Source organism: Streptomyces sp. NPDC053560 (genome assembly GCF_044544605.1).
Lineage (GTDB): Bacteria > Actinomycetota > Actinomycetes > Streptomycetales > Streptomycetaceae > Streptomyces.
In genome coordinates, this window is sequence record NZ_JBITXI010000025.1 from 1 (window position 1) to 56127 (window position 56127).

Annotated in this window: 57 protein-coding genes; 30 read left to right on the top strand and 27 right to left on the bottom strand. The window is 69.9% G+C overall.

The genetic code is table 11. The annotated features are described in order from the left end of the window. Positions 1–986: 986 nt before the first annotated feature. From ACIGQF_RS37510 to ACIGQF_RS37520, 3 genes are read right to left on the bottom strand one after another with little or no spacing between them, the layout of a single operon-like run. The gene (locus ACIGQF_RS37510) at positions 987–1463 is read right to left on the bottom strand and encodes a hypothetical protein (RefSeq protein WP_399720257.1); all 477 of its coding nucleotides are present in this window, start codon (positions 1461–1463) and stop codon (positions 987–989) included. A 58-nt stretch (positions 1464–1521) separates the two neighbouring features. Next, complete coding sequence (locus ACIGQF_RS37515) at positions 1522–2688, bottom strand: ImmA/IrrE family metallo-endopeptidase (protein WP_399720261.1); 1167 nt, start codon at positions 2686–2688, stop codon at positions 1522–1524. Next, a complete protein-coding gene (locus ACIGQF_RS37520) occupies positions 2678–3424 on the bottom strand; it encodes a hypothetical protein (protein WP_399720265.1) in 747 nt (248 codons plus the stop codon). Before ACIGQF_RS37520 ends, ACIGQF_RS37515 begins: the two co-directional genes overlap by 11 nt. 435 nt (positions 3425–3859) lie before the next feature. Between ACIGQF_RS37520 and ACIGQF_RS37525 the strand changes: the two genes are divergently transcribed. From ACIGQF_RS37525 to ACIGQF_RS37540, 4 genes are read left to right on the top strand one after another with little or no spacing between them, the layout of a single operon-like run. Then, positions 3860–4378, top strand: a complete 519-nt coding sequence (locus tag ACIGQF_RS37525) for a hypothetical protein (protein ID WP_399720266.1) — start codon at positions 3860–3862, stop codon at positions 4376–4378. Further along, the gene (locus ACIGQF_RS37530; RefSeq protein ID WP_399720269.1) at positions 4378–4659 is read left to right on the top strand and encodes a hypothetical protein; all 282 of its coding nucleotides are present in this window, start codon (positions 4378–4380) and stop codon (positions 4657–4659) included. The genes ACIGQF_RS37525 and ACIGQF_RS37530 overlap by 1 nt, the downstream gene beginning before the upstream one ends. A gap of 17 nt (positions 4660–4676) precedes the next feature. Then, positions 4677–5174 carry a hypothetical protein gene (locus ACIGQF_RS37535; RefSeq protein WP_399720272.1) on the top strand — a complete coding sequence of 166 codons (498 nt, stop codon included), beginning with the start codon at positions 4677–4679 and terminating at the stop codon, positions 5172–5174. After that, positions 5171–5593, top strand: a complete 423-nt coding sequence (locus ACIGQF_RS37540; RefSeq protein ID WP_399720275.1) for a hypothetical protein — start codon at positions 5171–5173, stop codon at positions 5591–5593. The genes ACIGQF_RS37535 and ACIGQF_RS37540 overlap by 4 nt, the downstream gene beginning before the upstream one ends. A gap of 122 nt (positions 5594–5715) precedes the next feature. Here the strand turns inward: ACIGQF_RS37540 and ACIGQF_RS37545 are convergent, their stop codons facing one another. After that, a complete protein-coding gene (locus ACIGQF_RS37545; RefSeq protein ID WP_399720278.1) occupies positions 5716–5970 on the bottom strand; it encodes a hypothetical protein in 255 nt (84 codons plus the stop codon). 673 nt (positions 5971–6643) lie between these two features. Between ACIGQF_RS37545 and ACIGQF_RS37550 the strand changes: the two genes are divergently transcribed. Next, positions 6644–6871: a hypothetical protein gene (locus tag ACIGQF_RS37550; RefSeq protein WP_399720280.1), complete on the top strand. Its 228-nt coding sequence runs from the start codon at positions 6644–6646 to the stop codon at positions 6869–6871. A gap of 228 nt (positions 6872–7099) precedes the next feature. Here ACIGQF_RS37550 and ACIGQF_RS37555 read toward each other — a convergent pair whose 3' ends face one another. The 5 genes from ACIGQF_RS37555 to ACIGQF_RS37575 form a co-directional block, all read right to left on the bottom strand. Continuing rightward, positions 7100–7858 (bottom strand): NPCBM/NEW2 domain-containing protein, encoded by a 759-nt coding sequence (locus ACIGQF_RS37555; protein WP_399720283.1) that lies wholly within the window; start codon positions 7856–7858, stop codon positions 7100–7102. A gap of 178 nt (positions 7859–8036) precedes the next feature. Next, positions 8037–8234, bottom strand: a complete 198-nt coding sequence (locus tag ACIGQF_RS37560) for a hypothetical protein (protein ID WP_399720285.1) — start codon at positions 8232–8234, stop codon at positions 8037–8039. Then, the gene (locus ACIGQF_RS37565) at positions 8235–9092 is read right to left on the bottom strand and encodes a DUF4231 domain-containing protein (RefSeq protein ID WP_399720287.1); all 858 of its coding nucleotides are present in this window, start codon (positions 9090–9092) and stop codon (positions 8235–8237) included. It abuts the gene before it with no gap. A 213-nt stretch (positions 9093–9305) separates the two neighbouring features. Next, positions 9306–9827: an ATP-dependent DNA ligase gene (locus ACIGQF_RS37570; RefSeq protein ID WP_399720289.1), complete on the bottom strand. Its 522-nt coding sequence runs from the start codon at positions 9825–9827 to the stop codon at positions 9306–9308. Between the two features lie 62 nt (positions 9828–9889). Beyond that, on the bottom strand, positions 9890–10132 hold the full coding sequence (locus ACIGQF_RS37575) for a hypothetical protein (RefSeq protein ID WP_399720291.1): 243 nt from the start codon (positions 10130–10132) through the stop codon (positions 9890–9892). 350 nt (positions 10133–10482) lie between these two features. Here ACIGQF_RS37575 and ACIGQF_RS37580 point away from each other — a divergent pair, with 350 nt between their 5' ends. Further along, a complete protein-coding gene (locus ACIGQF_RS37580) occupies positions 10483–11112 on the top strand; it encodes a hypothetical protein (RefSeq protein WP_399720293.1) in 630 nt (209 codons plus the stop codon). 151 nt (positions 11113–11263) lie between these two features. On the opposite strand, the gene ACIGQF_RS37585 is transcribed toward ACIGQF_RS37580, so the two are convergent. Both ACIGQF_RS37585 and ACIGQF_RS37590 read right to left on the bottom strand, forming a co-directional pair. Further along, positions 11264–11734, bottom strand: coding sequence for a hypothetical protein (locus ACIGQF_RS37585; protein ID WP_399720296.1), 471 nt, complete (start codon positions 11732–11734; stop codon positions 11264–11266). 136 nt (positions 11735–11870) lie between these two features. Beyond that, complete coding sequence (locus tag ACIGQF_RS37590; RefSeq protein ID WP_399720299.1) at positions 11871–13187, bottom strand: helix-turn-helix domain-containing protein; 1317 nt, start codon at positions 13185–13187, stop codon at positions 11871–11873. Positions 13188–13317: 130 nt separating this feature from the next. On the opposite strand from ACIGQF_RS37590, the gene ACIGQF_RS37595 reads away from it, so the two are divergent. Further along, a complete protein-coding gene (locus tag ACIGQF_RS37595; RefSeq protein ID WP_399720302.1) occupies positions 13318–13533 on the top strand; it encodes a hypothetical protein in 216 nt (71 codons plus the stop codon). Positions 13534–13713: 180 nt separating this feature from the next. Here ACIGQF_RS37595 and ACIGQF_RS37600 read toward each other — a convergent pair whose 3' ends face one another. The 3 genes from ACIGQF_RS37600 to ACIGQF_RS37610 form a co-directional block, all read right to left on the bottom strand. After that, positions 13714–14385, bottom strand: coding sequence for a hypothetical protein (locus ACIGQF_RS37600; RefSeq protein WP_399720304.1), 672 nt, complete (start codon positions 14383–14385; stop codon positions 13714–13716). Between the two features lie 262 nt (positions 14386–14647). Continuing rightward, positions 14648–15988, bottom strand: coding sequence for a hypothetical protein (locus ACIGQF_RS37605; protein WP_399720307.1), 1341 nt, complete (start codon positions 15986–15988; stop codon positions 14648–14650). Positions 15989–16156: 168 nt separating this feature from the next. Next, positions 16157–16381: a hypothetical protein gene (locus tag ACIGQF_RS37610; RefSeq protein WP_399720310.1), complete on the bottom strand. Its 225-nt coding sequence runs from the start codon at positions 16379–16381 to the stop codon at positions 16157–16159. Positions 16382–16878: 497 nt separating this feature from the next. On the opposite strand from ACIGQF_RS37610, the gene ACIGQF_RS37615 reads away from it, so the two are divergent. Then, a complete protein-coding gene (locus tag ACIGQF_RS37615; RefSeq protein WP_399720313.1) occupies positions 16879–17979 on the top strand; it encodes a hypothetical protein in 1101 nt (366 codons plus the stop codon). A gap of 517 nt (positions 17980–18496) precedes the next feature. Here the strand turns inward: ACIGQF_RS37615 and ACIGQF_RS37620 are convergent. Together ACIGQF_RS37620 and ACIGQF_RS37625 are read right to left on the bottom strand one after the other, a co-directional pair. After that, complete coding sequence (locus ACIGQF_RS37620; RefSeq protein WP_399720316.1) at positions 18497–18757, bottom strand: hypothetical protein; 261 nt, start codon at positions 18755–18757, stop codon at positions 18497–18499. Next, on the bottom strand, positions 18750–18959 hold the full coding sequence (locus tag ACIGQF_RS37625) for a hypothetical protein (protein ID WP_399720319.1): 210 nt from the start codon (positions 18957–18959) through the stop codon (positions 18750–18752). The genes ACIGQF_RS37620 and ACIGQF_RS37625 overlap by 8 nt, the downstream gene beginning before the upstream one ends. A gap of 443 nt (positions 18960–19402) precedes the next feature. Here ACIGQF_RS37625 and ACIGQF_RS37630 point away from each other — a divergent pair, with 443 nt between their 5' ends. The 4 genes from ACIGQF_RS37630 to ACIGQF_RS37645 all read left to right on the top strand — a co-directional run bounded on the left by ACIGQF_RS37630 (position 19403) and on the right by ACIGQF_RS37645 (position 23933). Next, complete coding sequence (locus ACIGQF_RS37630) at positions 19403–20236, top strand: hypothetical protein (RefSeq protein WP_399720322.1); 834 nt, start codon at positions 19403–19405, stop codon at positions 20234–20236. 325 nt (positions 20237–20561) lie between these two features. Then, positions 20562–20792 carry a hypothetical protein gene (locus ACIGQF_RS37635; protein WP_399720324.1) on the top strand — a complete coding sequence of 77 codons (231 nt, stop codon included), beginning with the start codon at positions 20562–20564 and terminating at the stop codon, positions 20790–20792. A 518-nt stretch (positions 20793–21310) separates the two neighbouring features. Then, positions 21311–23323 carry a hypothetical protein gene (locus ACIGQF_RS37640; RefSeq protein WP_399720327.1) on the top strand — a complete coding sequence of 671 codons (2013 nt, stop codon included), beginning with the start codon at positions 21311–21313 and terminating at the stop codon, positions 23321–23323. A gap of 250 nt (positions 23324–23573) precedes the next feature. After that, a complete protein-coding gene (locus tag ACIGQF_RS37645) occupies positions 23574–23933 on the top strand; it encodes a hypothetical protein (protein ID WP_399720330.1) in 360 nt (119 codons plus the stop codon). Between the two features lie 95 nt (positions 23934–24028). On the opposite strand, the gene ACIGQF_RS37650 is transcribed toward ACIGQF_RS37645, so the two are convergent. Continuing rightward, positions 24029–24982: an Imm49 family immunity protein gene (locus ACIGQF_RS37650; RefSeq protein ID WP_399720333.1), complete on the bottom strand. Its 954-nt coding sequence runs from the start codon at positions 24980–24982 to the stop codon at positions 24029–24031. Positions 24983–25049: 67 nt separating this feature from the next. Continuing rightward, positions 25050–25382, bottom strand: coding sequence for a hypothetical protein (locus ACIGQF_RS37655; protein WP_399720335.1), 333 nt, complete (start codon positions 25380–25382; stop codon positions 25050–25052). A 440-nt stretch (positions 25383–25822) separates the two neighbouring features. Between ACIGQF_RS37655 and ACIGQF_RS37660 the strand changes: the two genes are divergently transcribed. The 3 genes from ACIGQF_RS37660 to ACIGQF_RS37670 all read left to right on the top strand — a co-directional run bounded on the left by ACIGQF_RS37660 (position 25823) and on the right by ACIGQF_RS37670 (position 28697). Beyond that, a complete protein-coding gene (locus ACIGQF_RS37660; RefSeq protein ID WP_399720337.1) occupies positions 25823–27004 on the top strand; it encodes a hypothetical protein in 1182 nt (393 codons plus the stop codon). Positions 27005–27425: 421 nt separating this feature from the next. Further along, positions 27426–28001 (top strand): AAA family ATPase, encoded by a 576-nt coding sequence (locus tag ACIGQF_RS37665; RefSeq protein ID WP_399720340.1) that lies wholly within the window; start codon positions 27426–27428, stop codon positions 27999–28001. Positions 28002–28091: 90 nt separating this feature from the next. Continuing rightward, a complete protein-coding gene (locus ACIGQF_RS37670; RefSeq protein WP_399720342.1) occupies positions 28092–28697 on the top strand; it encodes a DNA-binding protein in 606 nt (201 codons plus the stop codon). Positions 28698–29361: 664 nt separating this feature from the next. Here ACIGQF_RS37670 and ACIGQF_RS37675 read toward each other — a convergent pair. Then, positions 29362–30156 carry a hypothetical protein gene (locus ACIGQF_RS37675; protein WP_399720344.1) on the bottom strand — a complete coding sequence of 265 codons (795 nt, stop codon included), beginning with the start codon at positions 30154–30156 and terminating at the stop codon, positions 29362–29364. Positions 30157–30325: 169 nt separating this feature from the next. Between ACIGQF_RS37675 and ACIGQF_RS37680 the strand changes: the two genes are divergently transcribed. The 4 genes from ACIGQF_RS37680 to ACIGQF_RS37695 all read left to right on the top strand — a co-directional run bounded on the left by ACIGQF_RS37680 (position 30326) and on the right by ACIGQF_RS37695 (position 37625). Further along, positions 30326–30718, top strand: coding sequence for a hypothetical protein (locus tag ACIGQF_RS37680; protein WP_399720347.1), 393 nt, complete (start codon positions 30326–30328; stop codon positions 30716–30718). A gap of 185 nt (positions 30719–30903) precedes the next feature. Further along, positions 30904–31359, top strand: coding sequence for an HNH endonuclease (locus ACIGQF_RS37685; protein WP_399720350.1), 456 nt, complete (start codon positions 30904–30906; stop codon positions 31357–31359). An 884-nt stretch (positions 31360–32243) separates the two neighbouring features. Then, positions 32244–37124 carry a MobF family relaxase gene (mobF, locus tag ACIGQF_RS37690; RefSeq protein ID WP_399720351.1) on the top strand — a complete coding sequence of 1627 codons (4881 nt, stop codon included), beginning with the start codon at positions 32244–32246 and terminating at the stop codon, positions 37122–37124. A gap of 72 nt (positions 37125–37196) precedes the next feature. Further along, positions 37197–37625, top strand: coding sequence for a hypothetical protein (locus ACIGQF_RS37695; RefSeq protein WP_399720354.1), 429 nt, complete (start codon positions 37197–37199; stop codon positions 37623–37625). Between the two features lie 162 nt (positions 37626–37787). On the opposite strand, the gene ACIGQF_RS37700 is transcribed toward ACIGQF_RS37695, so the two are convergent. From ACIGQF_RS37700 to ACIGQF_RS37725, 6 genes are all read right to left on the bottom strand, one after another. Then, positions 37788–39002 carry a ParB/RepB/Spo0J family partition protein gene (locus ACIGQF_RS37700; protein WP_399720356.1) on the bottom strand — a complete coding sequence of 405 codons (1215 nt, stop codon included), beginning with the start codon at positions 39000–39002 and terminating at the stop codon, positions 37788–37790. Beyond that, the gene (locus ACIGQF_RS37705; protein ID WP_399720358.1) at positions 38999–40252 is read right to left on the bottom strand and encodes a ParA family protein; all 1254 of its coding nucleotides are present in this window, start codon (positions 40250–40252) and stop codon (positions 38999–39001) included. Before ACIGQF_RS37705 ends, ACIGQF_RS37700 begins: the two co-directional genes overlap by 4 nt. Positions 40253–41309: 1057 nt before the next feature. Then, positions 41310–41993 (bottom strand): hypothetical protein, encoded by a 684-nt coding sequence (locus ACIGQF_RS37710; protein ID WP_399720361.1) that lies wholly within the window; start codon positions 41991–41993, stop codon positions 41310–41312. Positions 41994–42001: 8 nt separating this feature from the next. Then, a complete protein-coding gene (locus ACIGQF_RS37715; protein WP_399720364.1) occupies positions 42002–44296 on the bottom strand; it encodes a type IV secretory system conjugative DNA transfer family protein in 2295 nt (764 codons plus the stop codon). A gap of 264 nt (positions 44297–44560) precedes the next feature. Continuing rightward, positions 44561–46471: a hypothetical protein gene (locus ACIGQF_RS37720; RefSeq protein ID WP_399720367.1), complete on the bottom strand. Its 1911-nt coding sequence runs from the start codon at positions 46469–46471 to the stop codon at positions 44561–44563. Then, positions 46468–46767 (bottom strand): chromosome segregation ATPase, encoded by a 300-nt coding sequence (locus ACIGQF_RS37725; protein ID WP_399720370.1) that lies wholly within the window; start codon positions 46765–46767, stop codon positions 46468–46470. Before ACIGQF_RS37725 ends, ACIGQF_RS37720 begins: the two co-directional genes overlap by 4 nt. 312 nt (positions 46768–47079) lie before the next feature. Between ACIGQF_RS37725 and ACIGQF_RS37730 the strand changes: the two genes are divergently transcribed. From ACIGQF_RS37730 to ACIGQF_RS37780, 11 genes are all read left to right on the top strand, one after another. Beyond that, complete coding sequence (locus ACIGQF_RS37730) at positions 47080–47418, top strand: hypothetical protein (RefSeq protein ID WP_399720373.1); 339 nt, start codon at positions 47080–47082, stop codon at positions 47416–47418. A gap of 5 nt (positions 47419–47423) precedes the next feature. Then, positions 47424–47588, top strand: a complete 165-nt coding sequence (locus tag ACIGQF_RS37735) for a hypothetical protein (RefSeq protein WP_399720376.1) — start codon at positions 47424–47426, stop codon at positions 47586–47588. A gap of 80 nt (positions 47589–47668) precedes the next feature. Further along, complete coding sequence (locus ACIGQF_RS37740; protein WP_399720379.1) at positions 47669–47992, top strand: hypothetical protein; 324 nt, start codon at positions 47669–47671, stop codon at positions 47990–47992. Continuing rightward, positions 47992–48414, top strand: a complete 423-nt coding sequence (locus ACIGQF_RS37745; RefSeq protein ID WP_399720382.1) for a hypothetical protein — start codon at positions 47992–47994, stop codon at positions 48412–48414. The genes ACIGQF_RS37740 and ACIGQF_RS37745 overlap by 1 nt, the downstream gene beginning before the upstream one ends. Positions 48415–48544: 130 nt before the next feature. Further along, the gene (locus ACIGQF_RS37750) at positions 48545–49612 is read left to right on the top strand and encodes a DnaB-like helicase N-terminal domain-containing protein (protein WP_399720385.1); all 1068 of its coding nucleotides are present in this window, start codon (positions 48545–48547) and stop codon (positions 49610–49612) included. Further along, positions 49609–50379, top strand: a complete 771-nt coding sequence (locus tag ACIGQF_RS37755; protein WP_399720387.1) for a hypothetical protein — start codon at positions 49609–49611, stop codon at positions 50377–50379. Before ACIGQF_RS37750 ends, ACIGQF_RS37755 begins: the two co-directional genes overlap by 4 nt. Then, positions 50376–51014 (top strand): hypothetical protein, encoded by a 639-nt coding sequence (locus ACIGQF_RS37760; protein ID WP_399720390.1) that lies wholly within the window; start codon positions 50376–50378, stop codon positions 51012–51014. The genes ACIGQF_RS37755 and ACIGQF_RS37760 overlap by 4 nt, the downstream gene beginning before the upstream one ends. After that, complete coding sequence (locus ACIGQF_RS37765; RefSeq protein WP_399720392.1) at positions 51011–51367, top strand: hypothetical protein; 357 nt, start codon at positions 51011–51013, stop codon at positions 51365–51367. Before ACIGQF_RS37760 ends, ACIGQF_RS37765 begins: the two co-directional genes overlap by 4 nt. Then, complete coding sequence (locus tag ACIGQF_RS37770) at positions 51364–51846, top strand: hypothetical protein (protein ID WP_399720394.1); 483 nt, start codon at positions 51364–51366, stop codon at positions 51844–51846. Before ACIGQF_RS37765 ends, ACIGQF_RS37770 begins: the two co-directional genes overlap by 4 nt. Positions 51847–52093: 247 nt before the next feature. After that, positions 52094–52966, top strand: coding sequence for a hypothetical protein (locus ACIGQF_RS37775; protein WP_399720396.1), 873 nt, complete (start codon positions 52094–52096; stop codon positions 52964–52966). 184 nt (positions 52967–53150) lie between these two features. Continuing rightward, positions 53151–53801: a hypothetical protein gene (locus ACIGQF_RS37780; protein WP_399720398.1), complete on the top strand. Its 651-nt coding sequence runs from the start codon at positions 53151–53153 to the stop codon at positions 53799–53801. A 156-nt stretch (positions 53802–53957) separates the two neighbouring features. Here the strand turns inward: ACIGQF_RS37780 and ACIGQF_RS37785 are convergent, their stop codons facing one another. Both ACIGQF_RS37785 and ACIGQF_RS37790 read right to left on the bottom strand, forming a co-directional pair. Then, positions 53958–54893, bottom strand: a complete 936-nt coding sequence (locus tag ACIGQF_RS37785) for a hypothetical protein (RefSeq protein ID WP_399720401.1) — start codon at positions 54891–54893, stop codon at positions 53958–53960. Between the two features lie 26 nt (positions 54894–54919). Next, complete coding sequence (locus tag ACIGQF_RS37790; protein ID WP_399720403.1) at positions 54920–55246, bottom strand: DUF6233 domain-containing protein; 327 nt, start codon at positions 55244–55246, stop codon at positions 54920–54922. Positions 55247–56127: the final 881 nt, after the last annotated feature.

Sequence of the window (56127 nt, forward strand, 5' to 3'; positions counted from 1 at the left end):
CCCTGTTTGGTGTCTGCGGGAGCCCCCGGTTGCTCCCTGTGGGAGCCCTCTGGTTGCTGCTGGTGCCGCCCTGCTTGGTGTCCTGTGGGAGGACCTTTTTTTGGCGTGTGTGGGAGCCTCCTGGTTGGCCCTTGTGGGAGCCCTCTGGTTGGTGCTTGTGCTGCTCGGTTGGGCGTCTGTGGCGGTCCCTGCTTGGCGTGTGTGGGAGCCCTCTGGTTGCTGCTGGTGCCGCCCTGCTTGGTGTCCTGTGGGAGGACCCTTTTTTGGCGTGTGAGGGAGCCTCCTGGTTGGCCCTTGTGGGAGCCCTCTGGTTGGTGCTTGTGCTGCTCGGTTGGGCGTCTGTGGCGGTCCCTGCTTGGTGTCTGTGGGACCCTCTGGTTGCTGCTGGTGCCGCTCGGCCAGAGCGCGTCAAGTTGAGCGCACGTAGTGGGACGGTCAATGGCAGTCAACGCGGTCAATTGACTGGTCAACGCTCTGTTTGGTGCGAGCCGTACACGGTGAACCACCTCGCTGACACGTCTAGTGACACGAGAGCATTGAGGGCTGCCGGCGCGGAGGCAGAAAAGCTCGCCAGCAAGCATTAAGAGGCAGCGAGTCACATTCGAAGCCTGCTGGCATTCGACATGAGCAACCTCCTTGTGGCGTTGCTTTCAAGGTGGTCCATGGGGCACTCGCTCGGGTGGTTTGACGCCGAGCTGGGCTCCACGGAGGCCGCCCCGCCGCAATCAACGACACATGATCAAGAAAGCACTGCGGGTCGCTCCCCTGGCCGCTGTCGCGACGGTGACGCTCCTCACCGCCGCCTCCCTGGCCCTGCCCACTGCGGAGGAGGGAGTTGGCACAGACCGGGAGTGGTGGGACCTGTTGGGCCCAACAGGTCCCACCACCGGCTTCGCCCGCTCTCACGGGGACGGCGGGCCGCCGTTGAGATGCGTGCGGGCCGCCGCGACGAACGCCTGCACCGCGGCGGCCACCTCCCCGTGCGCCTACTCCAGGACGCGCCGCGTCTCGCGCCGCTCCCCGTAGGTGCGCGCACCGCTGGTCCAGCGCCGGCGGGCGAGCCGTCGGAAGTGGCCGGCACGCAGCTCGACGGCTTCGGCCAGCGGCACCAGGTGCTCGGGCTCCTCCAACGAGACCACCGTCACCGCATGACGCACCGGTTCCAGCCCCGCCTGGAACAGCAAGCGCACAATCTGCTCCTGCTGCTGGGAGTCGGAAGCTCCCCGGAGGCTGCCTTCCAGCGTGAGCTCCCGCGAGGCCGCCTCCCACCCGGTCCGGCGGACGTACGCGCGCGCCGCAGTGAGCAGGTCGGCATAGGCATCCCGCTGAGCGCCGCGGCGGACGGAATCCACCGGCCCGCGCAGGGCGGCCCGGGCCTGGGCCCGACCGGCGAGATAGGCCGCCACCCCGGTGCCGAGGACGGCAGGAGTGGCCACAAGAGCGGCAATGACTTCGGCTTCCACCTGAGGATCGTGGCAGGCGACCGCGCCGGCCAAGCCGGTACCCCGGACCGATCGCGTCTTACACCAGTCGCAGTACCGGCCGGGTGTCGGGCATGCCCAACAGCTGCCGCACCCGCGCTGGGGACCAGGCCAGCTCCTGGGCCAGCTCCCGGACGCTCAGCCCCGTCTCCTGGTCCGCCAGGTCGAATGCCTGGGACAGCAGGACCGGCTGCTCCCCGGGGTAGCCGCTGACCGGTTCCGCGGCGAAGCCGGGCTTGCCGTCCAGCGCCCGGAGGCGTTGGTAGGTTCTGCTCGCCGTCGCGTCGGAAATCAGGCCCAGTTCGCGGCAGCGGTAGACCAGGGAGTGCACGGACACTCCCCAGGTACGCCGCAGGCCCGCCAGGTACCCCAGGTCCATGCGGCGCGGCAGCAGCGGCAGAATGCTCGCCTGCGGCGTGAGGAACTCCGCAGCGAAGGCATCCGCCTCCCGCTCCTGCCGGCTGTCGCCGGTCGCATCTCCATGCAGCACGAGATGACCGAGCTCGTGTGCCGCCGTGAAGCGATGGCGGTAGACATCGTTGGCCCGGTTGCGGGTGAGGATCACCAACGGCCGGGCCGAACGGGAGGAGAACGCGTCGACCGTCGCGGCGGCGGCGTCCGCCTCGGGGGGCAGGACCACCACGATGCCGTGCGCTTCCATGCGTCGGACGAGATGGGTGACCGGGCCGTCCCCCAGGCCCCACTGGTGGCGCAACTCTCGCGCGGCGGCGGTGGGCTCCGCCGACAGCGCCAGCCCAGGGTGTACCTCGCCGCCGGCGAAGCCGGGCAGGTCCACGTGCGGCAGCTGCACTCGACGCTCCAGCGCGTAGGTCAGCTCCCACACCTGCTCGGCGAAGGCCAGGGCGCGTTCCCGTTGCGCCTTCGGCGTGCTGCGCAGGCTGCGGAAGTGCGCCATCGACGCATCGAGCCGCTGGCCGGGCCTGCCCGCGAGGAAGAACTCCACCGATACCTCGAGGGCCTTCGCCATCCGCGGCAGCAGGTCCGGCCGCGGCCGGGAGACCCCCGTCTCGTACTGGCCCACGGCAGCCGGTGTGACGCCGAGGTGCTCGGCCACGTCCTTCTTGGTCAGGCCGGCGAGGCGGCGCGCCTGGGTGAGCCGGGCGGGGTCGAAGGCTTCGGACACGGCGCGTGGCGTCGTGGCCGTGCGCTCTTCCAGTCCGGGCAGGACCGGGTGGTCAGTTTTCATCGCTCTCGTTCGTCAGGGGTTCGATGGGAGTGGCCTCGCTCACCGGAGCCGGGCCCAGCCCCCGCTCCGCCAGCTTCCGCTCCGTGTCGGGGCGGGGCGCCAGCGCAACGATGGGCTGCTCGCCCTCGTCGAAGCCGGAATGCCCGGCCAACTGGTGCGGGATGGTGAGCTTCGACGTCGGGGCGTCCGGAAGAGGAAGGGGCTCCGGGTCGATGATCCACTCCAGTGTGCCGGTCTCGTCCGCCAGCGCCGCGACGCCCCAGTAGGGCTTGAGCAGCCCGGCCGCGTTGCAGGCGAACGGCACCAGGACCAGCCGTGTGCCCTCCGGCAGGGTGGCCAGTCTCGGCCGCAGCTCCACCGCGCTGGGGTCGAACCGGTACTCCCCGAAGAGGTCCGCCTGCGCCGAGGGGGGCGCGAAGGCGAACAGTTCCCGGATCACCGACCACACGTTCTGGATTCTCGCGGTGTGGGCGCTGGTGTCCCTCTTGGAGAAGCAGAACGGATAGAGCAGTCCGTTGCCGATGCGCACCAGCTCGAACTGGAAGCCGTTGGGCTTCACCAGCTGGGCGCCGGGGAGGTCCGCCAGCTGTTCGCTGACCCGCTCGAAGGCCCCGCGGTAGCGCGCGATCCCGTGCAGCTGCGTGGAGGACACGTTGCCCTCCTGGTGCGAGGCGCGGGCGTTGGCCTGCATGTCGACCAGACCCTGGCCGATCCGGTCGCGCACCGTCTGAGCCATCTGCTCGCCATGGAAAAGCTCACTGGCCCAGGAAGAAACAGGGGCGTTCATGAGACCGACCTCCGTTCGGCGCTTCACATCGAAGCGCGAGAGTAGAGGTATCACTTTAGTTTTACTCAATCAACTTGCGCATGGGCTTTCGTGAGAAAGGTGCGCGAACCGCTCGCGATCGCGATCCGGAGGGCGGCGTCCCGCTGCGGACCTTCTCCGCTTCTGCCGGGCGTGTGGCGCTGTCGAGCTGGCCGCGGCGCATGCGGAGAACCAGCGACGTGCGGCCGAGCGCGCCGCAAGCAACGTACGGCGGAGAGGGGGCACCGAGTGGCCAGAAAACACCCTTGTGGTTGTTGTCGGGTTAACCCTACATTCGCTGCGTCGGGTTAACCCGACAACGGTGGGCGGGCTGACCCGCCCTCAACACTCAAGGAGGAACGGCGGATGACCATCGACGCCACCGCCCCGCAGGACGCCGCTCACGCGGGCCGGATCACCCTGACCCACGCGGACACCGAGCCCGACCACCAGGCCGGCGGCCGGAGGGGCGCCACCGCCTGGTGGGCGGACGGCACCACCTCGTACGTGCTGCACTTCCGCTCCGGTCACGTGCACGGCTGGACCATGGCCGATGAGGCCGACACCGCCATCCGGGCCGTCGACTCCCTGCGCGCAGGGGAGGACATGGACGGAGACCGGCTGTGGGCCGCCCTCCGCGACGTGCGCCGCCTCCGCACCCGGCTGGAGGCCCTGGAGGCAGAACTCATCCTCTATGCCCGCGAAGAGGCTCCCGCAGGTCGCGCCCGGATGAACCTGCGGGAGATCGGCGAGGTCACCGGCACCCACCACAGCACTGTGGCCGAACGGGTTGAGCGCATGACCCGGGGAGCACACGCCAGCTGGCGGCACTGGCTTGTCCAGGGCACCGCGCGGGAGGCACTGCACAAGGGAGTCGACGCCTGATGATCCGGGACGCCGTGACCTGTGACCGCCCCAACTGCCTCGCGATTCTTCTGGAACCCGACTCCCTCCCCGAGGGGGCGGAGTTCGAGACCGCCGTGACGGCCGCCGGATGGCAGCACCTCTCCGACGGACACGCCTGCCCCGCCTGCACGGCGGGGACGGGACCGGTCCTGGAACGGGGCGAGTGCCCGCGCTGCAGCGGCCGGACCGCCGACCGCCCCGACGGCGCCAGGTGCATGTACTGCGGACATACCGTGCCGCACCCCACCGAGGAGTGGTGACCATGGAGGAGGAGCGCATGACCTACGAAACCGACCTCGCCGCGGCCAAGCGCGCCGGCCGCGCCTGGGGCTGTCCGTGCGGTGCGGACAATCCTGCGCACTACGCCGCGTGCCACGACTGCCAGCGCCCGTCCTGGAGCTGCGCCAGCTGCGGCACGGTCAACTCCGAGGTACGCAGCCAGTGCGATGAGTGCGGCAACGACATCCCCCACGAGGCCCTCGGCGACTGCGCGGAGGGATTCGAGATGACCTACGAGGAGTTCATCGCGCTCCAGGTCGGCCCCCGTCGCGTCGGCGGCCGCTACGACCACGGCTATCCCGCCAGCGCCTACGAGGTCCTCGCCGTCGAGCGTGGTCCCCGCGCGCAGTGGCCGACCTGGCAGATCACCGTGCGCGACGACCGCGGACAGGTGCGCGAGCACTGCTCCGGCTGGAATGCCGGCCGGGACCGCGTCATCGCCCAGCCGCTGTCTGATGGGCAGCCCCGCAACGCCGCCGAGGAGGCCGCCCAGTGACGCGCTACGTCGCGCCCGCGCTCAGCGCGGAGACCGTCCTCACCAACGGAAACATCGACGACGCCCGTGCGCAGCGGCTGGCCGAGCTCTGGACAGCGGCGTACCCGGCCATGTGCGCGATCATGGACACCGTGATCACGGCGCAGCGTCGCGCGGACTGCCCGACCGTCGACATCGCCCAGCTGGAGCGCGTACGCGGCGATCTGGATGACGTCGACCGGGGCGCCTACCGCGTGTGCGAGTACAGCCCGCCGGCCTTCTCCCCGACGGCCGCCGGGTGGCTGGTGCGCGACGTCATTGCCATCACGCATGTCGGCCACCCGCAGGCCGGCAGCATCTACCGGCTCGCCGCCGAGCTGGCCGACCTTGCTGTGAGCGCCGGCCCCCACCCGCAGCCGGCGGAGCCGGCGGAGAGCTGACCGCGCCCGGCCGCACGCGAGCCCTCGGAGGCATTGGAGCTGCCTCCGAGGGCTCCGTCGTACCGTATCGCCCCTCTCCGGGCCGGGGCCCCGCCGGGCTGAGTGCCGGCGGGGCCTTCACGTCACTTCCGCTCGATGTTCAGGGCCACGTGGATGCTGCTGCCGCTGACGGCGATGGCGGTGCCCAGTTCCGAGTGCCCCGTGAGCCCGACGACCGTGCCGGTGCCGACGCATACCGCGGCGAGACCCACCTGGGCCCAGTCGAGGGCACGGTCGCCGCGGGATCGGGCGGCGGGCGCCTGCTGCTGTTCCGGCACCTCGGCCGACTGCGCCTCCGCCGGCTGCGGGACGTCCGGGCCGGATTCTGTTGTGGACATGGCAATCCTCTGCTTCTTGGGCGTGCAGGAAGCACGCGGTGAATGGGTGTCACGGACTCTGAAGGAGCGACCGGTTAGGTCCGCAAGTCCGTGTACTGGTGTCCGGTGGCGCCCCCGGACACCGAGGAGACTGCACCGTCACGGCTGCCGATTCGACTTCTCGCGAATTTCGCCGCAGGCCGCTGTGACGCCCCATCAGCTGACCGCGTTCGCCGTCCCCATTCAATGGATGGGGACGGCGACTTTCCCGGCGTGACCTGCGTGACCTGTGATTTTCCCGGTCGCCATCCCTTGAATGGGGTGCGCGGGGCTGCTATCGGCCCCCGTTTTCGCGAACGCTGGAATCCGGCCGGCCGTGCTGCTATCTGCACGGGGGTCCGGTTCTTTCCTCGTGCAGATACAGACGCGCTTCCTGCCGCCGCCTCTTCAGCCACGAGGAGGGGAGATGGGTTCCCGGCCCTTACACCGCCCGACCCCAAGGCGCGCAAGCCGTCGCGAAAACGCGTACGGGCCCCGGAGGAGAGGGATCTCCGGGGCCCGTACGGACGGTGCGGCGGCTACTGCGCCCGGCGGCGGTCTGCGCGCGGGCCGCGCCGGCGGCCGCCGCCGTTCGCGCCCCGTTGTGGCGAAGCACGATGATGTAGAGCACCCCGCCGATCACGAGGAGCGCTGCATGGTGACCAGGCACCGCGTCACGCTGCAGTTCGCCCCGGGCGGCCCGACCGTGGAGGGCGAGTGGACCGCTCCCGCCACCGCCAAGACCCGGTACACCCAGTGGGTCGGGCTCTACGGCACCGACCCGGACGTGGTGATCCAGCTCATCGAGGAGACCGACGGACAACGCCGCGTGCGCAAGACCTGGACGACACGCGGCGAGGCCACCGGCGACGCGGCGCATTGACCGCCACGGCGCCCGGTGCCAGCAAGGCGGGCAGCCGACCCGAGCACGCGAGGGCGGACCGAGCGCGTCTGGCTATGCATCTCAGTACGGGCTCTGGTCCAACTTGTGTGGTGCAGTCACGCCCAGTGACGGCCGATATGGAGTTCCGAGGGCTGGCAAAGGCTTGCTGACGCCACTCCTGGTCCTGGTCCCCCTGGCCCAGGATTCAGTCAAGGAGGCACCTGGTGGCTATCGAACCTGCGGGTTTCCCCATACCAACGTTGTGGTGTAGCACTTTTGGGTATCGATCTGGAGGAGGAGCTGCTTGGCACCGTTCAGTGGGGCGTTGATTGTTGCGGGCTTGTCTGGTTCCACTGTTCGCGAGGCGATGAGCTCTTTCTTGTCGCCCAGCCCATCCGCGTTGCGGTCCGCATAGATGTCGAACTGTGGCTCATCTATGTAGCTGATGTCCTGGAGGGTGTCATCGTCCATGCCGACCGTGGCGGTGAAGCGCTCATAGGTGCCGGGCAGCGGGATCACCACCTTCTCGCGGCTATGGCAAGGGGTTTTCAATCCCAGGCTGTGGGGGTATGTGCTGCCGCCAAGCAACCAGGTCCCGCGAGACCAGGTGTCGCCGGTGAAGTTCATGTCGCCGACGGCGCCCGGCGGTGCAGTGGACGGCTCTGTCGATGTGCCGGCACGGGGAGTTTCACCGGGGGTACCGTCGGACGGCGGGTCGCTGATCGGTGCGGTGGTGGTGGGAAGCGTCGTGGGTCTGGATGCCTGTGCGGTGGGTGCAGCCCCGGGGTTGTCGCCGCTTCCGTTATTGATGATCAGTGGGATGACAACGTTGATAATGCCGAAGATGCCGCCTAAGAGGCTGCCGATGAGGGCGACAACGACGCTGACCTTGCCTGTCTCGCTCAGGGCGGCGAACCAGTTCTTGGCGCGGCGCAGGCGTGAGGGGGGCGGCGGGTGCGGTGTGGGCGGTCCCGAACCAGGAGGCATGGGGGGTAATGCCGATGACAACGAACCTCCCGGGGTCGTTGCTGGTTGGGACGCAAAGCGTAGAGGATCCAAGCAGCCCTGGGCAGTGCGTGATCGGTGAAGACCGGCATATCCACAGTCACGCGTATGCGACCACAGGAAGTGGACCAGAGCCCCCGGAGAGTGACACAACAATGCGTCAGCCCTGCGGACCCGACGTGTGCCGGCGCAGGTAGTCCTGGGCGTACGGGACCTCGTCGGGATGCCGGTACAGCCGGGCGATGAGCCATGCCTGGTCGCTGCTGAGCTGCGGGTAAGAGAGGCGCAGCCGGCGGGCGCGGAAGGTGGTGCGGGGGGCTAAGAGCCACCGGGAGAGACCGAAGCAGGCGGGGGGCATTTACACGACCTCCTGCTGGCCCTGGTGGGGTTGGTCCAGCTGCTGCTCCCGCTTGCGCTGCTCGATCCGCAGGGCCTCGACCCTCTCGGCGAACAGCTCCAGGTTCTCCTTCTCGTCGGAGAGGTTGTACGGGGCGATGGCCAGATCCAGAGCGGTGACCTCCTGCTCGATGGCGTCGGCCGTCTGCTGGAGGTTGAAGCCGCGCTCCTTGAACTTGAAGTAGCCCATCACCGAGGTGATGACGGTCACCGTGCCGCCGAGGCCGATGAGAATGCCCTTGCCCGGCTGGGGCGTGTCATAGAGAGCGGTGACGCCGGTGACGGCGGCCGAGCAGACAATAAGCGTCCATTGGAGCCAGTTGTGCCAGCGGCGGTAGCTCGCGCTCTCCCCCCGCAGGCGGTCGATCTCCCGGGGAATGGCGTCCCGGTAGGAATACTGCCGATCGAAGGCCGCCCGCGCGACCTTGGACGCGGCCAGAACCCGCTCCTCCTCGGCCAGTTCGAGGTTCAGCTTCAGCTCAGCGACCGAGAGATCTTGTTGCCAGCGGCTTCCGTTGTCGTTTCGAAACCAGGGCTGTGCGGTGTCGAAGTTGTTGACGAACACGAGGCACGCCCCGAAGAGGGCCGCGGCAACCACGACGCCGAAGACATTGATCGGCGCCATGTTGAAGCGACGCCAGGTGAGGGCGGTCGCACCGATGAGAGAGAGCAGCAGCAGCGGAGGCCCGATCCACCCGATGAAGGTGGCGATGTTGACCAGGCGGGTGCGTTTGATCTGACGCCTCAGGCCGGCGACCGTCCGCCGATGGTCTATCAGGGCGTTGATGCTGTGGTCTAAGACCGGGCCCTGCTCCGACATACGCGGCTTCCCCCATGGTGATCACCTTTGGCCATCGCTGGATCCCGATGACCTCTCGACCCACTTGTGTACCTCGGACCACTGGTATGGCGGATTCTGTCCGGTGCGATTGACGCAAAGCGCTTCCTAGCTGGCCGAATCGTTCCCGCTGCACTCCCACTCGGCGGAGTGACACGGCGCGGGACCCTGCCGGGCACGGGATTCGCCCCCGGGTCAGCCACCGGCGGCCGGCGGCACGGCGCGAACGCGGTGCACGCTGACGGTGACGTGCCGGGTGGTGCCGGCCTCGACCTCGACCACCAGGCCGGGCGCGATGGCGCGGTACGCCGTCCCGTCCCCGGTCCGCGCCGCCTCGCCGGGTGTGTGCCGCAGGTGTGCGGCGAGTTCGCGGCGAACGGGCAGCGGCAGCTGACGGGAGACCGCCCGGCGCCCGTCGGGCAGCTGCACCACCAGGGTCTGGGGACGGTCGGCCGTGCCGGTGTGGCCGAGCACCACGGCGTCGACCGTCTCGGTGTGGCGAATCTTCTGCCAGATCCGGCCCGGCCGGTAAACGCCGTTCGCCCTCTTGGCGACGACGCCTTCTAGGCCGATCGCGGGCAGCGTCTCGTACCACTGCAGCGCGACGTCGAGGTCGGCCGTGGCCGGCACCGGCTGCAGCGGCGGGCCGAGCGGGTCGAGCAGCTGCAGCAGCAGGGCGCGCCGCTCGCGGTACGGACGGAGCCGTACATCTCCCACGCCCGGGGCGTGGAGGGGGCATGACCCAGATACGGCAGAAACCCGCCACGGGATGATCTTGGTTAGTGGGCGAGGGCGTTGACGCGGTTCGCGTACTCGCGGCGGGCCTTTCGCTGGGCAGGGATCGCCGCGGCGCTGTCGAGTGGCTGACAGCGTTCGAGGAGTTGGCGGTGGATTGCGGGCACGGCGGGGACGCGGAGCGTGTAGTCCTGGCCGCGTCGTACGGCCTGGCCGTGGTCGAGCGCGGCTCGCTCGGCGTCGTCCAGTTCGGTGGCACGCAGGAAGTCGGCAACCTTGCCGGGCATGTCGAGGGTGATGAGCAGTTCCGGGGCTGGGACGGGGGCGTCGGCGGAGACATGCTCAGGCAGGAGATCGGCGACGGCCGTGTGGATGGCGCCGCGGCTGACGCCGTGCTCGCGGGCCAGGGCGGCGATGGACTGGTTCTTCAGGCAGGCCCCGGTGTCCTATCTCTGACCCACGGTAAAAGGTGGAGCCCGGCCTCAGGGATCGATGGAACCGTGTTTGGCGCTGAGATTGATCTTGCTGGCTATCCGTCAACGCGTGGAGTAGTCCGCGGTGCGTGCTGCGGGAAGTCGCCGGAGGCTGGTGGGAGGAGTAGTAAGCCGTCAGCTAGGGGTCATCTAGGGAGCGCGTCATGGCCACGATCCATTCGGTCATCAAGGGATTCAAGCTACGGAAACAGGTGCTGGCGCCAGTGCACTCGCGGATCGCGGAGCTCAACCAGCAATACGCCGACATCGTGCGGCCCGCGCGCACCAACTTCCTCGGCCCCTCGCCGGCGTTCAGCCCCTCGGCCGTCTCAGAGCTCATCTCCCGTCTCACGGCGGCCCACGCGCCCACCTTCCAGCTGGCGCAGACCTGGGCGACCCGTCAAAGCCAGCTACTGCAGGTGACCTCTCTTCTCGATCAGATGAAGTCGCCGCTCAACATCACGTCACAGATGCTTCAGCGGACCAACGAGATCATTCGCTCCATCGACCAGTCGATGTTCGACCTTCTGGCCGTGCAGCAGCAGCCGCTGACGGAGGAGGACCAGGAACGGGTACGGGATCTGGTTGACCAGCTGGCCGAGGTTGCCGCAGCCATGCCGGATGACGAAGCCCGCGCATGGATCCGTGATACGGCGGCCATCGTCTTCTTTGCGCCCGCCACCGAGGGCATTGATTCGGTCGGGGATGAGCCTGCCACGGAGATGGTCATGAGCGTGCTCGAGGCGGCCTTTAATGCTGCCGAGCTTGCTGGGGAGCTGTGGGACCAGCGGTGAACCGGTGCCTGGACGTCGAGAGCAGCGAACACCCCCCCAGACCCTTCAGCACCCAGAGGCGAGTAGCCGGCAAGATCAATCTCAACGCCAACCGCGGTTCCATTGATCCCCGAGGCCGGAGCCACGTCCGGTGCTAGGGGTGTTGGCTGTGTCAGACGTTGTGCTCCAGGACCGGACGGGGGTGTCGGCCCGGTGGCGGCGGCCGGTATCCGGTTGGTGAGGCAAGGTGTTCGCACACCCCGCCGTACTCGGGAAACGCGACGCCCGTCTCCTTCTCCAGGGCCGGGAAGAAGCGCTTGGCCTGTGGAGACTGGTTGGTGGTCTGCCAGGTGTAGCCGGGGCCGTCGGCCAGGGCCCGGCGGATGAGGCGCCGTCCGAGGCCCTTGCGGTGGTCGTCGGGGTCGATGGAAATCTTGTTGATGCTGCCGACGCGGCAGGCGTCGCACACCACCCACACCAGCCTGCCGATGTCGTACCCCTCCCGGTCGAACATCCGGAGGTTGCGGTGTCCGGTCGGGTGTCGGGGCGGCCAGTACAGGAACCGCACTTCCCGGTGCCTGGTGGTCAGCAGGATCCAGCGCCATCGGAGCGGCGAGAGGTAATCGGGGACGGGCGGTGTCACCGGCTTCTCCTTCGGGTCCGAGTGTCACGCCCGGCGGCGTGCGGCGGAGTCGCGCTCGGCGACGTGCCGGGCGACCGCGTCAGCGCCGGGGCGGGCGGACCGCTCCAGGGACCGTACGAGGGGTGGAGTTGCCGCCCTAGCCGCGAACCTGAACCATAACCGCGTTCAGCAGTTTGGCGCCGGGACCGGGGACTCCCAGGCCGGCGGACTGCAGAGCCTTTCTCTCGGCACGTGGTCGGTGGGACGCACCAGAGGCAAGGCTCGCAAGGAAGTGCAGCTCGTCTCGCTCACGGAGACTGCGGACCAGCCGGACAAGCTGCTCCAGCGGGGTATGGAGCCCGACCCTCCACAGCAGGACGTCGGCGAAAGAAACCTCTACCTCGGTGACCGGCTCGGAGCCCTCCGAAGCGGCAGCAGGAGGCAGGCCCGGCACCGCGGGGGACGGGATCGGCACCGCAGGAAGCACCATCACCCTCGTGATCACAGACAGCTGCCGTAGCCGTCGCGCTTCACAGCGCCGCGCGACGATCTCCAGCAGACGCTGGGCGTCCATTCGGCGGCCGTGATCCTGGAGGGCGTCGTACAAGGCAACGACGGTGGGAGGAGCCGCGTCCTGGGCCGCTTTCAGAAGGATGCTGTCGGCTTCGTCGTCCTGGTCGACGTCGCGGAGCTCGGCGAGCGTCTCGACGGCTTCCGCAACGGTCATCCCCCAGTCTTTCCCGGGCTCCTGAAGCTCCTCTGTCTCCGGTGCTGCGGGTGCGGCGGTGGCACCGTCCTCCCAACGCTGCAGCTCCCCCGCGGTTGCCCGTGCCATCTCCTGCGTATGCCGGGCGTCGCCTTGCTGGAGCCGCAAGAGGGCACCGGTCTGAGCCACCAGGTCTTCGAGCTCGGAGACTCGACGCAGCGCGGCGTTCCGCTCCGCCTCCAGCTGCCGCACCTGTGCCTCCTGGTCCTCCACGCCGCCCTGTCGCAGTCTGCCGAGCTCCTGCTCGGCCCGGTGCCGGTGCTCACGTTCGTACTGCAGGTCCTCCTGCAGCGCGGCCAGAGAACGGGCGGTGTCGATCTGCTGCTGGTGCAACTTCTCTTGGAGCTCGGCGAGCTCGTAGGCCCGAGCGGACAGCGGTCCCTTCGCCCGGGCCGCGGCGTACAGCAGGGCGCGGCTCTCCCGAGCCTCCTTGCCGCCGTCAGGCCCGGCGTCCTGGCCGGCCACCAGCCGGTGAAGGCGGGTGAGCAGCTGGGGGGCGGGCAGGCTCTGCCCGGACAGATAGCGCGACAGCCGGGTGGGGTCCGCGGCGAGCGCCGCGGCCAGGTCTGCGGAGGTCATCCCGGTGCGTGCGCGCAGCTCCCGAAGGTGCTCGGCGAAGACCCTCTCGTCTTCCCCCAGCTCGTCGCTGAGGGGCGCCAGCGGACGCGGCCGTGGCACGACGGCTCGCTCCCGGTGCTGCTCGGTCACCGAACCTCCTTGTATTGCGTGCCCGCAAGATGCCCACAGACCCGCAAGACGGTCTTGCTCTCTGCCGCAACAGAGGTGCGGCGCGGTGGGGTTGACCTTAGTCGGACCGCCCGACCGAGAGGAGATCTCCATGACCACCACGCCCCCTCCTGCCCCCGCACCGCAGCAGCCCAGCCCGGACCGTGCCCTGCTCATCTTTGTACTGTCGGCCGTCGGATTGGTGCTCACCGCCGCCCTGCTCGGCATCTGCGTGTGCTATCCGGCGCTGGCCACACCGCTTCAGGTCGCCACGGGTGGAGCGGTCCTGTACGCCTCGCTGGTGACCCTCGTCCTCACCCGCCGGTAGACCGGCTCGCCCGGGAACCCGGTCGGTCGGCGACGCTCTCATCCGCATCGCTGCCTGCGCCGGCCTACCGCGCACAGCCCGATGCTGTGGCCGAGAAGCAGGGCGGCTGGGCAAAAGCTCCAACGCCGGTCCCGTCTGTCAGTTGTCGGGGCCTGGAGCATGCTGCGGGCCTGCTGGCCGTCACCTGGCCGCTGGCTCGGGCCCGTCCTTCATGCTCTTGTCGGTCATCTTCCAGGTCCCGCCTGTCCAAGTGAGATCGGTGATGACCGTGTACCAGCTGGTGGTCAGGGGCTTGGGCGAGTTGTGGCCGTCCAGGCCCAAGGTGCCCAGGCACCACACGGCCACAGTGGCCGCCGTGCCGCGGTAGGCGGTGACGGAGGAGTTGATCGGGAAGGTTCTGTCGACGAAGGTGAAGCCCTTCGGGGCCGACCCGTCACGGTGGAGTCCGGACTCCTCGTACAGCTCGGGCGTGTAGGCCCGGTCCAGCCCCATCTGGAACCGCTCCGCGGCCTCTGCGGTCATCACCTGTTGCAGGAGCCGGTCCCGCGACTTCTTTACGTACATCTCGTCGGAGCCGGTCAGCTCCGCGTAGTCCTCCGCGGCCTGCCGTGCGCCTGTCCGGCTATGCGCATATCCGCCCGCCGCGGTGTCGGTCGCGGGGCCCTTCGCCGACGTGCTGTCGGCGTCCGCGTCCCGGTGATCTGCCTGCTGGTTCACCGCGACGATGACTGCCAGCAGCACCACGGGGACACCGACGGCGATCGTGAACCGGCGGGAGGGCTTCCAGCGGCGCCAGGGCGTTGAGGGTTTCACTTCTGCCATCCGGTCCGGCCCGTCCTGCTCGCCGTTCACGACGCCCCCTGCTCTTGATTCGTCACTGAGCGGTCATTGTCCCCTCCCGTGGCTAGTGGGATCTACGGGACCGCTGGGGGAAAGCTGAAGGCCCGGTCTCGCGAGACCGGGCCTTCTCAGCAGATCAGGTCAGTGCTGTGGAGGGCCTGCCCAGACCCCCACGATCACCATCAGGACCACCACACCGACGAGGAAATAGAACCAGCCCTTCAGCGTCACGCTGCACTCCCTTGATCAATTCGAGATGAGTGACGGTACCGGCTCACGACCCAGCCCCCCTTGGCGGCTGCTGGTCGGCCTCGGGCGCCCGCCGCGGTGCGGGCGCGGCCCCTGCTCCCGACCCGGCGGACCTGCTGGAGTGGGCCGCGATGCCGCCGGAGGCATGAGCTGCCGCCGACTGCTGTTTCGGTGCCGACGAGCTGGACCGCTCGGGCCCGGCCCCTCGGGAGCTGTGCGTGCTGATGCCCTGCCGCACGGTCGCTGCCGGGCTGGAGTGTTGGGGCACGCGCTGGCGAGGCGATACCGCCGAGACCATCGACCGCCGGGCCGAGGCGATGTCGTCCCCCAGACCCGGGATGAACCGGTAGAGCAGACCGCTGGCGACGATCGCCAGAATGATGATGGCCAGGCCGGAGACCACAGCGCCGATGTCATCAGAGGTGGACGAGCTGAGGGCCGACGCCAGAAGAAGCACGATGGCGATTACCGGCTTGATGGCGATCACCGCGCCCATCACCCCGGCCCAGGTACGGACCCGCCCCCACAGGTCCCGGTCTACGAAACCGGTGTACACGACGGTTCCCAGGAGGGCACCGATGTACAGCGCCGCCATCCGCACCACCAGCTCCAGCCACAGAACGCCGGCAGCAAAGATCGAGACGATGGCGACCACGATCTGCATGATCGGTCCGCCGCCCGTTGAGCCGGAGCCCTTCTCCAGCGCCTTCTGGAAGGCTCCGAAAAATTGATCGCTGGCGCCCTTGTCCGCGATGACTTCGGTCACGGCGTCGGTCGCACCCACCACCGTGTACAGGATGAGTGGAGTGAACGCGCTGGCAAAGACGACGAGCCAGAGGTAGCCGACCGCCTCGCCGAAAGCCCGGGTGAACGGAACCCCTCGGATCGCGCGTTTGGCCACGGCCACCAGCCACAGCACCAGTGTCAGGACCGACGAGGCTGCGAAGACGAGGGCGTACTGCTTCAGGAACGAGGCGTTCGTGAAGTCGACGTTCGACGTCGCGCTGACCGCATTGGCCCCCTGCCCGACGATCCAGGCTGCAGCCTTGGAGAAGCCGTCCGCGAGCGACTGAATCGGATCCAGCGGATTGCTGCTGTCTCCCAGCGAGGGACTCTGCGACGTGCCGTCGTCTGCTCCGTTGTTGCCCCGCTCGTTGCACAGATCCTTGGCCTGGCCGCTCAGCAGATCACAGGGATTCTCTGACGGCTTCGGAGATGGCTCTGCCGGCGCGGCTACAGTTCTCGGCGCATCCGCCACCGCCACGTTAGCCGCCGCGGACGGAGCCAGCGTCAGCACGCCGAGCAGCACAACGGCGACCGCGGCGACAAGTGCGGCCAGGCGGCCGCTTATCCATCGGGTGGGCAACGGGGGCCTCCAGTGACGAGCGGTACCTCAGCGTATCCAGCATGAGGCCTTGCTCGCCCCGCCACAGCAGCCCTGGACCAGCCACATCGCCACCACGCAGCCCCTGCACCCCCACCGACGCCCGGCGGAGCACCGCCTTTGGCCCATCGGAACGGGCGGCCCGGCTGGTCAGGCCCAGATCGCGGTCCGGTTCTCCCACTCCTCAAAGGTCCGGTGACCCCCGCTCAGCACGTAGCGGCGCAGCTCCAGCCGTTCGACCACCTCGAAGCTGTCCGGGCCGTCGCCGAACGCGGAGTCCAGCGTGCGGGCCGCGGCACGGTCCGACAGCCGGGCGGGCGTCACCTCCAGGTACAGCGTGCCCATCTGCCAGTGCACCCGGGCAATCTTCTCCACCAGGGCCCGGCCCTCCACGACGAACCGCCGTTCGTAGTACGGCCCTGCTCGGGGACGTCCACGGCCACCCGGTATGCCTCCAGTAGCTCACGGCCGCCGTGCAGGGCGAATGCGCGGACCGCCAGGGCGTGCCGCCGCGCTGTGTCGGTGTCATACCCCGCGGCCTCCAGGGCGGCCAGCGCCTCGCTCTCCGTCAGGTGGGCGGGCGCATGCCGCAGTGCGATGGTGCCCTCCCAGTGCGCGAACGCATCCCCTCGCCCTCGGCCGACACCGCGGGAGCAGGGGATACGGCGGCCGGAGCGACCTCGTACCGGCTCAAGCACGCTTCGCGGCCGGGCGGAGGCACCAGCTTGCGAAGCAGGGGGACGGGCGGTCGGCGCAGCACTGTGAAGCCCTTCGCCCTGGCAAAACAGCGGTCTGTGACGGATGGTGGGGAGCGGCATGCAAAGTATGACTTCACGGCCTATCTCCGTCCCTGCGGCCGCAAGATGGTCGGCATGGCAACGGCAGAGGACACGCAGGTGGTCGGAGAACCGGTGGTGCGGCATAGGCAGGGGCGGTTCGGCAGGTTATGGGCGCGAACAGTGGTGCGGTGGAAGCGTCCAGCCTTCGCGCGGGCGCGCAAAGCGGCGACGAAAGTTCATGCGGACATCACCGAGTCGGCGGCCGTGTGGGAGCAGCTTGATGTTGCGCAGAGGGTCACGGCGGGGATGAAGGCGTCGGTGCGGGCATATCGCCGGGGGCGTGAGGTTCCCAGCCCGTGGGGTCGCTTTGCGGCCCTGTACACGGTCTTCGTGGTCTTTGTGTGGGCAGTGAACAGGACGCGTGATGCGCTGCCCGTACTCCCGGGCTTGGTGGAGCGACACGTAGAGGGGTACACCGACGGGATCACGCACGGGCCGACGCTCTTGGTGCCGATTCAAGTCGGTATCGGGGCGGGGATCACATGCTTTGTAGGGGTGTTGATCTGGCTGGTCTGCTCCGCGATGAAGGACGGGGTCCGCTACGGATTGCGGATGGAGTTCCGAGAGTTCCGTCCGGTCGTAGCGGCCTTGGGTGCGGTCAGAAGCTGCGGGGCCGTGTACGGGACGGTGGGGCCGGAGCGGATTCGGGCTCTGTGGTGGCTCGCCGTATCCATGCAGGGAGTCCGAAAGGATTTGCGGCGTGCGCACCGGGCGCAGGGACACCTTCTCTTCCGCAGTGACCGCCGGAAGGTAGTGCGAACTCACGTACGCCTGGTCGTGAAGTGCCTGAATGAAGCCGAAGCTCAGGTTGATGTGGAGGGGGATCAGGCGCTTCCCGAGCTTGTCGGCCTTCTCGGCCAGGTCGCCGACGGTTACGCCGACGGACGGCTCGGTGCCCTCATCGATGAGGAGAAGCTGAAGGGCTACGAGGTCGGCCGGGACTGGGAGGCGCTACGCCTTGCGTTTCTCGCCGTGGTGGTCGCGATCGGGGCTGCCAGCGCCGGGTTCCTCGCGCTGTCCGAGCCGGTGACGGTTGTCCTCATGGCCAGTTTCGGTGTCCTGGGGGTGGCATTGGTCTACCGCAAGAACCTGGGGAAGGGCACGGACCTTCTCAGCCTGTGGCGTCCTGTGTGACTGGCTGACTGTGTCACTCTCCGGGGATGCCGTTTCGACGTGAGTTCGGGAGTCACTCGCAGCGCTTTTTCATGATCAATGTCGGTGCGTTTTGATGTCACCAGGCGGCTGCTCGTGCGGCTGAGCAAGGGCCAGCAGGGTGCGGGTGGTCAGGCCGGCTTCTGCCGGTGCCGCAGGGCTGTCCAGGTTGAGGGTGTACTGGGTACGGCGTCCGGTCCGCTCGCGCCGTAGGTAGGCGCCGATTTATCTCTGTCCCACGGTGAGAAGTAGCCGCAGCGCGCTCTGCTAGCCGTTTCCTTGCTGTCGACCGCTTCGTCCGTCCGGGCTCGCTGCCCCGGGAAATGGCCCGTCCCCCACACGAGCGCTTCCTCCGTACCGGCCTGATTTCGCCGGCACCCGAGGCTTCCTGCTGCGCGGCGGCGACCTCCGGAAGCTGAGCCGTACAGGGCCCTGCACGGCTCAGGCGAGGCCCGGTGAACCGGGCCATCGCGGCAGTCGTTGCCCGATGCGGAGCCGGTCAGTCGACCTCGACGTATGTGACGATGACGATGCTGCCCAGCGCCGTGGCGTAGTAGATGACGCGCACGCCCCCGGCGCGGAAGTCGCGCAGCGCGGCGACGGTCGCGTGAACCGGAGCTTCGTCGGGCTGAGCCACGATGGTGTCCAGCGCCGCCTCCAGGCGTGCGAGCGCGGCCGGATCGGACTCCAGGGCACGGATCTGCGTCGCGGCGGGCTCCAGAACCACCAGCCGGGCCCGCCGGCCACTGCCTTTAGGCAACGCCACTGCTCCCCGTGGCATCTCGCGGAGCGAGGCCGACCTCCAGCCGCAGGGTCTCCCAGTCCTGGCAGCGATCGAGATCGATGCCTTCCGCGGCCATGAGTTCCAGGACGTACGCCAAGCCCGGATTTTGGGGGAACTCCGCCCGAGCGGCCGCGCGGAGGTCGCTCTGCTCCGCAGGGTCGAATTGCAGGTGAGCCATGGGGCGGTCCTCCGGCCGTAGGGACGTGTCCCCACGCTAGCGCGGGCTGCAGCGGCGCGGCAGGGAGTCGGCCGGCACGGGAGCGGAAGGCTCCAATGGTGGCGCTCGCTTCGCGTGCGGCCCCGTCGTTGTCCGCGCCCCGGTGGACAGCACCACCGGCATTGCTTCTCGGGCGGTACCGGCCGTGACGGGCACAGAAAGGGAGAGTGGCTGGGCCCGGTGCGGGGTGCCGGTGCATACGCGCGTCTGCTCGTACGGCTGCCCTTTCGTCGTGTCTCACTGTCGTCGGCCGGGCTTCGTGTTAAGACCCGGCAATCCCAGCGCGGACACCGGCCGCAACGTTGACGGCTTGTCGACCGCTCAAGGACGTGGCACTGCTTCCGAGCTGGAGCCCGACGTCCACAAACGTCCAGACGGCCCGGAGCCCCTGACAGCCTCTGCTCATGGACATCGCCAAGAATGTTGCGGCGGGGCTCCTGCTTGCGGTGCTGCTCGGGCTCGCCCGCTGGGGGGCCGCCCGGTGGCGCCTGCGCAGGAGCGCATCCCACATATCCCTTGATCCTTTGGAGTTACTGATGGGCAAGCCGCTTCCCAAACCTGCGCTGCCTCCCTCTGGCGCGCACCGGGAACTCAACGAACTGCTGCACGAACTGCACAGCCGGGCCGCCTACCCCAGCCCGTTCTCCCTCGCCCGGACCATGGGTGTTTCCCGCACCAGCTTGCACGATGCAATGTCCAAACCGAAGTTGCCCAGCAAAGACATCGCAGTACAGCTCGCGTTGGCCTACGCCATACAGATCCGCTGGGGGGCGTCGGTCAATCCAGAGGAAAAACTGGACGACATCGACCGCCGGGTGCAAGAGCTGTGGGAGATGGCATACCGGGAAGCGGCGCTGCCAGATCCCGGGCACCTCGAGCGGCTGGTCCAAGAGGTATGGGACGACATGGCGAACGGTCTTGGCCCCTGCCCCCCGAGCGACCCCGTAACAAAGGCGCTGGCCCGGTCGTCCATCAGCATCCACGTGTGGGAGCGTTTCGTGACTGTCATCGTCGATGCGTGCAACCAGGATGACCGGACCGTCCTGGGCTGTTATGCGGAGGGCACCACCTGCCGCGTTCCCTGGAGGGTCATCCTCGCCGCAGAGGTCCGGTCACGACTGGCACCAGAACAGCTCAGCCTGTTCGCGGTCGATCTCGTGGAAGACGTAGAACTGGAGCTCGCGGACGGCTTCCTACGCCCCCCAGGAGAAACGGACTCACCTCTTCTCTTGTTCTGAGGTGAGGCCAGCGTGCGACTGGAGCGGCGAGGGTGTCGGCTCCCCGAACTTCAGACGCACGCGATCGAGGCACCCGAGCCCCCGATGCTCGACATGCCATCTGCGCTGCACCTGGTGTCCGAGCTGGAATTCTCGATCCTGCGCGAGTTGATGTGCTGTCACCAGGTGGCGCAGGGACAGCGGTCCGGCTCGGTACGCGCTTCCCGTCCCGCGAGAAAACTCCCGACACGCCGACCAGCGAACTTGCGTACATGAACTGTGGTGCGGAAAGATCGCCACTATGGCCAGGCCCTATGGAAGTCGTGACGCGGAAGAACGCGGATACGTGCCGCCTGTACGGGACAAGAAGCGCCACGGACTGGTTCGGCTGTCGCCGATGGTCCCGGCCGACGTCCACGCTCAGGCGTACGCGAACGCGAAGGCTGCAGGCGTCTCTATGGGGCGCTACATCGCCGAACTCATCAAGCGGGACCAGCTCAACGAAGATGGCGCCCCGGTATGGGCCGACGAGGCCTTCGGCGAACAGGACCAGGGGGAACTCCCCCTGACCGGATAGCCAGTACCCGGACACGCCAAAAGGCCCCGGCTTGCCAACCGGGGCGGCGCCCATCGACCGGGACCCAGCATCACTGCCAGTGCGCTGAGTCCCCTGCATTACCTGTGAAACAGCAACACCCACGGCTGACTGCCAATCAGCCACCTGCTCCCTCGACCGGAGCGAATCCGATCCGGTGAGACGGACGGGCTGCCAACCCGGCCTTCTCACCACCAGAACAAAACAGGAGGTGAAGCCACACCAGAGACCACTCGTCCGAAGCGCTCCAGCCCTTCCCTCACGGGAGGGCCCGGCGGCGTTTGTCGTTCAAGTGACCCCATAGGAGTTCCTCCATCGTAGCGGACCGCTGCGATGTCGGTCAGCCCATGCCTGCCGCCGGTGTGTCTGCGGAAGCGGGCGTGCACAGCCCGTCATCTGCCCGAACCCCCTCGCCCTACACAGGTGTTCCCCCCCACACCGCCGCGCCGGCCGACCTCCAGAACCTGTTTCTGGAACTCTCCCCGCGCGCCTCTGTCCGGGTGGACACCCGCTCCGGCGATGGCAAATGGCTGCACTCCTACATCGACCGGCCGCTCCCCGCGACCGCCCCGCGAGCCCCCTACGCCATCTACCTCGCCGACGAGACCGGCCACTTCTGCAGGCTCTGCTTCGACCTCGACTCCAAGCGCGGCGACACCGGCCCCGACCTCGCCACCCTGCTGCGCGCCCTGGAAGAGGCCGGGCTGACCTACGTGGTCGCCGCCTCCGGATCCGCCGGCGGCCGCCACGTGTGGGTCACCGCGGCGACACCACTGGAGGCCACGCTCGTCTCCGCCATCGCCGAGGCCGCCGCGAAGCGCCTGCCGACCCTCGACAAGGGCATGCTGAACAACCCCGCCACCGGCGCGGCCCGCCCCATCGGCGCCCCGCACCGCGACGGCGGCACCAGCCAACTGCAGGCCCCGCTCGACGAGCGCCGGGCCGCCGCCCTACTCACCCCGGACACCTGCAACAACCCCACCGACGCGTTCGTACGGCTGCTCCTGGTCCTCGACGCCATCCCGGCCGCGCCCGACGTCCGCGTGCGCCGGACCCGCCAGGACCCCGTCGAGGTCCTCGACGACGAGCTGGGGCCCCGCCTGCCGGGCACCGCGAACCCCACGATGGATGAGGAGACCTACCGGCTGCTCACCCACCGCCCGGCCGGCGACAAGGTCAGCGAAGTGCTGGCCGCCGTACTCGTACGGCTCGCCCTGCGCCGCTGGACGTGGCCGATGGTCGAGCGGCTGCTGGCCGAACGACGGCACCGCGAGGGCGGGCTGCTGCACGCCTGCACCAGCACTCGCCGGGGCATGCTGCGCGTCGTGCTGCCCGAGGTGCAGGCCCGGCAGAAGCTGGCCCGCCAGTGGGCGCGGTGCGTCGCCTACGCGGCCACCCTGCCGCTCCCCGAGGACACCCTGGAGTGGACCGAGAACCTTGCCCACGTCGTCGCCCTGGTCGAGCAGGTCCAAGCGGCCGCCGACGCCTGCCCCGAGCGTTGGGCCACCGAATCCGGCCCCGCCGACCGTGCCGCCCTCGACCTCCGGTGCCTGCTCGCCCTCCGCGCCGGCACCACCGTGCTCGCCCTGGACTGCCGCCGCGCCGCGCTCGCCACCGGCACCGGCCGCTCGACCATGCACCGCGCCCAGGACCGCCTCACCCTCGACGGCTGGCTCGCCGCCCGCGACTCCGACGGCCCCGCCGGCACCCACGAACTGCTCCCCGCCACCGCCTCGTACCCCGACTCCGAACTCGTTGCACGGGGTGGGACACAAGGAACCCCGCCCCCCGTAGGGGAGCGCCGTAACCACCTGATCTCTGTTCTCCAGGAGCGTCTCACCGCAGGTCAGCACGATGTTTTCGCCTACGGTCGCGCCACCGCGACACATGCCGGAGGGCTGGGGCACCACGCCGGACGCATCTACCAGCAGCTGACCGAGCACGCCGACCGCGCCCTGAGCCCCGCCGAGATCTGCCGGCGCACCGGCTATCGCCTGCGCACGGTGGCCAAGCACCTCGCCCGGATGCGAGATCTACTGGTGGCCACACGGGTGGTGATGACCGTCCATCACGAGTGCCCGACCTGCCAGGCCGCCCCCGGAGAGCGTTGCCGCACGGGTACCGGAGCCGTATTCCGCCGCCGCGGCGCCGACCAGCACGCTGCCCGTCAGACCCTCGCCGCCGAGCGCTCCAGCACCCCGCACTACCGTCCCCGGCCCGGCTCTCTGATCGCCGCGGCCAAGGCCCTGGGCACCTATGGCCGCCTCGCCGCCCGTGCCCGCCGGTACGCCGTCGAGACCGAGCTGTACCGCTGGTGGCGCCAGGAGGAGGAGTGGATGCGCGCCCCCAAGGCAGGTATCCGCACCGGCGTCCAGACACACGAGGAGCAGACTGCCCTGGTGCTCACCACGCTGGCCCGTCAGCCACGCCGCCGCTACCCCCGGACCACCGACGGCCGCGGCGACCACGCAGTTGCCAGGGCCCGCATCGAGCGCCGCATCGCCACTGCCTGACGTCCCGGCACCCCCGCCTCCTTGCTGCGCCTGGGCTCGTCTGCCCTCCGGGGATCCCCCACCACAGGGCTTGTTATTGCTTTGGCCAACCTCTGTGACCCAGTTGACGGTAGACATGATTCAGCGTCGATGTGAGAGAAGACCGAGGACGCCTCCGAGTCGGCGCGAGACACCGCGATCCCCACCCCGCGCAGTGACCAGAGTCATTGGAGCTGGCTCCGGCCACTGCACCTGTCACCGAAAGGACCTGATGAGTACTGCCGATCCCTTAGCCCTGCTGCGCGCGACCGCCGCCGTCCAGCGACTAGATGATGACCTCACCGTTCACCCCGGCGACCGACAGCGCGAGCGTACGTACCTGGTGCACCGTGCCGCCCTCGCGGACCGAGCCGTGCCCGCCCTCGCCGAGGTCGAGGACCCGGCGACCAGTGAGCGGGACGCCGCGGAGACCGCTCACCGGTTGCTCGCCTACGACCGGGCCCACGGCACCGGCTGTGGTTCCGTGCCGGCCTCCGACGCTCGATGGGACGCTGACCCTCGCGGCTACGCCCGCCAGGAGCATGCCGCCGCCGTCCGCGCCGAGCACGACCAGAAGCACGTCCGTGGCTGAGCTGTACGTCGAGTTGCAGGGCGGACGGTACCTGGGACATCGGGTGTGATGCCCACTCCGTATGACGCTAGGGGCCTCTCCCGCCGGAGCGGGCCCTAGTTGGTCGCGGTCTGCTGTGGGACGCGCAGCAGACCGGCCGGCACGTAGTCGGATGTCGCGTTCAGCTGCCAGCCGTGCGCGAGGACGGCCAGCACAGCCAGGGTGACGGTGCTGACCGGCAGCAGGCTCCGGACCGCCGGCGCCGGTTCGGCGTCCATTTCGGTGCGGTACGCGACCAGCCGTCCCACCAGCGCATGCTCAAAGCTCGCTCGATCGTCATCGAGGAGCACCCGCACCAGCTGCTGATCCGGGGACAGCTCGCCAGCCGCGTCCAGCTGCGCGGCCGCACGCGCGCGCGACTCGGCATCCGGCCGCCGCACGGGGACCGGCCCCTGTGCCACCCACGGCGAGCGTTCCGGGCGCACCACGTGCAGGTACATGGCGAGCGCGTCCATTTCGGCCAGGTCCGCCGCCGACGAGGGCGACTCCCACCGTGAGTACGGCACCCCGTCGCGAATCGTCGGTGCGTAGTCGCCCTGCAGTAGCGGGCCGATCATCTTGCTCCGGTCCCAGATCAGGTCGCTGATCAGGCACAGGCCGAACGCGTCGGTCCACGTGCGCGCCGTGGCCGCCGTCCGCCAGGGATCCCGGGCTTCCTGGTAGGTGTGCCGCTCGCTCTCCAGCGTCTGGCCGATCAGGGGCAGCCGAACGTCCCAGTCTCCGTCAGGGAAACACCCCAGGGACAGCAGGCCGAGCGCGCACTCCGCCGCGGTGAGCAGCGAGGCATGGGCCTCCGGCGCGGCGAGGGCCGGTTCCGGGCCCACGTGCGCGGCCGCGAAGTCCAGCAGCTCGTTCTGCAGATCCTGCAGCTCGCTCCGCAGCACGTTGCCGTTGGTCATGTCCCAGTAGGCGCCCATCGCGCGCCGGTCGATGCCGTCCAGCGCCGCCGCCAGCCGATCGGCCGCTACCTCATGGGTCCGTACGAAATGCCCCGGCGCGTAGTCCTGCATCCCCGCCCCTCCCGTTGATCTTGACGTGCCGGGCACGCTACCAACGGCGTCTGACACCGCCGTGCCGCTACGGGCTCGCCGAGGCCGGCGGCACCACCGGCATCCGGTCCGTCGGCGTCGAGGTACTGCGCCGCGCCACCCGCAGGCCCTCTTGCGGCCAGGCGTACGTACGGCTCGTGACCTGCGTCGTGCCGGACAGGTCGACGTCGACCTGGTAGCGGACCTGTCCATCGGACAGGTCATGCTGGGCGGTGACCTCCGCCCAGCGCCAGGTGCCGCCCGACCCGATCACACGGCGGGCCGGTCGGTGCGCGGCCACAGCCACACCCGCAGCCGCGGCCCGTCCTCCGGGCGTCAGGGCCGGGACGGCGGACGGCACCGACTCACTCATCTCGCTCACGCGTTCGATACTGCGTCCGGGCCGTCGGCGGCCGCCGGTCTCGGGCCCTTCTACTGCCCCGGCGGGGGAGGTGGCAGCGGGCCACAGGTCGGGCGGGGACGCCCCGGAGGGCCTGGCGGCCCTCCGGGGTGGTCTGACGGGCGCCTGCGGCGCGTTCACCGCCAGACCATCCCGCGCAAGCGCGGGACGCCAGGCCGGGCGCCTGCGGCGCGTTCACCGGCCTGGTGGCTGGTCCTGCGCAGCAAGCTGCGCGCACCGGACCAGCCATCGCCGCCCTTTGCTGTGGCCCGCTGCCGCCTCCCCCGCCGCGCGCAGGAAAAACGTGCTCTGAGCTGGGGTTTTCCGTAGAAAAATGAGCTGGATTGCTGTAAGGTTATCTGTGTCGGAAGGGGCGGCACACCCCGACCGGCGACCAATATCAACGAGGGAAGGAATCCCGAATGTCCCGTCAGTTGCTTCTGGCCGCTCTGGAGAACCGGCGCAAGGATGTCCGTGTGGTGGACTCGCTCCCCGCGAAGGGCTTTCCCGGGTTCGTCAACGGCGTGCAGCGCATGGGCACCGTCCACGACGTCTACGGGTGGACCAACGTCCACGCGCACATCAACATCTCGCCCGACGAGGCGTACGCGCTGACCGACAAGCGCTCCCCGCACGCTCTGTTCGAGCTGATGCTGATGTCCGCAGGGGCCACGTCCCGGCCGGGACTGCACGACCACTCGCCGGAGTTCGGCAAGGCACTGGGGACGATCGCGGCCCGGTTCGCGGAGCACTGCCACGCCTGCGAGCTGGGCCCGGTCGTCTCGTGGAGCTACGACCCCCACACCGTGGACCGCGAGTCCATCCAGGGCGAGAAGCGGTTCCACGCCCACTTCGTGGGGCGCACGCAGGCCGAGCGCGCAGCCGTCGAGGCGCGGGCGGTGCGGGCGGGGCGCCTGTCCACCGTCCGGTCCCGGCGCATCGTCGAGGAGGCATCCGTGCTCGGTGCGCTGCTCTGCGCGGACATCGTGGACGGGGACGCGCTGCGGGTGCTGGAGCCCGTACCGGCGCTGTCCACCCCCACGGCCACCGCGACGGCCCAATTCCGTCTGCCGCAGGGGTGGGAGAGCCTGGCCAGCCCGGACCTGCCCGCCGACCTGGCGTACATCCACCGCAAGCTGCGGAAGATGTACGACGAGATCCTCCGTGTCTGCACCACCGGCACGGCGGGCAAGTGGCGGCGCCCCATGACCCGGGAGTTCGACCCGCAGCACATTGACGTCCCCCTGCGGGCGGCGACCCGGGCGGCGCTCGCGCACTACCTGCGGGGCCTGCGCCCGGAACTGCTCTCCGAGCCCGCCAAGCGGTCGCGGAAGCCCTACGTCTACCCGCTGGCCGATCTCGCCTACGCGGTGACGATCGCCGAGCAAGGCAGTGAGGTGTTCCTTCACCTGCGGACCAACGTGTTCTCCGACCTCGGAGGCGCAGGCATCAGCATCATGGACGGAGTGATCGTGAAGACGAAGAAGGGGGTGGGCGACATGCGCGCCGACGAGATCGCCGCGCGGGCAGCGTTCCAAGGCGACTTCCTGCGGATGCTGCACCGTCACCCGATGGTAGCGCGGGCCCTGTTCCCCCGCCTGTAGAGCCCCGGGAGCCGGGCCCGGCGACGGGCCCGGCACACCCCGTCACCCAGCCCTCACGGCCCGCCACCGGCGGGCCGTGAGGCGCGGAAAAGGACAGCCGCAAGCGGCTGGCGGTCCGCCCCTGAAGCGCCCTGCGGGCGCGGGGCGGACTCAAGGAAACGCCACCCCCTGAAGCGCCCTGCGGGCGCGGGCGGCTTTTTCTGCCCTTCGGGCAGGCGCTGAAGCGCCGGGCCCCTTCAAGCGCCCTTCGGGCGCGGGCCCGCCCCTGCGGGGCCAAGGAGCCGCCTCCGGCGGCCGGCGGAACGCCTCCCGACGTCGGGCCTATATGCTGTAAAGTTACACATGTCAAAACCGGGTGGGGGTGCGCCGCGCCCCGAAAGCCCGGTGCAGCCCGGACGCATCTTCTCTGACGAAGGCACCCATGCGGAAAATCGCTCTCTTCGGACCGCCCGCCACAGGGAAAACCACCCTGGCCAAGTGGCTCGCCGCCGAACTCGGCCACCCCCACACCGACCTTGACGACCTCCTGTTCACCCCGGCCGGCCCGCTGCCGCTGCCGGAATTCCGCCGGCAGGCCGCAGAGATCACCCAGCGGGACGCATGGATCGTGGAAGGGAACTTCTCCAAGCTCGCCGACGTGGTCTGGCACCGCGCCGACGTCCTGGTGTGGCTCGATTTCCCGCTGCCCCTGATCCTGTACCGCATCGTGCGCCGCAGCCTCCGCCAGCTCGCCGGCCGCGAGGACAGCGCCCAGGCCAAGCGGCTGACCTGGAGCAAAGCGTTCTTCAGCCGCCGGTCGCTGCTGCGCACCGCCATCCGCAAGTACCGCAACAACCGGCCCCGCTACGCCCAGCAGGTCGCCGAGACGGCCGGCCTCGGCGTCGAGGTGGTCAGGCTCCGCGGCCCGCGCGACGTCCGCCGCTGGAAAGAAGAGGTAAGAAAAGGGCCGGCGGAGAGCCGCCCACAGGGAGCGACCCGGCACACCGCCGGCCCTTGACCAACATCCGCGCCGGCGGAACACCGGCGTAAGGAAGTTACACCAGCCTACAAGGCCCGTCCGGGCCCTCCCAACCGCTCAAGGAACCCCGTGATCCCCCGCAACCGGCCAGTGATCAATGAGGCCGACATCGCCCAACAGGCCGGCGTCCCCCTGGCCACGTGGCGGCGGCGCGATGCCCCCGCCTTCCGCCAGCGCGTGGAAAGCCTCTTCCCCCACAGCCGCATCCTGATCTACGACCTGGCGCAGGCCCGCGCCTGTCTCGCGGGCAAGCCCATCCCCGCGCTCCCCGCCGGCGAACACCCAGACGACCTCCTGAACGACCAGGAGACGGCCGCCGTGCTCGGCGTCGCAGCCAGCACCGTCCGCGCCTACGCGACCCAGGGCTATCTCCCGGAAGGCAAGACCCTCTACAGCGTCCGCGTCTGGCCCCGCCACGCCATCGAGGAGCGCCGGACCAACCCGCCCGGACAGGGAAAGGGCGGCGGCCGCCCACCGGGCACAGGAACGGGCCCCCGCAAGGCCCACGCCTACGAGAACGATCCCCGCCTGCCCACCGCGGCAGCAGCCCTCGACGCCGCTGGCGACACCCCCCGCCACCGCATCGCGGCAGCCCTCGCCCACCAGCACGGCGGCTCCACACGCACCTGGGAACGCCTCCTCGCCCAGGCCGGCCGCCCGGCCGATCCGGCCTGAGCCGCACACCCGGCCACGCCGAGCGGTTTACATGACCGCGTCGCGGCCGGGTGTGGCCCGTCCCGAATTGGCTGGCCCCCCGGCGCCCCGCCGCCTCGTAGCACCCGGCTGTTCACCCCGGTCCCGGACCAATTGGTCCGGGACCGCTTCGCGCTGGCGGGACCGACCGCCTCGACTCCGGTCGGATTTATGAATCCAGTGCAGGTCAGCACCCCGGCGGGATGCCGGAGCCGAGTCTGGGCGGCGACCGCCCGGGGATGGGCGCCCAAAGTCCGTAATCCTCCGTGGCCTGCAGCGTGCGCGGCTGCAGGTGCTTCGGGTTGGGAGAAGACGGCCGACGGCGGAAGGGGGGGAAGTGGTGGCGACCCGGCCGCCGTCTGCCCGGCCGCAGAGGGCCGCATGGCCGTACCCACGCCGTCGCGCATGACAAGTGCGCGAGGAGACCGCACCGCCGACCGTGGCCGCGGGGGAGCAGCTGCTGCCGCGCGCGGGCCGAGCCCGTCGTGGCCGCTCCGCGTCGGTGCGGCCACGACGGGGTTCAGGCGCGTGCCGTGACTAGTCCTGCCTCCCGCGGGAGACACCGACCGAGCCGCCAGTCACCCAAATTTGGGTGACGTCCCGCAGCGGCACTGCCCGCGCGCAGCGGACCGCGCCAGGCGCCTGATCACGAGGCGTTCGGATACGCCTCGGTGAGGTCGAGGTCCAGCAGCAGCGCGAGAGGTTCGCCGGCCGCCCACCGCTGCAGCAACGCCCGGTCCACCAGCCGCACGTCGTTCCGGGCCGCCCACACCACCCGCTCCCGAGCAAACGCGCCGGAACTGACGACCAAGAACAACGGACGGGGACCGGCCTCGACACCGCCGGGCAGCCGGGAGGCGTCACCCACCGGGCGCAGCACCGCCCGTCCCCCCGCCGCCCGGTCGGTGTGGCCGACCCCGCGCTCGAAGGCGACCCCCAGCCGACGCCCGTCGCGACCGGCCCCCACCAGGTGCACCACCGTCCGGCTGATCCGCACTCCGCGCACCTGGGTCCAGCCATCCCGCAGCAGCAACCGCCCCACGATGGCCCGGAACGCGCGATCGTCCGCCGCGTCGACCTGCTCCAGGGAGAAGCAGACCGCGCTCCGCCGGCGCCGCTCGACGCGGGCGCGATGCCAGCGCACCGCGGCCCGCCCGACACAGGCCAAGACCGCCGCAGCGAACAGCGCCGCCCACCAGCCGACGTGAAGCCACAGCCAGACCAGACCGGCCAGCAGCCCTCCGAGACCGGCCAGGATCGCGGCCGCCGCGGGCGCGATCTCCCACCACTCCGGCCCGTACTGCCCACTGACCCTCAACTGAAGTTCCGCCCGGCGGCGCCAGGCTCGCCGGGTGCCCACCGGAGACGGACCCCACCCGCGCACGGCCCGCACCAGCCAGCTCAGCGCCCGCATCGCATCCCGCATCGCCGCACCGCTCATCCCCACCACCCCAACACACCTCTGATCGCCCTTATATCTGCCCGCTTTCTCCCCGCGCAGCTGAGACGTTCCGATCGGCGCGGAGGACACGCCTACGGTCAATAACAAGCCCTGTGGCATGTCCGGTAACTGGGTTGTCGTAGCGCGGGCGGGTAACTAGGTTGTCGCTATGGCATGGAAGGACACCGAGACGATCCCCGCCGATGGGGAACAGCCGCGCGGCGGGGCGTGGATCGAGCCGAGCGCCGAGCAGGCCGAGCAGGTGCACGCCCGAGTCGGCGACCTCGCCGCCGCCCTGGCCGCTCAGCTCGCCCAAGCGCCGCCCGCTGGCACTGCGCAGGACGCCGACGGCTGGCACCTGGCCCGACTGCGGGCGCTGCGCGAGGTCCGTACCGCGGCCGAAGCGCTGGCCGACGAGGCCGCCGCCGAGGCCGGTCTGCGCGGCGCTAGCTATCCGCAGCTGGGCAATGCGTGGGCGATCACTCGCCAGGGCGCGCGGAAGAAGTGGCCGCAGGCCTCCGGCAGCGGGAACCGCATCACCCCGGATGGGGAAGGCGCGTGAGCGCTGGGGAAGCCGTGTCCTTCCCCAGTGGGGAACCGGGGACGCGCGCCGCCCGCCCCCACCCGACCCCTGGGGAAGCCCCCGGACTTCCCCACGAGGAGCCGGGAGCCCCGGGTGGGGAAGTCGGTGCTTCGCGGAGTGGGGAAGCCGAGGCGTGGGTGCGGCTGCTCGCCGATGGGGAAACCGTGGGGCGGTACCGGGCGCACATCCTGGAGCGCGGTCCGGACGACTGCTGGTGGTGGCTGGGGGCGATCACCGACACCGGCCACGGCAGCTTCCGCGCCGGCTCCCACACCAGCAAGACCTCCCGAGTGGTGCCCGCACACCTCTTTGGCTACCGCCTGGCCCACGGGGCCGACGCCCTCTCCGGGGGGCTGGTCGTCCGTCACCGATGTGACCACGGCGCATGTCAGAACCCGGCGCACTGGCTCGCCGGAACACGGGGCGACAACAACCGCGACGCCGCTGCCCGACGTCGCTTGACCGGCCATGCGCTGGCCGACGTACGGGGCGCGGCGGGCCGGGCACGGGCGGTCCAGGCCGCCATTGCCGCCGCCGATCCTGAGCACCTCGACGAGGCGATAGCCGTCGCCTTGGAGGTGGGGAACCCGGGTGGGGCGCACCAGGACAGTCTGTTCTGACACCACCGTGGCCCCGGGGAAACCGGGGAAGGCGGGTGCCTGGTCCGTGCGATGAGAACGGGGAACGGACGCGGAGCAGCTTTCCCCGCCACCGCTTCCCCACGAGTGGGGAAGCGGGCCCGGCGCAGAGGCGGGGAAGGCGGGAGCTTCCCCCGGAGAGCTTCCCCGGGAGCGGATGGGGAAGGCAGGCGCGGGCGGGGAAGTTCCCCGCCCGCTTGTCGATCGGGCCCGCCGAGGTTCCCCAGCGGTTCACGCCTTTCCCCAGGACGCGGGGAAGAGACCGCCGTGCCGCACCCGGCGGTGGGGAAGTCTGGGCCCGGATCCCGCCGGGAGCGGGGAAGCCGGTGCCGCCGGCCTCGCGTTCCCCGCGGGACCGCCCGGTGAAGAGCAGCCGCCGCGAGACGCGGCCGAAGCGGCAGAACGCCGCAAGGCCCCCCTTGGTAACAGTCGACCCCCGCGGGCGAGGCCCGGCGGGGGTCGATGACGTCGAGGCAGACCGTAACGCAGGATGCGGCCAGTGGCCACAGGGCTTCCCGCAGGAGCGCCGGCGGTCCGACACTCGGGGCCGCCCGAGACGCAGATCGAGCGGGGCCCAGTTCCAGACCGCCGGGTGGCACATTTCGGGACAGAGCAGAGCGCCGCGCCGCGTGCGAGCTACCAACCGGAGCCGCCCCGCGTTCGCATGACGGCACCTCACGAGGCAGCATGAAGTAGGACATTCAGGCCCGCTTTTGATCGCAGGCCATCGGACGCTTTTTCTTCCTTGATCACCTTGACCATCAACAGACCGTAGATCCCCATGCATAGACCAACAACCTTCCACACCTATGCATCACGATCCGATGGCTACAAATGATCTTGATCTTTGCTTACGCTGTGTCGCGATGCTTTCGATCTCGACTGGTAGCGATCCCGGCTACCTGACCAAGGAAGTTGGTCAGGGCCGGGAGCACTACTACCTGCGATCGATCGACGAAGCAGGCGAGCCGCCCGGCTACTGGCTCGGCGCCGGCACCAGCGAGCTGGGACTGTCCGGCCAGGTCGACGCGGACGTGATGACCGACCTGTACACCGACTTCATCGACCCGCGGAAGCGCGAGGCGATGCACGCGGCCATCGCCGCCATCGAGGAGGAGCCCGGCACCGAGGCGTACGCCAAGGCCGAGGCGAAGATCCGCAAGGCGGCGCGGCTGGGCACGGCCCCGAAGACCTTTGAGAAGGCGTTCGAGAAGCGGTTCGCCGCCGCGCTGGACAAGGCGGAGCAGCAGGCCGCCGGCGACCTGACGCCGGAGCAGGTCAAGGCCATCGAGCTGAGCGTGCGCAAGGAGGCCCCCTCCGCCACGCTCTACTACGACCTGACCTTCTCCGCCCCGAAATCCTGGTCGGTGTACCATGCGTCGCTGCAGGTCCAGGCCGCCCAGGCCCGCGAGGCCGGCGACCTGGAGAGCGCCGAGCGCTTCGCCCGACAGGCAGAGCAGGTCTGGGACGCCTGGAAGACCGGCGTGCAGGCCGGGATCGAGCACATGCAGGAAGAGGCGGGCTACTCGCGCGCCGGGCATCACGGAAGGAAGGTCGCAGGACGCACCAGCGGCCGGTTCGTCGAGGCCCACGACTTCACCGCGGCCGCCTTTGCCCAGCACACCAGCCGCAACGACGACCCGCAGCTGCACGTGCACGTCGCCGTCCTGAACAAGGTCGCCACCTTCGACGTGGACCCGGTCACCGGCGAGGAGCGCACCGTGTGGCGGGCCCTGGACGGCCAGGGGCTTTTCCGGCACAAGCAGGCCGCCGGCCACCTCGCGGAGCGGGTCGCCGAGCAGGAGCTGGAGCGCACCCTGGGCGTGCGGGTGCAGATGCGCCCGGACGGCAAGGCGAGGGAAATCGTCGGCATTAGCCCCGAGCTGCGCGATGAGTTCAGCAGCCGCCGCACCGCCATCAAGGAGACCGTGGCCGACCTGGCCCGCGCGTACGAGGAGCGCCACGGCGTGGCTCCCTCCCCCTACGTGCTGGCCCGCATGTCCGAGGACGTCACCCTGGACCAGCGCGTGGCCAAGAAGCACGACGCGCTGAGCAGGGAAAAGCTGCTGGATCGCTGGGAGGCAATGAGCAAGGCGCGGCTGCGGGAGTCCCTGGCGGACGTCCCCGAGCAGGTCGCCCAGCAGTCGGCGGTGCACGACCTGCACCGCCCGTACCAGGAGTTCGACCCCCAGCGCATCCAGCAGCGCGCCATCGCCGCAGTCCAGGAGGCCAAGGCCACCTGGACGCACCCGGATCTGCTGGTGGAACTCAACCGCGAACTGCCCGACACCCTGGGCGGCCTGGACCGTCACCAGGTCCGCGAGCTGCTCAACCAGCTCGCGGACGAAGCCCTGTCGCCGGAGAGCGACAACGGCGTGGTGTGCACCAGCGCCCCGCACCTGGTGGACATCCCCGCCGAGCTGCAGCGCAAGGACGGCACGTTCGTCTACGAGCCGCCGACGAAGACCACGGACCGGTACGCCACCGAGCAGCACCTGCGGACCGAGGAGCGGCTGGCCGAGTTCGCTGGCCGCGGTGGCGGCCCGGCCCTGCCCCAGCATCTGGTCGAGGACGTTATCGCCCGCCGCGGCCTGAAGGGCAAGCAGGCCGAGTTCGTGCGCAGCGCCGCCACCTCCGGTCGCATGGCCGACCTGCTGATCGGTCCGGCCGGCGCGGGCAAGAGCTACACCCTGGCCGGGCTGACCGAGGCCTGGGAGGCGCACAACGGCGGCCGGGTGCTGGGCCTGGCCAGCGGGCAGCGCGCCGCGGAGGTGCTGGCCGAGGAGGGCATCGAGCACGTCGCGAACATCGCGATGCTGCTCAAGGTGCACGAGGCGCTGGCCAGCGGCCGGCAGGTGGAGGACGCCGAGCAGTACCGCATCCCGGCGGGTGCCCTGGTCATCGTGGACGAGGCGGGCATGACCTCGACCCGGGACCTGGACAAGGTCCGCGCCCTGGTCGAGGCCAGCGGCGCGAAGATGATCCTGTCCGGCGACCACGGACAGCTCACCGGGGTGGGCGCCGGCGGCATGTTCGCCCAGCTCGCCGAGGAACTGCCCGGCGTGCACACGCTGGAGGGGGTCCGGCGCTTCCGCGACGCGGATGAGTGGGGCAACAAGACCACCCGGCAGTGGGAGGCCGACGCCTCCTTGAAGCTGCGCACCGGCGACTTTGAGGCGCTGGGCGCCTACCAGACGCACGGTCGGCTGCGCGGCGGCAGCGCCGAGGCCATGGCCGACCGGGCCTACCAGGGCTGGCTGGTGGACCATCTGGCGGGCCGGAACCCCCTGCTGATCGCCAGCACCAACGAACAGGCCGCCGAGCTGGCCGCCAAGGCCCGAGCGGACCTGGTGCGGGCCGGGATGGTGGAGGAGGACGGCGTCACCCTGCGCACCGGTGTCCGATACCAGGTGGAGACGAAGGCCGGCCGCGGCGACCTCATCCAACTGCGGAAAAACGACCGCTCCCTCACCAGCGAGAGTGGCGGTTTCGCCGTGAACCGGCTGACCGCGACGGTGACCGGCGTCGGTGACGGCGGCAGCCTGATGGTGCAGCTGGAGGACGGCAGCCGGATGCACCTGCCCGCCTCCTACGTCCAAACGCACGTGGAACTGGCCTACGCCTCGACCGTGCACGGCGCACAGGGCCGCACGGTCGGGGTCTGTCACTCCCTGGTCGATGACCAGACGACCCGGGAGTCCCTGTACGTGGCGCTCACACGCGGCGAGAGCGCCAACTACGCCTACGTCATCACCCACGGCGTGCCGGGAGACGGCATCAAGCCCGAGGACGCCCCGCACCACCTGGCCACCTTGGACCAGGCGCTGCAGCGCACCGAGCTGGAGCAGACCGCCACAGAGGCCCTCCGTGAGGAGCTGGAGCGCCGCGAACACCTGGGCGTGCTGGAGCCGGTGTGGAGCGGGGTGAAGGACCAGCAGGCCGAGAAGCGGTTCGGGCAGGCCCTGCTGGACGCTGTGGGCCCGCAGGAGTACGAGACGCTGGCCGGGGAGGAGGCGTACGCGAGCCTGCTGAGACTGGCCCGGCACGTGGAGGAACAGGGCCACGACGCCGAGGACCTGCTGGCGCGCGTCGCACGCAGCCGGGAGCTGGACTCTGCCGACAGCCACAGCAGCGTGCTGTTCTGGCGACTGGAGCGCGCCTACCACCTCGCCGAACGCGACAAGGTCCGCGCCGAGGAGGCCGAGCAGAAGACCGCCGTGGCGGAGCAGACCGCGCGGGTCGAGGACGCGCTGATTTCTGCGTACGAGACGCCGCTGCAGCCGGATGTGCCCGAGGCCGCCCAGCTGGCCGCGGCCCTGCAGACGGTGGACCTGACCCAGGCTATGGACTCCGCGGAGGACGAGCAGCACATCGCCGCAACCCTTGCCGAGGCCACTACCGCTGCGCCGGCCCGCCCGGCGCAGGAAGAGGCACTCCAGCAGGCCCTGGCCCTGCAGTACGTCCCCGTGACGCACGCCAATCAGGACGCCGAGGTGCGGCACCAGCAGGCCGAGGAGCGCGAGGCGGAGCTGGAGGCGCTGGACTCCTACGCCGCCCGCACCCCCGAGATCGAGGGCGACCTGGGGCGCTTCTTGGGCCAGTGGGCGGCGGAGATGGACGCCCGGACTGAACGTCTGGGCCAGCGGGTGGCCGAGGAGGGGCCGCAGTGGGCAGTGGACCGGCTGGGCCCGGTGCCTGAGGACCCCACCCTGCGCGCGGAGTGGGAGCAGCGCGCGGGGCGCATCGAGCGCTTCCGTGAGGCCCACGGCTACGACAGCGAGCACGACGCCATCGGCTCCGCCCCGCCCCGGGGCGCGGTCGAGGCCCGCGCGGACTGGGAGCGGGCCCGCCGGGCGCTGGGCGTCCCGGAGCACCAGGCCGACATCAGCCGGGCTTCGGAGGAGAGCCTGCGGCAGTCCGTGGAGCGCTACGAGCGCGAGGAGGAGTGGGCGCCGCCCTACGTCGCCGACGACCTGGAGAAGGCCTCGCTGGCCCGGGAGGACTACCGCAGCCAGGCCCTGCAGCTGCAGCTGCGCGCAAAGGAGATGGCCGAGCAGGAGGCCGCCGAGCATGCGGAGAAGGTCACCGACGCCGTGGTCGGCGTGCAGACCGCGCACGGCTACACCTTCGCTCAGGAGCACCTGCACCAGGTGCTGGCCATGCAGCAGGCGCAGACCGTGCAGGCCGACATCGACCCCTCCGAGCGGCAGAAGGAGATCGAGCGCCGGGCCGAGGGCAGCCAGGCCATCGCGGAGACGATGGAGGAGCGCGCCGAGAAGCTGCGCGAGGTCCACGAGACCCGCGAGCAGTGGTACGCCGAGACCCAGCAGCCCCGCGAGGAAGCCGAGTACGCCCGGATCGAGCTGGAGCGCCGTACCCCACAGCCGGAGGTCGAGGAGAACGCCTCGCCGGAGCCTGCCGGGGCCGTGCAGCATCAGGCAATGACGCTGCAGGAGCTGGAGGAGGCCATGGAGCAGGCCCGGCGGGCGCAGGAGATCCTGGCCGAGCGCGCTCAGGAGCGCGAGCAGGAGACTGCCCCGCAGCCGGAGTTGGCCGAGGACGCCGATCGCGAGCGCCGGGACCTGGGATACGAGGCGGAGTACGAGCGCCTCGGACAGGACCTGGCGGCCGCCGAGCACGACCTGGCGGACGACCACGGCACCGTGCCGACGGCGGCGGAGCCGGAGCCTGTTGCGGTACCCGAGCCCGCGCCGGCACCCGAACCGGAACTGGATCTGGACATGTGAGCTGGCGGACCGGCCCGCCGCCTCCGTCCGGTCTCCCTGGGCGGTGTCGTACCCGGCCGCTACCGTTCCTGTATGGCTGAGTCACCGTGGAACCAGACGCCGGCAGCCGTTCCTCCGCCGCCCGCATCTCCTCCCGCACCGTTGAGGATCGGCGTCCGTACGGCCGCAGAACTGCAGCAGCTGGCCGACGACGCGGCAGCGCCCGAACCCCGGGTGGTGATGTTCTGCAGCCTGGACGACGTGGCCCTGGAAGGAATCATCGCGACGGCCAGGTGGCTGCTCGGCCAGCGCAACACCTCTCCCATCTCCCGGGAGATCGACGACTTCCCCCGCACCGAGGAGGCGCTCGGGCGGGAGGCGGCTCGCGCCGATGATGCGATCTGGGGGCGGGGCCCCTACACCGACCTGCACGAGGACTACGCCGCCGCCGTACGGCACACCCTGTGGTGGGTCCGGGGCCTGCCGAATACCCAACGCCCGGTTGCCGAACGCCGCGCCTGACACGCTGCGGTTTCATCCGGGGCGAGCCGTCCGGGTGCCTCGTCCTTATGGACATCCTCAGTTCTGATGCGAAGAGGTCTTGACCCGGTGAGTACCGGGCCAAGACCTCTTCGGCGTCTACTGCCTCTTGCATGCGGCCTTAGGAGGCGATGCTTTGAACCCCTACAGGTCGTTCAACAGGAGCTCGGCGACGCGTCGGCGGTACTCGGGCGGGCTGGCTGCCGCCAGGTCTGCCACGAAGCTCTCCGCGCTGCCAAGAAATTCGAGGTAGCGGCCGACGGCCTTACGTCGCTCGGTGCTCGAGAGTTTGGTGAAGATGGTGTCGAGGCCGGCTTCCTCATCGGCCCACGGCATCTGCGCTGGCGGCTGCTCGGTGGAGGGCGCACTCGTGTCACGGTCCGATGCCTTGGGCAGCGGTCGCTGGTCCGGCACATTTACCGGCGACGGAGACGCCTTCTCCCAGGCGTCGGTGGGCGGTGAGCCGTTGGAGGCCTTTACCGCGGTAAAGGCCTCCGGCCCGGAGTGGGTCTCAGAGGCAGCGGGCCCGCCCTCCTTTACCGCGGTAAAGCTTCCCGCTTCAGCGGGCCGGCGTGCCTCGTGCTGCTGGACCGGCTGGGCTTTCCTGCGGGCCGGCCGTGGCTGCGCCTTCTCTTCTGCTCGCCGGATCGACCGGGCCTCCCAGGCGGCAAGCTGCTGGTCCGCCGGCACCTTCACCAGCCCTCGGGTCTCCCGCACGGGCAGCTCACCAGAGCTGACCAGATCCTGTAGCTCCGGCACGAGGTCGAGGAGGTACATCTGCTGGGTGACCCAGCCGGCCGACTTCTCGTAGTGCTCGGCGACCTTGGCCTTGCCGCCGAGCTGCTCAACCATCGTCTGGATGCCGATGGCCCGCTCGATGGGATCCAGGTCTTCGCGGTCGTTGTTCTCCGAGAGGACCGCGTCCAGGAAGGCCGCACGCGACTTCGCCACCTCGTCGTCGACGACGACTTCGAGAGTGGTGAGGCTGGCGGCGAGCGAGCCACGGTAGCGGCGCTCGCCGTTGGCGAGGACGTACTGGGCGTTGCCGATGTTCTCCGCCTCGGCCTGCCACAGGTTCAGGTATGCCTCGCGCGTGACCGCGACAGCGGGCTGCAGCTGCTTCTTCTTCAGCTTCTTCCCGAACTCCCGCAGGTCCTCCTCCGCACCGAAATTGCGACGCGGGTTGAACCGGGTGGGCGCCAACTGCTCAAGGGGAAGAGTCCGTAGGCGGCTGTCGGGGGCACCGGTGGTGGGCGCGCCGGTGGTGGCGGCGACGGCCTGACGGCGCGCGCTGACCCCGCTGCGGGCGCGGCTGAAGGAGGCACCGGTTCCCAGCTGGTCTGCAACACGGCTGCTCATGACACCTCCCGGGCCAGGGCACGCATGGTGACGGCTTGTTCGCCGTGGGGGGCGAAGGACAGCAAGGGCCGCTTGAGGCGGACGGCCTTGCGCTGGTCGGTGAGGTCGCCGATGACGGCGACGACCCGCGGGTCCTTTATGTCGATCCATGCCTCAAGGGAAGAGGTGGCGATGTAGCCGCGGCGCGGGTCGTAGAGATTGACGACGATGCCGAGGTAGTCGACGTTCACACCCATGTCGTCGCGCAGATCCTCGATCTGGGTGACGAGCAGGTCATAGGCGTCGGCGCTACTGTCCTCGGCCTGCACCACGATGAGAGGGCCGGAGCTGCCGGGATCCTCGTCCTCGCGGCGGCGCCCGTAGTAGATGGCGGTGTCCATGCTGAGGCCGAGACTGGGCGGGCAGTCCACGATGATCTCGTCGTAGAGCGGTTCGATGGGAGCCAGAGCGCGCTCCAGCGCGGCCTCGCGGAAGCGGACCTTGGAGAGGGCGACGTCCAGGAGGAAGCCGTCCTGGCAGCCGGGCAGCAGGTCCAGGCGGCCGCCGTAACGGTCGTCGGCGATGGGCACGATGAGGTCGCGGAGATCGCCCTTGGCCTCGCCCGTCATGTGCTTGCTGAGGCTTTCGACGTCCGGGGCCATGGGCAGTTCCTCTTGCCCCAACTGCTTGGTCAGGTGACGTTGCGGGTCGAAGTCGATCAGAAGCGTCCGGCGGCCCAGGCCCGGGAGGTCTTCGACATCCAGCGGATCGTTCGTCTGGTCCTGGGTTTCGGTGAGCCGAGCAGCGAAGTGCTTGGAGATGCGGACCGGGTACAGGGACTCTGGGTCTTCGGCGAGTGCTTCACCGAGTCCAGCGGCCACCGCGGTCTTGCCGACGCCGCCCTTCTGGTTGCAGACGATGCGTCGGCGCGGGTGCTTGGCGCGCTCAACGGTGGGGGCCGGATTCTTCTCCAGCCACAGCTGTACGGACTGGGCCAGCCCCTGGGTCAGGGACAGGCTCCGGTCACTGGCGGTCTGCCGGAACGTGTCCCACTGGCCCTGGGGGAGGAAGGTGGAGAAGGAGTCGGCCCCGGCGGTGTCGATGGTGTCGCGGGTGGAGGCGAGTGCGATCCAGGCGGCGATGCCCTGTTCGACTGCGGTCTGGATTTCGAGGCCGTGCTGGGCCGCTCTGACCTTCAGGTTCTGCCGGAGCCATCCCGGCAGTTTGGAGACGACCTTCTCACGGTCGCTGGAGGTGGCTGGAGAACTCATGGAAGAGACCTTACTAACGCCAACTACCTCGAATGGCGGCGACACGTTAGAACTACTCCACGAGGGAGGCTTTACCGCGGTAAAGCCTGGCCCGGGGGCGTCAGTACTGCCTGCGGGAGCTCATGCTGCTCGTGGCGGGGATTGTCCTTATGTCTGCGGCAAGGACCTGGGCCGCTGGCCTAGACCCGCACGGTGGGTTTGCAAGCCCGCCGCGTAGGCGTCAAAGGCCTTTGAGCTGCGGGGACTTGTGTGTGTGCCAACTGAGCGCCAGCGGCCCAGTACTATGAGTTCTTGCGAAAGGCCCTGCCTTCTCACCTCTCCCGTGAGCGTCCTGAAACTGCGCTCATAGGGCGCCAGTTCACAGGCACTCCGACACCCAACCGGGTGCCGGAACCGAGAGGAAGGAGGACGGTGCCGTGAGCGCCGACAAAGATGAACACGGTGGAAGCGAAGACTGGCCTGAGCCCGACAAGTGGCAAGTCTTCCTCGCCGTGGCGAGTCTGCTGGTGGCAATCATCGCTCTGGTGAGGTAGTTCGCTCAGCGAGAGTTGAAGCGCTCACCACCTGAGGACGCGGTCGGATGACCACGACTGGAGCGCTGCGTATGCAGCGAGCCCGGTCGGGACTTGGTCGACCGGGCTCTTGGGAACTGCAGGAGGCTCGGTCTCGGTGGCACCCGGACCGGGCCTTCTTGCGTTCGAAACCGACTACCAGCCGGCGGCGAACGTTCAGCGCGTAAATACACACCTCTACCGAGTTATGCAACGCGCAGTCCTCAAGCGTAGCGCAACGCGTATGCAGGGCTGCTGCATACGCGATAGTCGCGTATGCGGAAATTCTGCATACTGTCGCAAGACTCTGTCCCGAGGAGTACTGGAGCAGGCGCTCGCTTGCCGTGTCGGCCAGAGGGTTGAGACGGCCCGCCATCGCGCGTAAGCACCGGCGCTGCGCTTGCCAACGTCACCGAGCGGGCGTTCCACCGACAGTGGGCGGGGTAGGAAAGCGCTGAGGGGAGACACCCGCACAGGCGGTTGTCTCCCCTCAACACGGTAATGGCTCAGTCGGCAGTCTTCCCCGGCGGCCGCCGGGCGATGTCCTTCTCGACCCGCTCCAGAAACTTGTGGTCGGCGAAGTCCTCGGCGGTGAACGGAGGCGCCGGCGGACGCGGGTTTTCCTTCGTGGGCCGCAACGGTGCTGGAACCGGGTGCTTGGGCGCCGGGAGATCCTCCCGGGGCAGACCGCAGTCCTTCAGCTCCTCCCGAAGAACCCTCTCCGCATGCGGCCACCACCTCGCATGCCATTCCGAGACCCGGGTCGGCGGCGCGTTCTTCGTGTACGCCCAGTGCCAGTTGGCGCACAGCGCGGTCAGCTCCATACGAAGCCGTGCGTGCCGGTACCAGCAGGGCTTCCACACCCGCTCCGCGTAGATGGGCCACAGGATGTTCTGGCACCACTTGGTCAGCCAGTCCCACAGCTCCCGCGCCTGGTCCTGATCGAGTTCGTCGGTCCAGTTCGGGGTGGTCCCCGGCCAGTCCGGCTCCTCTTCCTCCTCCGGCTCGGCCTGCATGTGCTGGACGGCGGCGACCACGGCGGCGAGCGTCTCCCTGAGGTCACCCACCTTCTTTCCGAGCCCTTCCAGGGCGGTCGCGAGCCCCTGGTCTTCCAGCTCCTGGACGCGACCGCGGACCTCGGACAGGTCGCCCGTGAGCCGCAGCAGCATCTCCATCGGATCGAGCTTCATCTCCGCCATCACAGACCGCCCAGGTCATCGTCATCGTTGTAGAACTCGGCATAGGGGTCTGCGTCGTTCTCGGTGCCGGTCTTGCGCAGCGGCACCGACTTGGCCGGCGCTGCCTTCGGATCCTGCTGCGGTGCCTGCTCCAGGTGCACGGTCGGTTCGTGCGCGGGCGGATCGGGGATGACCGGAGGCTGGGACGGCTGCGGTGGTACGACGTTGTCGCCCACGACCCGCAAGCGTCCGCGCGGCCCGGAGCCGGAGGACCAGTCGCTGGCCGCCGGGTCGGCGGTCCACGGGTTGGCCTGCGCGGCCGGGGCCTGCCACGGGGCCGCGGGCTCCTGCGGCATTGTCGGCGCGGCCGCGGGCTCCTCGACCGGTACGGCCGGGGCGGAGACCGTGGAGGTCTTGCCCTTGAGGAAGCGCAGGAGCTTCTTCTGCTCCTGCGTACCGTTCAGCTCCTTGACGTCCGGGCGGTCCCACACCGCGGTGTACTGCACGATGACCGGGCCGCCGATCTGCCGCCGCAGGACCAGGATCGAGCCCGGCTCCAGGTTCATGATCTGTGAGGGCGTCATGGTGTCGGTCTCGCCCCAGGTGTAGGAGGAGGACTGGCGCGTCGTGCCGTCCTGCCCGGGCGATTCCGAGTGGCTCTCCCGCCGTTCCTTGTGCCGCCCGCAGAGCTTGGACAGCCCTTCCAGGTCCTCCTCGACAGCAAGGCCGCCTAGGATCAGTTTGACCATGTTGGTCCAGATCGTGTCCGCGGCGCCTCGGCCGTAGCGCTCACGGATCTGGCTGCGGGACTGGAAAATCGCATGGATGGCGATGCCCAGACCGCGGGCGTCGGAAGTCCATTTCTCCAGCGGCACGCTGCAGATGAGAGCCGCCTCATCCAGGATCAGCGACCAGGGGGCGTCCAGGCGCCCACCGGGCTGCAGCGGCGCCATCTCCCGGGCCGCTTCGTAGATCTCGCCGGTCAGGGCACTGAAGAGGGGGCCGACGCCGCCGCGGCCGGTGTCACGGCCCAGCAGGTACAGAGTGTCCTGGGACTTCAGGTAGCGGCGAATGTCGAAGAGGCCGCCGTCCCTGTGCGCGCGCTCGATGACCTCCTGGACCTGCGGGCTGTCCAGGAACATGAAGGTCTTGGACAGCGTCCCGAAGACGTTCTCCCCGGTCGTCGGTTTGCCCTCGACCTTCTGCACCTGAAGGAGGTCGTCCCGCCAACCCCGCGGGGCGACCGGTCGGGTCGGGTCGAGCGGGTCGGGGTGCGCGTGCTTCTCCAGGATCTTGATCGCTTCGTCGTTGCGGAACGACTTGGTCCAGCGCGCCACGTCCAGCAGCGTCAGGCCGGCCGCATCGGCCGCCCACAAAAAGGCTTTCAGTACGGAGTAGGAGGCCGTCTCCCAAAACGAGCGGTTCTCCACCCCGGCGGTCGCGTCCGAGCCGTCCAACAAGTAGTTGGCGCGGCGCATGGAACGCTCGACGCCGTGCTCCGGATCCGAGCAGCCGATCACCGGGTCCCAGGCGATGGTCGAGGCCCGTCCGCCGATGTTCTGCGGATTCCAGACATGGATGCGGCCGACCCGGGCGCGCAGCGCTTCGGTCAGTTCGATGATGTCCGTCTTCACCGACGTTGCGAGCACCGCGCCCGGGGCGTCGATGACCCAGCTGGCGATCTTTGCGGTCTTACCCGCGCCGGGCGGGGCGACCATCACCGAGCTGTCCTCGATCGCCATGTACAGGTGCAGGCCCGTCCGGCGGTCACGCCCCAGGTAGGTGCCGACCGCGTTGGTGTCGACCGTGCGCGCCGGTACGTCCGCCAGGCTGGGCCGCAGCACCTTGCGGTTCTTCACCAAGTGGTGCCGCCCCATGGTCTTGCGGAGCTTGTTCCGGGGCGCGAAGCCGTGGGTGTCGCGGGTGAGGCCGAAGTCGCTCTTGAGCTTGAGATAGCCGATACCGACCAGGCCCACGGCCATGCCCACCGTCAGCAGCGGCTGCCGCTCCAAGAACACCGCGCCGCCGTGGAACAGGCCGCCGAGGACGCCGGAGAGGATGTCGCCCGCGCCGACGTCCTGCGTCGTCGTCTCGGCGGCCAGCAGGGTGGTCGGCACGGCCAGGGCGGTCAGCCGGACCCCGGAACCGGCGACGTGGCGGTTTGCAGAGAACAGCGCGCCGTTGAGCGCGCCGTCTTCGCTGGGCTTCCAGCCCTCGTATGTGCCGACGGGCTGGCCGGTCCTCGCCGTCCCGCCGTCGTCGGCGGACCAGGCGTTCGAGCAGGTCAGATCTGTGGCCTTAGAGTTGTCGTTCACGAAGGTCTCCTTCGTAGGCCTCGGTGTCGCATCGCAGCCGCCAAGCTCAGCCATGCGCACCGGGGCCGCACTGTTTGTTGTATGCGGTCCTACTGACATCGGTCGCCCCAATTCCGTCCGCTGATACCGAGCTGCAGCAGACGGCCTTCCGGCGCCCCGCCCCGCGGGCCGGGGCTGCGGACGTTGCCCGCCCGATGGGACACCCGGCCGTCGGACGATGCTGCGCCAGGGATCCTGTGGACAGATTTCGACGACACCGCGGCATTACTGCGCGACCGTCTCGTGCTGCGGTTCGGACTGCTCGCGGGGCGCGGGGACAGCGCCGCCGCTCTCCTGCGCCGCGTCCTCCTCCTGCTGCAGGTAGTCCTCCAGCAGTTCCTCGGAGATGTGGCTGCGCCGCACCGTGTCGGGATCGAGCGCAAGGTTCTGCGCTTCGGCCGCCGCGGCGATCGCCCGGGCCAGCGGGCGCCCGCGCAGTTGCTGCTTCTCGGCCGGCAGACTGCGGTAGAGCGCGGTGACCTGCTCGCGGGTGCTCCCGCCAAGACTGGCCCCGTCCTTCTTGCCCCTGTTGATCCGGGCGTCGACCCGCGGCCGCGCCACGGTCTTGGCCAGCGAGCCGGTCGCCTGCAGCCGCTCCAGCTCCGCCACCTGCTCCTGCAGACCCAGCACCTTCTCCCAGGACTCCTGGGCGGTCTTCCTGGCCTGCTCAGCTTCAGTGACTCGCCGGTCACGGTCATCCGAAACAGACTTCAAGCGGCCTTCCAGCTCTTGGACCCGGTCCCGGGCCTCCCGGGCCTCCTGCTGGACTTCCTCCAGCGCCTTTGCCGTCTTCTCGTAGAGCTGGCTGGCCGATGCGCCGCTGCTTTCCAGGCTCTGCCGCTCCTGGCGCAGCGCCTGCAGCTTGCTGTCCTCCGCCTTGATCTCGGAGGCGATCTCCTCGGCGGCCGCTGCCGCTTCCGCCGCGGTCTTCTCCCGTTCGGCCTCCAGGGCCTTCAGCTTCTCCTGCGCGGCCGCGACGGCCTCCTCCGCCTTACGGCGCTTCTCCTCGGCCGCTTCCGCCAGAGCGTCGGCGTCACGCGCTCTCTTCGCCGAGGTGATGAAATCCGCGTTCGCTGCGATGTTCAGCTCTTCCAGGACCTGCATCGCGGGGCTGTCCGGACCGTAGTCCAGCAGCGCCACGTCGTCCGCGCGAGTCAGCCACGCCATGCGCTGCATGAGCTGCAGCCCCTGCTCCGGATCCTGGGTATCCGCCATCTCCAGCGCCGCCTGCGCCTTGGGGCGGATCTTCTTCTCCAGCGCCTTGTTCAGCGCATCCAGACGCTTCTGCTCCTCCGAGACCTTGCCCCGGCGACGGCCCGGCACGCCGGCGTTGCCGACGACCTCCTCCAGCTGTTCCTTGTCCTTGAGCGCCTTGCGCAGTTCGTACGAGGCGTCCGCGGCGTCCCGGGCGCGGGCACGGCGGACCATTTCGTCCGCGCGGTCGGTGACGTCGAGGCCGGCCACGCGGAATCCCCACGCCCACAGCCGTCGCCAGAGCAGGCCGGCCAACCGGAACGGACCGGGCTTCACACCCTGCTGCTGCGGCCGCTCCTCCGCTTCCTTGCCCGCCAGCGCCCGGCGCAGGTCGAGCTCGATGACCCAGGCCGCGCCGATCGGCATCAGCGCCATGAAGGGCGCCGCGATGGCGTTCGGGGCATGCGCGATATTGGCGATGGCGGAGGCCGCGACAAAGCCCCAGGCGGTGGTCTGCAGCAGCCGCAGCTGAGGGGTCCAGCCCTTGCTCGGGTCCGCCGACTTGTACATCAGCGAGAACAGCCGCAGTTCCAGCACGTCGAACATCGACACAAAGCCGACGGCGAAGAACACCGGCAGGTGGAGCGTCCCGGTGGCGAACCCCCACAGACCGTAGAGACTGACCGCGATGCCACCCAGCAGGGGTTTGGGGTCCATCCGCAGCGGTTCCGCCGGCGCGGGCTGGCCCTGCTCCCTCGCCAGGGCGAGCGCCTCGCGGCGGTACTGCTCCCGTTCGGTCCGACGGGCTGTCAGCCGCGACGTGGTGAGGAATCCCAGGACGAGCGCGGCGACAAGCACGACGCCGGCAGTGACGACCAAGACCCAGACGGGCGTGTCAGCGAGGACGCGGTCGACCAGCTCCTGCACATCTTTTGTGTTCACGGGCGGTCCCTCCCCTCACGCGCCTGCAGCTGCTCTACGTACCGGATCGCGTTAGCGCGCAGCTCCTCCTCCGTGTCCCCGGTCAGCAATTCCGGGTGCGCGAGCACCAGGTCGATGGCCACGCGGATCACTGTGTTCTCGGTGATGCGCTCAGTTTTCTTGGCTCGGGCGTCCATCAGGTCCCGCGCCAGGGCAGTGAGCCCGCTGTAGTGGTCGTCTCGTAGCGGCACCCACTTCGGCCGCCCCTCGCTGGGCTGCGAGGAACTGGTGCGCTTCGGCGAGGTGTTATCCGCCATCGGGTCTCCCCCTTGGGGCTGTGGAGTCAGTGACCCCAAGAGGTTATGGGTTCGACCTGCGGGGGCCCGTTCGCAGACCGTGGTGGCGCTCCCCATGCGCTGCTCCCTTCTGTTGATGACGAAAAGAATCTATCCCCCAGACCCTTGAACTTCAAGGGTCTGGGGGATACGTTTGTTAGGCAAGCGAGAGAGGGCCAGGGCTTGCAGGCCCTGACCCTCTCTCCGGCAAGGGAGTTGCAGCTCCTCTGCCACCCCGGACAGGCGAAGCGAACGCCCTCCGGGATCGGGACACCCCTTAGTGGAGGGATCTCCGTGAGCAATTCTCTCAGTCGGTACGCCGGCTTCGACATCGAGGTGGACGACAAGGGCGCGCTGCGCCTGAGCCCCGAGAGCATTCCGGCTCAGCCGCTGATCTCCGGCCCGCGACTGGCTGTCGTCGGCCGGATCGGCCCGCGGTACACCTGCTCCAACTGCCGTGACTTCAAGTCCGTCGTCACGCGCAACGGGGTCGTGTACTGCGACAACCCCGTGCACAACCAGGACAAGCCGCAATTGCCGATGCGCCCCACCCCGCACGAGCGGGACGGCCGGGAGCCCGTCTCCGAGCCCGGCCGTTCCCACCCGCGCCAGACCGCACTGCTGGCCAGGTGATCGGCATGGAGAGGACCGCCTGCATTCAGGACCCCTCCGCGAGCCAGTCCCTGCAGAACGCCCAGCAGGCCGCCCAGGACGCCGCTGCCGCCAAGGCCGAGGCCGACCACATCCGGGCCGAGCGCGAGGCCGCCGCCCGCCCGACCGCTGGCGAGCGCACCACGGGCTGACGCCCCCATCGGCCCGTCCCGGGCAGTGCACCGCCCGGGACGGGCCAGCCCTTCGTCTTTCTTCCTCCTCGGAGACAACTGTGCTGCGTTCATTCGTCTCGAACGACACCCACACTCAGACCCCCTACCTGACCCCCGAGCGTGTAGCCGCGTGGGCCGCCGCCGGGATCGCCGTCCTGGTCGCCATCATCGGCGTGCTCCTCGACGTCGGTGCCGGGAACATCGTCGGCGCCACGCTGATCGCTTACACCGGCACCGTGGTGGCCAGCGTCCACCGCTTCCGACTGCGGCCGGGCGCGGTGCTCAGCGCATCCGGCAGGGGGGCGGTCATCGCCGCCGTCATCGCCGTCCTGCTGGTCGTCGGTGTGGGCCGGTCGGCCTTGCACCTGCTGGGGGTGGGCTGATGCGCATTCTGACGATTCGCCAGCCGTGGGCGGCGGCCATCATCTTCGCCGACAAGCGGATCGAGAACCGGACCTGGTCGACCTGCTACCGCGGCCCGGTCCTCATCCACGCGGGCGCAACCCTGGAGCGCCGGCACGGGCCCGCCGTCGCCTCCGTCGTGCGCGGCCTACAGCTCGACCTGGGCGCCGTGATCGGCATCGCCCGGTACACCGGCTGCCACGCCGACGACGGACAGTGCACCCCCTGGTCCAAGGCCGGGCACTTCGACCACGTTCTGGACGAGGAGGTCACGGCCCTGCCGCTGCCGATCCCCTGGCGCGGCACCCAGGGCCTCACGGTGCCTCCGACCGTCCTGATGGACCGGGTGCGCGAACAGCTCTCCGCGGAAACCGCCGCTCACGTACTGCGGGAGGAGAGGTGACTCGCTGCGATCCCCGCCAGATGAACGGCGGCTACCAGTTAGCCCTGGACATGGTGCCGGAGCCCACGGCGGGCTCAGCCGGGCCCGCCGACACCTCCATGGCGCTGGCCGACGAGGCGGAGGTGGACCTGTGACGACCCTGACCCGACGGGCGGAGGAAGCCCTGCTGGGCGCGGTGCTGCACCGGCCAGAGCTGCTGCCCTCACTGCGCCGCTGGCTGCCCGCCGCCGCATTCGGCGGCCCCGACCTTGAGGCACTGTGGCAGGCCTTGCAGAGCATCGACTGGTCCGCGGTGAGCCGGTCGGAGATCCCGGCCGCGGTGACCGCCGCCGTGGCCCGGATCGAGGAAGAGGGCATACGCCGCTCCCTTCCGCCCTCCCGCATCGCGCAGTTCGCCCACGCCTGCCCGGACACCCGCACCGCTCCTTTGTACGGCGGAATGGTGCTGGACGCCGCGGTGCACCGCACGGTGGCCGAGGCCGGCCAGGAGCTGCGGCACACCGCCCGCACCGCCGACGTCGACCGGGCCGGAGAGGTGCTGGCCGGTGCCGAGCGCACCGGACAGCGGCTGACCGGGCTGGCGACCGCGTGGGCCGCCGCCCCGGAAACCGTCCGCAACCTGTTGGAGACCACCGCCGAGGAGCCGCTGGCGCTGGCGGAGCGGACCGAGCGGGCCCGCACCGATCCGCGGGCGGAAGCCGAAACGGTCGCCTCCCTGCTCTACCAGTCCGAGCAGCTGGCGGAGGTCGGGTGGCTGCGGCCCAGCGACTTCTCCGACCCGCAACTGGCCGCCGTCTACCGGGCCATGGGCACGCTCGCCGAGCGACGGGCGCTGATCGACCCGCTGACCGTCGCCTGGGAGGCCCACCGCCAGCCCGGGGCCACCCCCAGCGACCAGGTCATGGACGAACTGGACCGCGGCGGGGTGCCCGGCGCCGCCGCCTTCACCGGCGAGCGCGTGCTGGGCACCGCCGCTCTGGACCGGATGGACGCCGCCGGCCACCGGATGCGCAACGCCGGACGCCACCCCGGCCTGTCCCCCACCCCGTTACTCGACCACGCCGACCAGGCCCTGCGCCCGGTCGCCGCCGACCGCGAGCGCATCACCCACGCCGAGCGCGGGCTGGAACCCGCCCCGGCCGACGCAGAGCCCGCCCCGGCCGGACCCGCCTACGCCGACGAGGAGATCGACCTGTGAACGAGCACGCGCCCCAGCCGTACGACCCGACCGCCTACCTGATCGAGCACCAGCAGCAGATCACCACCCCGCCCCCCGGTGTGGCCCCGCTGCCGCCGGTCCCGGACCGCGGCGTACTGCGGCTGCTGATGCGGCACTTCCGCCGCCTCGCCCCCGCCCTGGTGACCACCGCCGCCTGGGGATTGGCCACCGCCTGGCACGGCATGCTGCCCGAAGGGGCGACCGAGCCCCTGTGGCTGATGGGCACCCTGGCCGCCCTCGCCGGCACCGGCGGGATCATCGCCGCCAGCAAGCGGCACGGCTCCAAGGACGCCATGGGCATGTCCTTCGCGGGGGCCGGTACGTTCGGAATGATCGGCGTGGCCGCGTGGACGCCGCACTGGCCGGTCGCCGTGCTGATGTGGCTGGTCGCCCTCGCCGCGGCGTACGCCGCCTGCCTGCCCCACTGGCGGGCCGAGCGCCGCGAGGGCACCCGCCACGACCACGCTGTGGAGCTGGAGCACGTACGCGGCTACCACCAGATGCGGGACACCGCGACCCGCACCGCCGGCGCCGTGGAGGTCGCCAAGTCCCTGCACGCCGCGGAGGTCGAGAAGGTCCGGGCGATCGTCGCCGCCTCCGACGCCCGCGTGCGGGACGCCGAACTGGCCCGCACCCAGCGCATGCTCGCCCCCGGTGAGGAGCTGGACGTGGCGGCCCTGCTGCGGGCCGCCGGACACGACGCGCCCCGGGAGCTGACCGCCGCCGAGCGCGGGGAGCAGCGGTGAAGCGCCTCCAGCCGGGCGACCTGGTGCCCCAGGGCTGGAACCGTGTCATCGACCCGCGGCACTGGGCGTCGATGACCCGGATGCACGAGGCCACCCACGTCACGGCCTCCGAGGCCCTGGGCATCCCGGTGGAGTCGGTGTGGGCGAACGTCGACCCGACCGTCCGGCACGGCGGGCAGTACCGGACCGTCGCGGGCGACTCCCAGCTGCAGACGGTGGTCTACCTCATCGGGGCCGAGGGCGGCGCGCAGGAACTGCGCGACTGCGGCTACGACGAGGACCTCGCCCACAACTCGGTGCTCATCCTCGGCGGCAGCGACATGGACAAGGCGAGTGCGGTGATCCGGGAGGCCGGCGCGCATGGCTACCGGCTCGACGGTGCACGGGCCCAGGCCGACGCCCTGGCCCTGCTGCACTCCCCGGGTTTCAAGGACACCGCGCACAGCGTCGCCGACGCCCTGGCCTGCCGCGGTGACCGGCTGACCGGCGCCGACGTCCGGGCCGCCATCGGCGACTGGCAACTGGACGGCTCGGTGTGGGTGCGCTCCTACGTCGACCTGGACCTGCCCGCCGACCGCCTCGAACCAGCGATCAACCCTGCCCCCGACATCGACATGGAGGAGATGGAACTGTGAGCACGCCCGAGACCACTACGGACGACCAGCAGAGGGCAGCTGCGATCCTGCCCGCCCTTGCCGTCCTGGACCGGCAGGCCGCCGAGCTGGAGCAGGCCGCTGCCGAGGGCGCCCCGCTGGACCCTGGCGCGGTGGCCACCTACGAGGTCCAGGCCCAGCACGCCCGGCACCTGCTGAGCGAGGCCGGCCTCACCCCCGAGCAGATCACCGAAGCCGCCGAGCAGCACCGCGGAGACGGCGAACCGGGCTTCGCCGAACGGGCCCTGGACCACACGGTGCACCCCCGCCCGTACACCTCGACACTGAGCACCGACGCCCCGACCGCTCCCGACCAGGAGGAGATCGACCTGTGAGTCAGCAGCACGAACCGCAGCAGCCCGCGGCCGAGTTCCTGCACGATGCCGACGGCATCACCGCGGCCGCTGCAGAGATGGACCTCACCGACTGGGACGACATCGAGGTCAGCGACACCCGGAGGGTCGGCGACACCCAGTACACCCGCGGTGTCCTCGACGGCCAGGAACGGATCTGGGCCGAGCATGATTTCGGCAGCGGCGCGCGTACCACGGAGGAGGTCACCAACAGCCGCGAGCTGAGCCCCCAGCATGTCGAGAGCGTGTGGAGCGCGCTCACCGGGCCGCAGGCGCCCACCGAAGTGGACTCCCAGGTCGACCACCAGGACACCCTTGTGCGCAGCGCGCGGGCCGAGGAGCTGGGCACGCTCTACCGGTACGAGCAGGAGGTCGAGGCGGACGCGCCCCGCGACCCGCAGGAGCTGCACGAGCGCGTCGTCGCCGACAGCATCGAGTACGACGACGACATCGACCTCTGACCCGCCCCCGGCAGGATGGCCCCGGCGAAAACCGCCGGGGCTTTGTCGTATACGGCGACTACCGTGCCGCCATGACGATCAACAGGGCAGATCCGGCGCTACTGCATCCCGGCTCACTGAGGTAGTGATCAACCCGAACCCATGCACCGTGGCGGCCATGCCTGGCTCGTCTCTCTGATCACCGCGCTTCACGAAAGGAACCCCTCCTCCCGTGCCCATACCCCGCCCGTTACGTGCATGGCGCCGCATGCGCGAGGCGTCGGCCAGCACCCAGGTCGACACCATGCAGAAGAATGTGCACGACCTGGGCTTTCCCTGGATCGTCCTGCCCCTGCACCTGCGCACAGCCCTCCGCCAGTACCACTTGTGGTGGGGACGGGCACTGATCCACAACATCTCCCGCGGCATGATGGCTTACGGCATTGCCGTGGTGATCGCTGCCAAGTACACCGGCGAGCGGTTCAACTCCCTGACGTTCGCCGCGGTGTTCCTGTACCTGCCGATCTACGGGATCATGTTCACCATCGGCGCGCCCCGCCGAATGCGGCGGTACCGACTGGTGGGACTCTGCGCTGCAGCAATCAACTCCTGCGCCACCGCGAAGGCGAAAACAGGCGAGGACCGGTCCGACGCACTGCGCGAAGCCTCTGTCGCCATCCGTTCGGTGGAGCGAGCCGTCTTCCGGACGCGGCGCGCCCAGCGAACCGTCGCAATCGGGCGCCCTTCCCGCCAGACTGCTTTGCGGACGCATGCCGGCAAGGTCGTCGCGGTGCTCCGCTCAGCCGAGAACCGACTGGATGACACCCACCAGGACTGCGCGCTGGAGCAGCTGACGGGGCTTCTGGTACGCATCGCTGCCAGCAGCGCCGCGAACCGGATCGGCGACCTACTGCCCGTGAGCATTACCGACCAGGAGGAGCCGGCCCGCAGCTACGATCTGCTGCGGCACGCGGCCGCGGTGCTGATGCTGACCGGCGCGGCTGTCGGAGTCGGCATATGGAACGTGCCGGACGTTACGGCCTGGGCTGTGATCGCGGGCGTGGGCATTCTCTCGGCGATCGTCGCCTTCGGTGCCGACTGGAGGCGTGTCTTGTCGCTCATCGAAGTTTTCCGCCCCTGAACACCGGGTGTGAGTAGTTGCGGTACAGGAAGTGCCGCTGAGATTGATCATGGACGGGCTGCCGCATCGCCGCTCGGAGGCGTGTCAGACCCTGTGGCAGGGTGATCGCATGTCTTCTGACCTCCCCCAGCCCCTATCTGACGCGGCCCAGCGCGCTGCCGCCGCGATATCTCAGTGGGAGCCGATGCAAAACGCCATCGACTCTCTGGGGCGCTCGGCGCAGTATCAGGCGCGCGACCTGAACGCGTACCTCGCCGACGTAGACGCGCGTCTTGGCCAGCAGCTGGCCGAGCGGATGCAGCAGGCCCTGGCCGAGCCGCAGTCTGCCTGGCTCGCCGGCGTCGAAGCGACGGTACAGCAGCTGGCCGCCATAATCGACGAGCAGACGGAAGGGCTGCGGCGGCTGACTCTGTCACTCGACATGACCGGCTTGGACCGCATGCTGAATAGTGTCGCCGCCTGGCGCGTGCTGACCGACGAGCAGCGGACGACTGCGGTCTCGGTCGTGGAAGACGCCTACCGGTCCGCGGACGCGGCTGCCGTCTCGGACGCGATGGTGGCGGAGTTGGAGGACACGGCCCGCCAGTTCACGGAGGAGAGTGGCATCGACTACTTGCCGATCGAGGTACGCCGCCAGTCGTTCGTCCTGTTCGTGGGCACGGTCGTCCTGCTGGCCCTGATGACGCTGTCGTTCTCCAACGACACCGCCGACGAGGTCATGTCCAAGGCTCTGGAAGTCGGGCCGGCCGTAGGCATCGCCGCCCTGGCGGCCGGATGGGCCTGGGACCGCAACAACGGCGTCCGCCCGGACAGCGAAGACGACCAGGACAACTGAGCCGCTCGACCCGACGTCCGCCGGGCCATATCAATCTCAGCGGCACTTCCTGTATCGCAACTACTCGCACCCGACCACGCTGGTGCCACCTGCCGCACTGCAGCTCCCAATAACAAGCCCTGTGGCATCGCCCGCCGCAGGCCCAAGCCAGACGCGTCAGCGGTGGAAGGCGTCCAGCCGCGTGTGGGTGACGGTCGGCGGGGTCTCAGCCAGGACGGCCCGGCGCAGCTGCTCCAGCTTCGGCGGCAGCAGGGTGGTGAGCCCGTATCGGGTGCGGCCGCGCCGGTAGCTGGTGATCAGCCCGTTCTCCTCCAGCGGCATCCCCGGCGGGCGGTTCAGCGTGGCGCCCTCCCGGTCGGGATCACCGTCGTGGTTGTACCAGAGGGAGACCCACAGCCGTGCGGTGCCGTGGGCACGCTGGGCCAGGTCGGCGCGCAGCGGCAGCCAGCGCTCCAGCGCGGCCCGGCTCAGCGGCGACAGCGCATACCAGGATCCTTCGCCCTCCGGGTCGCCGCCGCCGCGCTGTGGCTGGGCTTCGACATACACCGCGGCGGTGTCCGGAGCGAGGTGCTCCAGACGCAGCGCGGCCAGCTCGCCGGCGCGCGGGGCGGCGTCGAGGATCAGGGCCAGCAGCGCGGTGAGCCGGACCTGGCTCGCCGCCAGGTGCCCGGCCAGGTCCTGGTCGAGCCGGCGGCGCAGGGCGGCCAGGGTGCCGAACTCCGGGGTGGGCCGCAGCGGCAGCACCTCGCCGCCGGCGCGCAGCGCGGGCAGGCCGAGCGCGGCGCGCAAGGCATCCAGGCACCGCCGGCGGATGTCATTGGTGGCCGCGGAGGTGGGCGGGCGCTGCCCGTCCACCAGCCGGGTACGCAGGGCGCCGGACTCGGCGAGCCGCACGTAGGAGGCGAGCGCCTCGGGCTCCAGGAGGCGGCGCAGGCTGCGCCGGGCGGGGACGGGCAGGGCGCCGCGCTGCAGGGCCCGGTGCAGTTCCTCGCGGACCATGCCCAGCTGCCGCCGGCGGGCCGCTCCCGCGGGCAGGTCCGCTATCAGCGCATCCAGCGCGACCAGCGAGGGGAACTCCGAGGACGTCAGCACCCGCCGATTCTCGCCTACCGCCCGCCCTATGCCGGCGCGGCCTCCGCGGCCAGGGCTTGCTCCGGGCGGCAGGACGGGCACACCCCGTACCGACCCTCCGCCAGCCCCCGGCGGGCCCGGGCGGTGTCCACCGTGACCGACCCGGCCGGATAGGACCAGCAGGACGGCCGGTGGACCTCGCGCTGCGGCCCCCGCCCGAGCACCCGGCCCGGATTGCGGGAGACCGGCCAGCCCGGCTCCGCGGTGACGGTGTCCGCCTGCTGCCGGGCGGAGATCTCCGTATCGACCGCGGCCAGCTCCTCCGCGAGCGTGGCCCGCAGCTCATGGAGTTCGCCGAGCGACAGGGAGGTCATGTCCTTCAGCGTACGCCGGATGCCAGCAGCAGCATCGTCGAGCACGTGACGTTCCGCAGCTGCTACTCGTTGGTCTACCGAGGACGAAAGCGCTCTGGCGGCTGCAGGGCCTCGCCCTCCAGCCGATGCCGATCCGGTCCGTCCAGCCACGACCGGAAGAGGCATCCGCTGCGGCGCCGAAGGGCCCCTCCCCCGAGTCGACCGGGAGGGGCCCGCCTGGCTCTGCCGCCCCGGCTCCCGTGTCAGTGACGCCGCCGGAATCTCTTAAAGATGACCTGCCGGTCGCCAGTTCCTGCAAGCTTTAAGAGTCGTATAGTGGTCGCGCGACATGTTCTTTAATACCTAAGAACCCGTCGCCGCATGCGGGCGCAGCCCGCACGCAAGAGGGCCCCGGTTCCCTGCCAGGAACCGAAGCCCTCCGCAGTGCCGAGCCCGGTCGCATAGGCGTCGATCGGGCTCGCTGCATGTCTGCAGCCTCCCGCGACCGAGTCTCACCGGCACTGTGCGCCTGGTCCTACTTGACCAGGGCGACGAGGTTCGCCAGCGCACCCACCACCGCTAAGAGAACCGACCACTTCTCCCACGGCGGCCACTTCGGACGGTGCTTGTCCAGCTCAACACTCATCTACATCACCTCCCTTCCCTCCCGATCTGTGCGCCGTGATGCCCAAGGCGCCGGGAGGCGTGCGAACTGGCGGACGAAGCCGCGCAGTTGTGACCGAAGAGTTCAGAGACGCGATGCAGGCGTAAGCCTATCTGCTCCCCATGGCGGTTTCTGCATTCTTCTTCGTGTGCCCCTTCGGTGCGCGCAGTCCGCTCCCCGTTGAGGAGGCGGACATGCTCCCCGGCCGGCGCGAGGTTCCTGCCCCTCTCCAGTAAGA

Bases quoted from the DNA above. Each gene is read 5' to 3' on its own strand.
- ACIGQF_RS37515 (WP_399720261.1), bottom strand. From the start codon at position 2,688: ATGAAAACTGACCACCCGGTCCTGCCCGGACTGGAAGAGCGCACGGCC.
- ACIGQF_RS37520 (WP_399720265.1), bottom strand. From the start codon at position 3,424: ATGGCTCAGACGGTGCGCGACCGGATCGGCCAGGGTCTGGTCGACATG.
- ACIGQF_RS37525 (WP_399720266.1), top strand. From the start codon at position 3,860: ATGACCATCGACGCCACCGCCCCGCAGGACGCCGCTCACGCGGGCCGG.
- ACIGQF_RS37530 (WP_399720269.1), top strand. From the start codon at position 4,378: ATGATCCGGGACGCCGTGACCTGTGACCGCCCCAACTGCCTCGCGATT.
- ACIGQF_RS37535 (WP_399720272.1), top strand. From the start codon at position 4,677: ATGACCTACGAAACCGACCTCGCCGCGGCCAAGCGCGCCGGCCGCGCC.
- ACIGQF_RS37545 (WP_399720278.1), bottom strand. From the start codon at position 5,970: ATGTCCACAACAGAATCCGGCCCGGACGTCCCGCAGCCGGCGGAGGCG.
- ACIGQF_RS37550 (WP_399720280.1), top strand. From the start codon at position 6,644: ATGGTGACCAGGCACCGCGTCACGCTGCAGTTCGCCCCGGGCGGCCCG.
- ACIGQF_RS37555 (WP_399720283.1), bottom strand. From the start codon at position 7,858: ATGCCTCCTGGTTCGGGACCGCCCACACCGCACCCGCCGCCCCCCTCA.
- ACIGQF_RS37560 (WP_399720285.1), bottom strand. From the start codon at position 8,234: ATGCCCCCCGCCTGCTTCGGTCTCTCCCGGTGGCTCTTAGCCCCCCGC.
- ACIGQF_RS37565 (WP_399720287.1), bottom strand. From the start codon at position 9,092: ATGTCGGAGCAGGGCCCGGTCTTAGACCACAGCATCAACGCCCTGATA.
- ACIGQF_RS37575 (WP_399720291.1), bottom strand. From the start codon at position 10,132: ATGCCCGGCAAGGTTGCCGACTTCCTGCGTGCCACCGAACTGGACGAC.
- ACIGQF_RS37580 (WP_399720293.1), top strand. From the start codon at position 10,483: ATGGCCACGATCCATTCGGTCATCAAGGGATTCAAGCTACGGAAACAG.
- ACIGQF_RS37595 (WP_399720302.1), top strand. From the start codon at position 13,318: ATGACCACCACGCCCCCTCCTGCCCCCGCACCGCAGCAGCCCAGCCCG.
- ACIGQF_RS37615 (WP_399720313.1), top strand. From the start codon at position 16,879: ATGGCAACGGCAGAGGACACGCAGGTGGTCGGAGAACCGGTGGTGCGG.
- ACIGQF_RS37625 (WP_399720319.1), bottom strand. From the start codon at position 18,959: ATGGCTCACCTGCAATTCGACCCTGCGGAGCAGAGCGACCTCCGCGCG.
- ACIGQF_RS37630 (WP_399720322.1), top strand. From the start codon at position 19,403: ATGGACATCGCCAAGAATGTTGCGGCGGGGCTCCTGCTTGCGGTGCTG.
- ACIGQF_RS37645 (WP_399720330.1), top strand. From the start codon at position 23,574: ATGAGTACTGCCGATCCCTTAGCCCTGCTGCGCGCGACCGCCGCCGTC.
- ACIGQF_RS37650 (WP_399720333.1), bottom strand. From the start codon at position 24,982: ATGCAGGACTACGCGCCGGGGCATTTCGTACGGACCCATGAGGTAGCG.
- ACIGQF_RS37660 (WP_399720337.1), top strand. From the start codon at position 25,823: ATGTCCCGTCAGTTGCTTCTGGCCGCTCTGGAGAACCGGCGCAAGGAT.
- ACIGQF_RS37665 (WP_399720340.1), top strand. From the start codon at position 27,426: ATGCGGAAAATCGCTCTCTTCGGACCGCCCGCCACAGGGAAAACCACC.
- ACIGQF_RS37675 (WP_399720344.1), bottom strand. From the start codon at position 30,156: ATGAGCGGTGCGGCGATGCGGGATGCGATGCGGGCGCTGAGCTGGCTG.
- ACIGQF_RS37680 (WP_399720347.1), top strand. From the start codon at position 30,326: ATGGCATGGAAGGACACCGAGACGATCCCCGCCGATGGGGAACAGCCG.
- mobF (WP_399720351.1), top strand. From the start codon at position 32,244: ATGCTTTCGATCTCGACTGGTAGCGATCCCGGCTACCTGACCAAGGAA.
- ACIGQF_RS37695 (WP_399720354.1), top strand. From the start codon at position 37,197: ATGGCTGAGTCACCGTGGAACCAGACGCCGGCAGCCGTTCCTCCGCCG.
- ACIGQF_RS37700 (WP_399720356.1), bottom strand. From the start codon at position 39,002: ATGAGCAGCCGTGTTGCAGACCAGCTGGGAACCGGTGCCTCCTTCAGC.
- ACIGQF_RS37705 (WP_399720358.1), bottom strand. From the start codon at position 40,252: ATGAGTTCTCCAGCCACCTCCAGCGACCGTGAGAAGGTCGTCTCCAAA.
- ACIGQF_RS37710 (WP_399720361.1), bottom strand. From the start codon at position 41,993: ATGAAGCTCGATCCGATGGAGATGCTGCTGCGGCTCACGGGCGACCTG.
- ACIGQF_RS37725 (WP_399720370.1), bottom strand. From the start codon at position 46,767: ATGGCGGATAACACCTCGCCGAAGCGCACCAGTTCCTCGCAGCCCAGC.
- ACIGQF_RS37735 (WP_399720376.1), top strand. From the start codon at position 47,424: ATGGAGAGGACCGCCTGCATTCAGGACCCCTCCGCGAGCCAGTCCCTG.
- ACIGQF_RS37745 (WP_399720382.1), top strand. From the start codon at position 47,992: ATGCGCATTCTGACGATTCGCCAGCCGTGGGCGGCGGCCATCATCTTC.
- ACIGQF_RS37775 (WP_399720396.1), top strand. From the start codon at position 52,094: ATGCGCGAGGCGTCGGCCAGCACCCAGGTCGACACCATGCAGAAGAAT.
- ACIGQF_RS37780 (WP_399720398.1), top strand. From the start codon at position 53,151: ATGCAAAACGCCATCGACTCTCTGGGGCGCTCGGCGCAGTATCAGGCG.
- ACIGQF_RS37790 (WP_399720403.1), bottom strand. From the start codon at position 55,246: ATGACCTCCCTGTCGCTCGGCGAACTCCATGAGCTGCGGGCCACGCTC.